The sequence below is a fragment of the Arthrobacter sp. PM3 genome, from assembly GCF_003352915.1.
GTDB lineage: Bacteria > Actinomycetota > Actinomycetes > Actinomycetales > Micrococcaceae > Arthrobacter.
Map to the genome: position 1 here is coordinate 646,637 of NZ_CP022314.1, position 56,356 is coordinate 702,992.

The 56,356-nt window shown below is 67.4% G+C and carries 52 protein-coding genes and 2 pseudogenes (1 of these 54 only partly in view); 27 read left to right on the plus strand and 27 right to left on the minus strand.

Going from position 1 to position 56,356, the window contains the following annotated elements; translation table 11 throughout:
* From CFN17_RS03040 to CFN17_RS03080, 9 genes and pseudogenes are all read right to left on the minus strand, one after another.
* Positions 1-249 (minus strand): annotated as a pseudogene (locus CFN17_RS03040) (IS30 family transposase); the annotation flags it as partial.
* 93 nt (positions 250-342) lie between these two features.
* The gene (locus CFN17_RS03045; protein WP_208749909.1) at positions 343-1,326 is read right to left on the minus strand and encodes an aldo/keto reductase; all 984 of its coding nucleotides are present in this window, start codon (positions 1,324-1,326) and stop codon (positions 343-345) included.
* A gap of 87 nt (positions 1,327-1,413) precedes the next feature.
* On the minus strand, positions 1,414-2,157 hold the full coding sequence (locus CFN17_RS03050) for an aspartate/glutamate racemase family protein (RefSeq protein ID WP_208749910.1): 744 nt from the start codon (positions 2,155-2,157) through the stop codon (positions 1,414-1,416).
* A gap of 26 nt (positions 2,158-2,183) precedes the next feature.
* The gene (locus CFN17_RS03055) at positions 2,184-3,752 is read right to left on the minus strand and encodes an NCS1 family nucleobase:cation symporter-1 (RefSeq protein ID WP_208749911.1); all 1,569 of its coding nucleotides are present in this window, start codon (positions 3,750-3,752) and stop codon (positions 2,184-2,186) included.
* A gap of 279 nt (positions 3,753-4,031) precedes the next feature.
* Positions 4,032-6,908, minus strand: a complete 2,877-nt coding sequence (locus tag CFN17_RS03060) for a molybdopterin-dependent oxidoreductase (RefSeq protein WP_208749912.1) — start codon at positions 6,906-6,908, stop codon at positions 4,032-4,034.
* Between the two features lie 2 nt (positions 6,909-6,910).
* Entirely contained in the window at positions 6,911-7,855 is a 945-nt protein-coding gene (locus CFN17_RS03065) for an FAD binding domain-containing protein (protein WP_208749913.1), read from the minus strand.
* Entirely contained in the window at positions 7,846-9,126 is a 1,281-nt protein-coding gene (locus CFN17_RS03070) for an XdhC family protein (protein ID WP_208749914.1), read from the minus strand. Before CFN17_RS03070 ends, CFN17_RS03065 begins: the two co-directional genes overlap by 10 nt.
* Positions 9,127-9,215: 89 nt before the next feature.
* On the minus strand, positions 9,216-10,712 hold the full coding sequence (locus tag CFN17_RS03075) for an NCS2 family permease (RefSeq protein WP_208751311.1): 1,497 nt from the start codon (positions 10,710-10,712) through the stop codon (positions 9,216-9,218).
* 14 nt (positions 10,713-10,726) lie between these two features.
* Positions 10,727-11,221: a nucleoside deaminase gene (locus tag CFN17_RS03080; RefSeq protein WP_208749915.1), complete on the minus strand. Its 495-nt coding sequence runs from the start codon at positions 11,219-11,221 to the stop codon at positions 10,727-10,729.
* Between the two features lie 374 nt (positions 11,222-11,595).
* On the opposite strand from CFN17_RS03080, the gene CFN17_RS03085 reads away from it, so the two are divergent.
* Entirely contained in the window at positions 11,596-12,960 is a 1,365-nt protein-coding gene (locus tag CFN17_RS03085) for an 8-oxoguanine deaminase (RefSeq protein WP_208749916.1), read from the plus strand.
* Positions 12,961-13,004: 44 nt separating this feature from the next.
* Positions 13,005-13,765 (plus strand): annotated as a pseudogene (locus CFN17_RS03090) (PhzF family phenazine biosynthesis protein).
* Here CFN17_RS03090 and CFN17_RS03095 read toward each other — a convergent pair.
* Complete coding sequence (locus tag CFN17_RS03095; protein WP_208751615.1) at positions 13,762-14,007, minus strand: hypothetical protein; 246 nt, start codon at positions 14,005-14,007, stop codon at positions 13,762-13,764. The pseudogene CFN17_RS03090 and the gene CFN17_RS03095 overlap by 4 nt on opposite strands.
* A gap of 389 nt (positions 14,008-14,396) precedes the next feature.
* Here CFN17_RS03095 and pucL point away from each other — a divergent pair, with 389 nt between their 5' ends.
* Together pucL and CFN17_RS03105 are read left to right on the plus strand one after the other, a co-directional pair.
* Positions 14,397-15,305: a factor-independent urate hydroxylase gene (gene pucL / locus CFN17_RS03100; protein ID WP_208749917.1), complete on the plus strand. Its 909-nt coding sequence runs from the start codon at positions 14,397-14,399 to the stop codon at positions 15,303-15,305.
* 169 nt (positions 15,306-15,474) lie between these two features.
* Positions 15,475-16,974, plus strand: a complete 1,500-nt coding sequence (locus tag CFN17_RS03105; RefSeq protein WP_208749918.1) for a nucleobase:cation symporter-2 family protein — start codon at positions 15,475-15,477, stop codon at positions 16,972-16,974.
* A 146-nt stretch (positions 16,975-17,120) separates the two neighbouring features.
* Here CFN17_RS03105 and CFN17_RS03110 read toward each other — a convergent pair whose 3' ends face one another.
* Complete coding sequence (locus CFN17_RS03110; protein WP_208749919.1) at positions 17,121-17,876, minus strand: IclR family transcriptional regulator; 756 nt, start codon at positions 17,874-17,876, stop codon at positions 17,121-17,123.
* A gap of 197 nt (positions 17,877-18,073) precedes the next feature.
* Between CFN17_RS03110 and CFN17_RS03115 the strand changes: the two genes are divergently transcribed.
* The 5 genes from CFN17_RS03115 to CFN17_RS03135 all read left to right on the plus strand — a co-directional run bounded on the left by CFN17_RS03115 (position 18,074) and on the right by CFN17_RS03135 (position 23,520).
* Complete coding sequence (locus CFN17_RS03115; protein ID WP_208749920.1) at positions 18,074-19,498, plus strand: NAD-dependent malic enzyme; 1,425 nt, start codon at positions 18,074-18,076, stop codon at positions 19,496-19,498.
* A gap of 47 nt (positions 19,499-19,545) precedes the next feature.
* Entirely contained in the window at positions 19,546-21,144 is a 1,599-nt protein-coding gene (gene aceB / locus CFN17_RS03120) for a malate synthase A (RefSeq protein ID WP_208749921.1), read from the plus strand.
* 48 nt (positions 21,145-21,192) lie between these two features.
* The gene (locus CFN17_RS03125; protein ID WP_208751312.1) at positions 21,193-22,473 is read left to right on the plus strand and encodes a DUF6986 family protein; all 1,281 of its coding nucleotides are present in this window, start codon (positions 21,193-21,195) and stop codon (positions 22,471-22,473) included.
* Positions 22,473-23,285 (plus strand): bifunctional allantoicase/(S)-ureidoglycine aminohydrolase, encoded by an 813-nt coding sequence (locus CFN17_RS03130; RefSeq protein WP_208749922.1) that lies wholly within the window; start codon positions 22,473-22,475, stop codon positions 23,283-23,285. The genes CFN17_RS03125 and CFN17_RS03130 overlap by 1 nt, the downstream gene beginning before the upstream one ends.
* Positions 23,286-23,358: 73 nt before the next feature.
* A complete protein-coding gene (locus CFN17_RS03135) occupies positions 23,359-23,520 on the plus strand; it encodes a hypothetical protein (protein ID WP_208751616.1) in 162 nt (53 codons plus the stop codon).
* Positions 23,521-23,527: 7 nt separating this feature from the next.
* Here CFN17_RS03135 and CFN17_RS03140 read toward each other — a convergent pair whose 3' ends face one another.
* Positions 23,528-24,061 (minus strand): GNAT family N-acetyltransferase, encoded by a 534-nt coding sequence (locus CFN17_RS03140; protein WP_208749923.1) that lies wholly within the window; start codon positions 24,059-24,061, stop codon positions 23,528-23,530.
* 121 nt (positions 24,062-24,182) lie between these two features.
* Between CFN17_RS03140 and CFN17_RS03145 the strand changes: the two genes are divergently transcribed.
* Complete coding sequence (locus tag CFN17_RS03145) at positions 24,183-24,584, plus strand: hypothetical protein (protein WP_222612656.1); 402 nt, start codon at positions 24,183-24,185, stop codon at positions 24,582-24,584.
* Positions 24,585-24,600: 16 nt separating this feature from the next.
* On the opposite strand, the gene CFN17_RS03150 is transcribed toward CFN17_RS03145, so the two are convergent.
* On the minus strand, positions 24,601-26,121 hold the full coding sequence (locus CFN17_RS03150) for an HNH endonuclease signature motif containing protein (RefSeq protein WP_261792334.1): 1,521 nt from the start codon (positions 26,119-26,121) through the stop codon (positions 24,601-24,603).
* A 64-nt stretch (positions 26,122-26,185) separates the two neighbouring features.
* Positions 26,186-26,983 carry an IclR family transcriptional regulator gene (locus CFN17_RS03155; protein ID WP_208749924.1) on the minus strand — a complete coding sequence of 266 codons (798 nt, stop codon included), beginning with the start codon at positions 26,981-26,983 and terminating at the stop codon, positions 26,186-26,188.
* A gap of 120 nt (positions 26,984-27,103) precedes the next feature.
* Between CFN17_RS03155 and CFN17_RS03160 the strand changes: the two genes are divergently transcribed.
* The 15 genes from CFN17_RS03160 (at position 27,104) to CFN17_RS03230 (ending at position 41,654) form a co-directional block, all read left to right on the plus strand.
* Positions 27,104-27,607, plus strand: coding sequence for a tripartite tricarboxylate transporter TctB family protein (locus CFN17_RS03160; RefSeq protein ID WP_208749925.1), 504 nt, complete (start codon positions 27,104-27,106; stop codon positions 27,605-27,607).
* A gap of 2 nt (positions 27,608-27,609) precedes the next feature.
* On the plus strand, positions 27,610-29,112 hold the full coding sequence (locus CFN17_RS03165) for a tripartite tricarboxylate transporter permease (RefSeq protein WP_208749926.1): 1,503 nt from the start codon (positions 27,610-27,612) through the stop codon (positions 29,110-29,112).
* Between the two features lie 66 nt (positions 29,113-29,178).
* Positions 29,179-30,183 carry a tripartite tricarboxylate transporter substrate binding protein gene (locus tag CFN17_RS03170; RefSeq protein WP_208749927.1) on the plus strand — a complete coding sequence of 335 codons (1,005 nt, stop codon included), beginning with the start codon at positions 29,179-29,181 and terminating at the stop codon, positions 30,181-30,183.
* 67 nt (positions 30,184-30,250) lie between these two features.
* On the plus strand, positions 30,251-30,907 hold the full coding sequence (locus tag CFN17_RS03175) for a methyltransferase (RefSeq protein ID WP_208749928.1): 657 nt from the start codon (positions 30,251-30,253) through the stop codon (positions 30,905-30,907).
* A gap of 26 nt (positions 30,908-30,933) precedes the next feature.
* Positions 30,934-31,734: an NAD(P)-dependent oxidoreductase gene (locus CFN17_RS03180; protein ID WP_208749929.1), complete on the plus strand. Its 801-nt coding sequence runs from the start codon at positions 30,934-30,936 to the stop codon at positions 31,732-31,734.
* A 78-nt stretch (positions 31,735-31,812) separates the two neighbouring features.
* Positions 31,813-33,150: a TRAP transporter large permease subunit gene (locus tag CFN17_RS03185; RefSeq protein WP_208749930.1), complete on the plus strand. Its 1,338-nt coding sequence runs from the start codon at positions 31,813-31,815 to the stop codon at positions 33,148-33,150.
* A 25-nt stretch (positions 33,151-33,175) separates the two neighbouring features.
* Positions 33,176-33,469: a hypothetical protein gene (locus CFN17_RS03190; RefSeq protein WP_208749931.1), complete on the plus strand. Its 294-nt coding sequence runs from the start codon at positions 33,176-33,178 to the stop codon at positions 33,467-33,469.
* Positions 33,466-34,455 carry a cyclase family protein gene (locus CFN17_RS03195; protein ID WP_208749932.1) on the plus strand — a complete coding sequence of 330 codons (990 nt, stop codon included), beginning with the start codon at positions 33,466-33,468 and terminating at the stop codon, positions 34,453-34,455. Before CFN17_RS03190 ends, CFN17_RS03195 begins: the two co-directional genes overlap by 4 nt.
* 135 nt (positions 34,456-34,590) lie before the next feature.
* The gene (locus CFN17_RS03200; protein ID WP_208749933.1) at positions 34,591-35,610 is read left to right on the plus strand and encodes a VOC family protein; all 1,020 of its coding nucleotides are present in this window, start codon (positions 34,591-34,593) and stop codon (positions 35,608-35,610) included.
* Positions 35,611-35,615: 5 nt separating this feature from the next.
* Positions 35,616-36,560, plus strand: coding sequence for a fumarylacetoacetate hydrolase family protein (locus CFN17_RS03205; protein WP_208749934.1), 945 nt, complete (start codon positions 35,616-35,618; stop codon positions 36,558-36,560).
* A complete protein-coding gene (locus CFN17_RS03210) occupies positions 36,557-37,600 on the plus strand; it encodes a cyclase family protein (RefSeq protein WP_208749935.1) in 1,044 nt (347 codons plus the stop codon). Before CFN17_RS03205 ends, CFN17_RS03210 begins: the two co-directional genes overlap by 4 nt.
* Positions 37,601-37,657: 57 nt before the next feature.
* Positions 37,658-38,794, plus strand: coding sequence for an FAD-dependent monooxygenase (locus tag CFN17_RS03215; RefSeq protein ID WP_208749936.1), 1,137 nt, complete (start codon positions 37,658-37,660; stop codon positions 38,792-38,794).
* The gene (locus CFN17_RS03220) at positions 38,791-39,867 is read left to right on the plus strand and encodes an amidohydrolase family protein (protein ID WP_208749937.1); all 1,077 of its coding nucleotides are present in this window, start codon (positions 38,791-38,793) and stop codon (positions 39,865-39,867) included. The genes CFN17_RS03215 and CFN17_RS03220 overlap by 4 nt, the downstream gene beginning before the upstream one ends.
* An 11-nt stretch (positions 39,868-39,878) precedes the next feature.
* Positions 39,879-40,877, plus strand: a complete 999-nt coding sequence (locus CFN17_RS03225) for a fumarylacetoacetate hydrolase family protein (protein WP_208749938.1) — start codon at positions 39,879-39,881, stop codon at positions 40,875-40,877.
* The gene (locus CFN17_RS03230; protein ID WP_208749939.1) at positions 40,878-41,654 is read left to right on the plus strand and encodes an SDR family NAD(P)-dependent oxidoreductase; all 777 of its coding nucleotides are present in this window, start codon (positions 40,878-40,880) and stop codon (positions 41,652-41,654) included.
* Between the two features lie 15 nt (positions 41,655-41,669).
* On the opposite strand, the gene CFN17_RS03235 is transcribed toward CFN17_RS03230, so the two are convergent.
* The 6 genes from CFN17_RS03235 to CFN17_RS03260 form a co-directional block, all read right to left on the minus strand.
* Positions 41,670-42,452: an SDR family NAD(P)-dependent oxidoreductase gene (locus tag CFN17_RS03235; protein ID WP_208749940.1), complete on the minus strand. Its 783-nt coding sequence runs from the start codon at positions 42,450-42,452 to the stop codon at positions 41,670-41,672.
* Positions 42,453-42,524: 72 nt separating this feature from the next.
* Positions 42,525-43,487 (minus strand): LysR family transcriptional regulator, encoded by a 963-nt coding sequence (locus CFN17_RS03240; protein ID WP_208749941.1) that lies wholly within the window; start codon positions 43,485-43,487, stop codon positions 42,525-42,527.
* A gap of 75 nt (positions 43,488-43,562) precedes the next feature.
* Positions 43,563-45,140, minus strand: coding sequence for a GMC oxidoreductase (locus tag CFN17_RS03245; protein WP_208749942.1), 1,578 nt, complete (start codon positions 45,138-45,140; stop codon positions 43,563-43,565).
* 17 nt (positions 45,141-45,157) lie between these two features.
* The gene (locus CFN17_RS03250) at positions 45,158-46,651 is read right to left on the minus strand and encodes an MFS transporter (RefSeq protein ID WP_208749943.1); all 1,494 of its coding nucleotides are present in this window, start codon (positions 46,649-46,651) and stop codon (positions 45,158-45,160) included.
* Between the two features lie 175 nt (positions 46,652-46,826).
* The gene (locus CFN17_RS03255) at positions 46,827-47,513 is read right to left on the minus strand and encodes a hypothetical protein (RefSeq protein WP_261792335.1); all 687 of its coding nucleotides are present in this window, start codon (positions 47,511-47,513) and stop codon (positions 46,827-46,829) included.
* 107 nt (positions 47,514-47,620) lie between these two features.
* Positions 47,621-48,664 (minus strand): Gfo/Idh/MocA family protein, encoded by a 1,044-nt coding sequence (locus tag CFN17_RS03260; RefSeq protein ID WP_261792336.1) that lies wholly within the window; start codon positions 48,662-48,664, stop codon positions 47,621-47,623.
* A gap of 102 nt (positions 48,665-48,766) precedes the next feature.
* Here CFN17_RS03260 and CFN17_RS03265 point away from each other — a divergent pair, with 102 nt between their 5' ends.
* Complete coding sequence (locus CFN17_RS03265) at positions 48,767-50,029, plus strand: ROK family protein (RefSeq protein WP_208749945.1); 1,263 nt, start codon at positions 48,767-48,769, stop codon at positions 50,027-50,029.
* Between the two features lie 32 nt (positions 50,030-50,061).
* Here the strand turns inward: CFN17_RS03265 and CFN17_RS03270 are convergent, their stop codons facing one another.
* Positions 50,062-50,478 carry a hypothetical protein gene (locus CFN17_RS03270; RefSeq protein ID WP_208749946.1) on the minus strand — a complete coding sequence of 139 codons (417 nt, stop codon included), beginning with the start codon at positions 50,476-50,478 and terminating at the stop codon, positions 50,062-50,064.
* Positions 50,479-50,546: 68 nt separating this feature from the next.
* On the opposite strand from CFN17_RS03270, the gene CFN17_RS03275 reads away from it, so the two are divergent.
* Positions 50,547-51,560 (plus strand): restriction endonuclease subunit R, encoded by a 1,014-nt coding sequence (locus CFN17_RS03275; protein ID WP_208749947.1) that lies wholly within the window; start codon positions 50,547-50,549, stop codon positions 51,558-51,560.
* On the opposite strand, the gene CFN17_RS03280 is transcribed toward CFN17_RS03275, so the two are convergent.
* The 6 genes in view from CFN17_RS03280 to CFN17_RS03305 are tightly spaced (at most 20 nt apart) and all read right to left on the minus strand, a layout consistent with a single transcriptional unit that may run on beyond the window.
* Complete coding sequence (locus CFN17_RS03280) at positions 51,547-52,551, minus strand: sugar phosphate isomerase/epimerase (RefSeq protein ID WP_208749948.1); 1,005 nt, start codon at positions 52,549-52,551, stop codon at positions 51,547-51,549. The two genes, CFN17_RS03275 and CFN17_RS03280, sit on opposite strands and share 14 nt — an antisense overlap.
* 11 nt (positions 52,552-52,562) lie before the next feature.
* Positions 52,563-53,765 (minus strand): Gfo/Idh/MocA family protein, encoded by a 1,203-nt coding sequence (locus CFN17_RS03285; protein WP_208749949.1) that lies wholly within the window; start codon positions 53,763-53,765, stop codon positions 52,563-52,565.
* Positions 53,762-54,160, minus strand: coding sequence for a DUF6379 domain-containing protein (locus CFN17_RS03290; RefSeq protein ID WP_208749950.1), 399 nt, complete (start codon positions 54,158-54,160; stop codon positions 53,762-53,764). The genes CFN17_RS03285 and CFN17_RS03290 overlap by 4 nt, the downstream gene beginning before the upstream one ends.
* An 8-nt stretch (positions 54,161-54,168) precedes the next feature.
* Positions 54,169-54,939: a nuclear transport factor 2 family protein gene (locus CFN17_RS03295; protein ID WP_208749951.1), complete on the minus strand. Its 771-nt coding sequence runs from the start codon at positions 54,937-54,939 to the stop codon at positions 54,169-54,171.
* 8 nt (positions 54,940-54,947) lie between these two features.
* Positions 54,948-55,988 carry a sugar phosphate isomerase/epimerase gene (locus CFN17_RS03300; protein WP_208749952.1) on the minus strand — a complete coding sequence of 347 codons (1,041 nt, stop codon included), beginning with the start codon at positions 55,986-55,988 and terminating at the stop codon, positions 54,948-54,950.
* Between the two features lie 20 nt (positions 55,989-56,008).
* Positions 56,009-56,356, minus strand: the 3' portion of a protein-coding gene (locus CFN17_RS03305) for a sugar phosphate isomerase/epimerase (protein ID WP_208749953.1). It continues 756 nt past the right edge of the window; the window shows 348 of its 1,104 coding nt (coding positions 757-1,104); its start codon lies off the right edge, out of view; the stop codon is at positions 56,009-56,011.

Here is a 56,356-nt window from a genome sequence, read left to right on the forward strand (position 1 = left end):
CATGATCACCGCCCGGTCCACCAGATCAAGCCGGTTGGACCCCGGCCGGACAGCGGGCACCGGGCCCGCCTCAACGCCTCCATCAACACCCATACGCATCTGCATGCCGCCAGTCTTGCCCAGCCACCGCTGCGTATTACTGCGCCACACCCCAATCCGGGCCGAGGCCTCCTTCACCGACACCCCCTGCCGCAGAAGTGAAAAGAACTCATCCTTCAGCGCATCCGGCGCCGGATAACCACTCGGCATAGCAACCTCCAAAAACAGAATGTTGCAACGACCGTATGATTTTGCGCGCCTCCCATGGGCCGTATCTGACCCCGCGTTGGTTTAAGCGGGCGGCTACCAGCGGGGGTGGATGGTGTCGCGGAAGTAGCGGTCGTAGATTTCCCGGACGCCGACGTCGAACGTGGCGTCAATGCCGCTGACGGACGCGGCGGCGGCGTTGGAGCGCGCCTGCTCCACATTCCGTGCGCCCGGGATCACGGTGCTGACGCCGTCCTGCGCCGCGATCCAGGCGATGGCCGCCTGGGCGGTGCTGACGCCGTCGGGCACCAGGTCCTCGAACTCGGCCACCGCCTTCAGGCCCTGGCCGAAGTCCACGCCGGAGAACGTCTCTCCGACGTCGAACGCCGATCCCGTGCGGTTGTAGTTCCGGTGGTCGTCCTCGGCGAAGGTCGTGTCCGCGGTGTATTTGCCGGAGAGCAGGCCCGAGGCGAGCGGCACCCGGGCGATGATCCCCACCCCGGCGGCCTCCGCGGCAGGCAGGACCTCGTCCAGCGGTTTGAGCCGGAAGGCGTTGAGGATGATCTGCACCGTGGCCGTGCCGTCGTGGCGCATGGCCTCGAGCGCCTCGTCGGTGCGTTCGACGCTGACGCCGTAGTTCCGGATGGCGCCCTCGCTGACCAAAGTGTCCAGGGCGTCGTAGACCTCGGCGTTGCTGTACACCGCGGTGGGCGGGCAGTGCAGCTGAACCAGGTCCAGGCAGTCCATGCCCAGGTTGCGCCGGGACCGGTCCGTCCAGGCGCGGAAGTTGGCGAGGTTGTAGTTCTCCGGCACCTGGTCCAGCCGGCGGCCCATCTTGGTGGCCACCGTGAGGTCCAGCCCGGGGTTGGCGGCCAGGAACGCTCCGATGGCCTGCTCGCTGCGCCCGTCGCCGTAGACGTCCGCCGTGTCCAGGAACGTGACCCCCGCGTCCACGGAGGCGGCGAGGATGGCCTGCGCCTGCGCCGGGTCCACGTTGCCCCAGTCCGCGCCCAGCTGCCAGGTCCCCAGTCCAACGATGGAGACGTCCCGCCCGGTCTTGCCCAACTGTCGCTTTTCCATCATCCGACTATAGGCCGGAACAGCAACGCGGGGTCAGATATCGCCCGTTGAGGCCCCTCCCATGGGCCGAATCTGACCCCGCGTTGCTCACGGCGTGACCGGCGCGGAGGCAGCCGCGAGCGGCCAGCCGATGACCATCTTGGGCCGCGGGGCTGCATAGGTCCTGACTTTCGATGTGCTCAGCTGCAGCCGGACCAGCGATTCGGCGATCGTGACTGCCGCCGCCACACCGTCCACCACGGGGACCCCGGCACGGGCCCGGATCTCCTCGTCGAGGCCGGCCATGCCGCCGCACCCGAGGACAATAACTTCCGCTTTGTCCTCCCGGACGGCCAGGAGCGCCTGTTCGATGATGGCCTCCACGGCGCGGTCCGGGTGCTCTTCCAGTTCCAGGACGGCCATGCCGCTGGCCCGGACCGAGGCACACCGTGCGTCGAGGCCCGCGAGCTTCAGCCGGTCCTCGATCAGCGGCACGGCCCGGTCCAGGGTGGTGACCACCGAGTACTTGTGGCCAAGGAACATCGCCGTGCTCGCGGCCGCTTCGGTGATGTCCACGACCGGAACGTCGAGGAGCTCCTGGAGGCCCTCGCGGCCGTGTTCGCCGTAGCCGGCCTGGATGACGGCGTCGAACGGCTCGGGATAGGACAGGACCTTGTCCATGACGGCGATCGCGGCGAGGTAGCTCTCAAAGTTTCCCTCGCAGGAGTCCGCGCCGAACCGGGGAGTGAGTCCCACAATCTCCGTGCCCGGTAGCGCGGCCTGGCGCGCCTGCGCGGCGATGGAGTCCGTCATGGACTGGGTGGTGTTGACGTTGGCTACAAGGATCCGCATGGTGGTTCCGCTTTCAGACAGTCCGGTCAGTGGGTGCTGGCGACGGCGATCGCCTCGCCGTCGATGTCGTCGAACCGCTGGGAGCGGTCTGAGATGGCGTAGTAGATCGCCGCGGCGATTCCGGCCGCGACAAACCACGCGAACGGGGCGACGGCTTCCAACGCCGGAACAAAGGCAACCAGGAGGGCAACGCAGGCGGCGGGCACCAGCGCGATGATCGCCCTGGCGTTGAAGCCCTTCTTGTACTGGTAGGCACCCGCGGGGTCCTCGGTGTACAGCTCAAGCACGTTGACCTTGCCGCGGCGCAGCAGCCAGTAGTCGGCCATGACGACGCCGAACAGCGGACCAAGGAGCGCTCCGAGTCCGCCCAGGAAGTACACAATCACGATCGGATTGTTGTACAGGTTCCACGGCAGGATGATGAGGCCGATCGTGCCGCTGACCCAGGCGGCCCTGCGGAAGTTCAGGTGCTTCGGGAAGAGGTTGGTCAGGGCGTAGACGGGAGCCACAAAGTTCGCCATCAAGTTCACGGCGATGGTCAGGATCAGCAGGGCAAGGCAGGCCAGGACAAGGAACAGGGTATTCGGGATGGTCTGGACGATGTCCGACGGGCTCTTGATGATGGTGCCGTTGATCTTGAACTGGCCGCCGGCCATGACCACTACGATTGCGCCGAAGAGGAGCATGTTGATGGGGATACCCCAGAAGTTGCCCCGCACCACCGCTTTCTTGGAGACGGCCGACCGGGTGAAGTCACAGAAGTTCAAGACGAACGTTCCGTAGATGGACACCCACAGGGCACCGCCGGCAAAGATGGTGCGCCACATGTCGATACCTTCGAGGGCGTGGTTCGAGGACCAAGCGATGGAGCCGCCAGCCTGGACGAAGATCCAGATAGCCATGGTGGCCATCGTGACCAGGATGATGGGCCCGGCGAACGCCTCGTACTTGCGGATCATTTCCATGCCGAAACTCACGATGACCAGCTGCACGATCCAGAGGAACACGAACGCTGCCCAGCCGAGCGTGGAGAGGCCAAGAACGGCGTTGGAGTCCAGGTCCCGGAGCGAGGGAATCATGGCGACGAGCATGACGCGAAGCACCACCGACGCCAGGTAGGTCTGGATGCCGAACCATGCCACGGCCACCGCGCCGCGCAGGAGGCTGGCGATCTGGGCTCCCCGGATACCGAAGCTGATCCGGCTCATGACGGGGAAAGGGACACCGGTCTTGACGCCCATGAAGCCGGAGAAGCTGAGCAGCCCGAACAGCAGGACGGCTCCGATGCCCAGGGCCAGCAGGATCTGCCAGCCGCCGAGCCCGAGGGCGAAGAGTCCGATGGCGAAGGCGTAGTTTCCAAGGCTGTGGACGTCGTTGGCCCAGAGGGTGAAGATGCTGTAGCTCGTCCAGCGGCGGCCTTCCCGCTTCGTCGGAGCGAGGTCAATGTTGTAGAGGGTGGGGCTGATCGTCCGGCCGGAGGCGGCGCTGGCTGCATCGCAAAGCGCGTCGACACCCATGGAAGGGTGGGTGGCTTTGTTCAATTCAGCTGCGGTCTCGGCTGCCGGGTCGACGCCGGTCATCGGGGTCGTCTGCATCGTGGTCTCGCTTCTTGAAAGGGTCTTCCATGCATTCCGCGTCGGGACTTGCGCCAAAGAACGAACGGCAGGAGCGTCATTGCTTCTCTTTCCACAATGCGGAAGATGGGTATCGAGTAGTGAAATAACGGTATGACCCGGATCACTTATCAGTCAAGGGTGGCGGGACCTCGGTCAGTCATAATCGGTTGCTACGACAGCAACGCGGAGTCAGATATCGCCCATTGGGAGCGCTCCCATGGGCGATATCTGACCCCGCGTTGCTTTGGCGGAGGGGCTCTACAGCGAGGGGACCCGGCCGGCTTCCTTCAGGCCCAGGTAGATCTTGTCGCGGGAGATCGGCAGTTCGGCGAACCGGACCCCGGTGGCGTTGCGGATGGCGTTCGCCAGGGCCGGTGCCACCGGGTTGAACGGGCTTTCGCTCATGGACTTGGCCCCGAGCGGTCCGAGTTTGTCGCTGGTATCGGCGAAGTACACCTCGCTGCGCGGCACGTCGGCGAAGGTGGGGATGTGGTACTGCCGCAGGATGTCCGTGGTGACGCGGCCGGCGTCGTCCACCCTGACTTCCTCGTACAGCGCGGCGCCGAGGGCCTGGGCGATGCCGCCTTCGATCTGCCCGCGGCACTGCCGCGGGTTCACCACCACGCCGGCGTCGGCGGCCTGCACGCTCTGCAGGATCCGCAGCTCCCCTGTCCCGGTGTTCACGGCCACCCGGAAGCCCTGGACGTTGAAGGCAACGGAGCGCGGCGTCCCGCCCCAATGCCCCTCGGCGGCGAGTTCGACGCCGGCGGCTGCGGCGGCGTCGTGCAGTTCCGTCAGCGGCACCCGGGTTCCCTCACACACCACGGCGTCGCCGTCCAGCACACAGCCGGCGGCCGGGACCTGCCGGAGGCCGGCGGCGAAGGCGCGGAGGCGGACGGCGAGGTCCTCGGCCGCGGCGAGCGTGGCCTTGCCCGCCACCACGATCCCGGCCGAGCCGAAGGCGCCGGAGTCGTGGTCCACGAGGTCGGTGTCGGACTGCCGGACGAGGATCCGGGCGGCAGTCGTGGCCAGCGCGGTCGCGGCGAGCTGGGCGTGCACGGTGGTGGTGCCGTTGCCGAACTCGGCGGTCCCGACGTCGGCGGCGTATGTCCCGTCCGGCAGGAGCCGGAGCCTGGAGTGGGCGAAGTGGCCGCGCGGCGGGACGGTGTCGATCATGGACAGCGCCGCGCCCTCCCCGGTGACCCAGCCCGGGCCGAGGTCCTCGAGCCCGGCGGTCCGGTAGCGTTCCCGGCCGCGGTCCAGGGCATCCTGCACCAGCCGCGTGCACTGGTCCAGTCCGTAGCTGCCGTAGAGCACGTCCTCTTCCGGGTCCGGGTGCGTGGAGAGCATGTCGTCGCCCTCGCGGACCATGTTGCGGCGGCGGAACTCCATCGGGTCCATGCCGATCCCGGCTGCGAGCTCGTCGATCGCGGATTCGATCGCGAACACCGTCTGGCTCAGCCCGTAGCCACGGAATGCCCCGGACGGCACAGTGTTGGTGTACACGGCGTGGGCGTCCACTTTCTTGTTGGCGCAGTTGTACACGGCCAGGGATTCGCCGCAGCCGTGGAACATCACGCCCACGGAATGGTTGCCGTAGGCGCCGGCATTGGTCAGCACGTCCAGCTGCAGCGCCGTCAGTTTGCCCTCGGCGCTGGCGGCGGCCTTGAGGTGGATGGTGAACGGGTGCCGGGTGGTGGACGCAGTGAGCTGCTCGGTGCGGGTGAATTCGAGCTGCACGGGCCGCCGCAGTTTCAGCGCGGCGAGCGCCACGATGTCTTCGGTGAGGACTTCCTGCTTGCCGCCGAAGCCGCCGCCCACCCGTCCCGCGACCACCCGGATCGCATCTTCCGGCAGGCCAAAAACCCGGCCCAGGGTGCGCCGGACCAGGAAGGGCACCTGGCTGGAGGTGCGGATCTGCAGCCGGCCGTCGTCGTCAATGGAGCCGATGGCGGCGTGGGTCTCCAGCGCGGTGTGCTGCACCCGCTGGGTGCGGTACGTCTGTTCGTGGATGAAGGCCGCCGAGGCAAAGGCCGCCGCGACGTCGCCCAGTTCGGAGTGGAGCTCGGCCACCACGTTCCGCTCCGGCCTGCCGATGCGGGCGGTGGCGGCGTCCTTGTCGCCGTGGACCAGCGGGGCGCCGGGGCGCAGCGCGTCCTGCGCGGTGAACACCGCGTCCAGGACCTCGTACTCCACCGTCAGCGCCCGGACACCGGCTTCCGCTGCGGCCACGGTCTCCGCGGCGACGGCGGCGATCCGCTGCCCGACGAACCGGACCACGTCATCGAGCACCCGGGTGTCGTCCGGGTCGTCGGTGTAGAGCTCGTGCTGGGCGGTGGAGAACAGCTGCGCGGGCGCGTCCTCGTGGGTGAACACCGCGACGACGCCGGGAACGGCCAGCGCCGCCGAGGTGTCGATGGCAAGGATCCGGGCGTGGGCGTGCGGCGAGCGCAGGAGCTTGATGTGCAGCAGCCCGGGGAGCTCCTCCGGGGGAACGTCCAGTGTGTACCGGGCTTTGCCGGTGACGACGGCGAGGCTTGCCGGCGCGGGGACGTCGTCGCCGAGCTGGCCGGGCTGTGGCTTTGGCCGGGGGCCAGCCTGGGCGTCACCGCCGGCCCCGGACCCGAGCGCTGCCGGGTCCGGGTGGCTGGATTCGCTGTGCCCGGCCTCGCCGCAGACGGCGTCAGCGATGGCCCGGTAGCCGGTGCAGCGGCACAGGTTCCCCTTGAGGTTCCGGGGCAGGTTCGCTTTCTGTTCGTCGTCGAAGGTGGCTGCCGTCATCACCATGCCCGCCGTGCAGAATCCGCACTGGAAGCCCTGGCGTTCCAGGAACTGCTGCTGCACCGGATGCAGGCCGGAGCCGGCTTCAGGACCGGCGAGGCCTTCCACCGTGGTCACGGCCCGGCCTTCGGCCCGGACCGCGGGGTAGATGCAGCTGTGCACGGGGACGCCGTCCACGTGGACGGTGCAGGCCCCGCAGTCACCGCCGTCGCACCCCTTCTTCACGCCGAAGTTCCCCTGCTCCCGCAGGAAGGTCCGCAGGCACTGCCCGGGCCGGGGGCCGGCCAGCGCCGGGACGCCGTTGATCTCGATTGCGCCAGTGATTTCGATTGCGCTGTTGTTCTCGACGGCCATGCTCAGGCCCCTTCCTGCTGCGAAGCCTGCGCTGACGCGCGCCGCGGAGGCCAGAAGTCACCGGAAACGCGTGCCGGTGCCGTGCCGGCCGGCGCGGCCAGTTCGGCGCGGATTTCCTCGGCCAGCCGGTAGGTCATGTCCTTGCGCCAGGCGGGCAGGCCGTGGATGTCATCGTGGTAGAGCCCGTCCGGGATGGCGGCGTCGAGCTCGGCACCTGTGCCGGCGTCGTCCGCGCCGGCAGGCAGGCGCAGCTGCACGGGCCGCTTGGTGGCGGCGGTGACGGTCAGGACCAGCGCACCGTCGGCGCCATCTTCTGCACGCCCCTGCCGTCCGATCAGCAGCACGCCGGAGCGGCCCAGGTTGCTCAGCGAGAGCCGGCGGAACGCCACCCGGGAGGCAAGGGCCGACGCCGGGAGGTGGACGCTGCGGAGCAGCTCGCCGGGAGCGAGGCAGTTGCGCGCGTCGCCCGTGACAAAGTCGCGCACGGGGACCTCGCGGCGGGTGCCGCCCGGGCCGAGCACCGTGGCCGTGCCGTCGAGGGCGGCACAGAGCGAGATCATGGGCCCGGCCGGCAGGGACGTGCAGAGGTTGCCGCCCACGGTGGACATGTTCCAGACCTTGAAGGATGCCACGAACGAATCGCAGCATGGCCGGATCAGCTCCAGCCCGGGCCACGCAGCCGCACGGGCCCGGCCGGCGTCCGATTCCGGCACCGCATAGAGTTCGGCGATGGTGCACGTGGCCGCGAGGTCGATTCCGGCGTCGGACACGGTGACCGCCGGCCAGCCGGTGGCGCCGAGGTCCAGGAGCCGCCGGAGGGGTTCGCGGCCAAAGGCGAAGCTGCCGTAGGAAAACAGGACCGTGCCGCCGGCCAGCCAGGCGTCGCCGTCGCGCCAGTCGGCCGGATCCGAGGTGCGGACCACGGCCTCGATGGTGTTCATGTCCATGACATCTCCTGGTGTTGCGGGGTGGAGCGGTGCGGAATGCGGTCTTGCGGAATGCGGTGCTGCCGGGTGGGCTGCTGCGGGGCGGCAGCCGTCCCGGCCACCTGGTGGATAGGACCGCTCCCGTCCTTAAGGGACAGGCCGCGGGCGGACCGGGTCCGGCCGGCCACGATCTCCGCGGTGATGGAGACGGCCACCTCGGCCGGGGTGACCGCCCCCAGATCCAGTCCGATCGGCGAATGCAGCCGCCCCGCTTCCTCCGGCGCCACGCCTGCAGCGAGCAGGGACGCCAGCCGCTGCCCGTGGCTGCGCCGCGATCCCATGGCCCCGACATACGCCAGGTCCAGGCGCAGCGCCGTCTCCAGCAGCGGAACATCGAACTTGGGATCGTGGGTGAGCACACAAACAACGGTCCGGGCATCGAGGCGGCCCGCCGCGGCTTCGGCAGCCAGGTACCGGTGCGGCCAGTCCGTGACCACGTCATCGGCCAGGGCGAAGCGCTCCTGCCGGGCGAAGGCCGGCCGCGCATCGCACAGGGTCACGTGGTAGCCGAGCAGCTTGGCGGCCGGCACCAGGGCCGCTCCGAAGTCGTTGGCCCCGAAGACCAGCAGGCGTGGCGGCGGAAGCCGGCTCTCGACCAGCAGGGTGACGGGCTCATCAGCCGGGCCGCCGAAGCATCCGGCGTCCGCCGCCAACCTCACCACACCGGTGGTCCCGTTGCGCAGCAGCGGCGTCAGCTGTGCGGCCGCCGCCAGCAGCAGGGCGCGGTCCCCGTCCCCGGCGACTCCCAGTAACGCGGCCATGGCCCCGGACTGTTCGATCTCGTAGCCGGCAGGATCGGCAATGACGACGGCGCCGCCGCCTTCGGGCAGGCGGCCATCCGGCCGGCGGACATCCACCCGCCGGATGAGCGCCACGCCCGCGGCGGGAGTCACGGCCTCCACCACGGTCAGGGCGTCGTCCAGCAGTTCGATGTGGATGTCGAGTTCGCCCCCGCAGGTGAGCCCGACGGCGAACGCGTCCTCGGGACTGTAGCCGAAGGACTCGCGGCGCGCGCCGCCGTCGTCGATCACCTCCATGGCCGCCGCCACGACGGCACCTTCGATGCAGCCGCCGGAGAGGCTGCCCAGGACATCGCCGGCTTCGGAGACCAGCATGGAGGTTCCCACCGGACGCGGCACGGAACCGCCGGCGCCCACCACGGTTGCCACCGCGCAGCGCCTGCCGGTGACTGCCGGCTGCCAGTCCCTGAGCGAGGGCATCAGCTCCAACATTGCTGCACGCCCCTTTCCTGCGCGGCGATGGTGTCCATATTCTTGTTCCTATCCTGCTCGGGCGGAAGCACCGTGTGACGTGTGGTTTCCTACGCGCCCAGCAGCGCGTTGATCGGTCCGCGGGCGAAGTACACCAGGAAGCCGGCAGTGACCACCCACATGAGCGGATGCACCTTCTTGGCCTTGCCGGAACAGGCACTGATGACCGCCCAGGAGATGAAGCCGACGCCGATTCCGTTGGCGATGGAGTAGCTCAACGGCATGGTGACGATAGTCAGGAAGGCCGGCAGCGCGACGGAAAACTTGCTGAACTTGATCTCGCGGATCTGGGCCATCATCATGGCGCCGACCACAACCAGGGCGGCAGCAGCGACTTCCAGGGGCACCACGGAGGTCAGAGGTGTCAGGAACATCGAGCCCAGGAACAGCACTCCGGTGACCACGGAGGCCAGCCCGGTGCGGGCTCCCTCCCCGATGCCGGCAGCGGAATCGATGTACACCGTGTTGGATGATCCTGAGGTGGCGCCGCCGGCCACGGCCCCCAGGCCCTCGACGATGAAGGCAGGCTTCAGCCGCGGGAACGTGCCGTCCTTGTGTGCCACACCAGCGCTCTTCGCCAGGCCGGTCATGGTGCCCATGGCGTCAAAGAAGTTGGTGAACACCAGAGTGAAAATGAGCATCGTCGCGGCCAGCCCGCCGATCCGGCCGAAGGCACCAAACAGGTCAAACTGGCCTACCAGGCCCAGATCCGGGGCCGAAACCAACCGCCCCGAGAGAACCGGGGTGTTGAGGTGCCAGCCGCCGGGGTTGCTCTCGCTGCCGGGACCGAGTTTCATGACCGCCTCGACTACCGCGGCCAGCGCTGTGGTGGCCACGATGCCGATCAGCAGCCCGCCCTGGACCTTGCGGGCCACGAGAATACCCATGACCAGCAGGCCGAAGATGAACACCATGGTGGGCACCGACGTGATGGAACCGTTGTCGCCCAACTGGACCGGGGGCCCTGCGGTGGTGGCCCGGACAAAGCCGGAGTCCACGAAGCCGATGAAGGCGATGAACAGACCGATGCCCACGGTAATGGCGGCCTTCAGCTCTTTCGGCACGGCCCGGAAGATCGCCGTCCGGGCGCCGGTGACACCGAAGAGGACGATCAGGATGCCGTTGATCACCACCAGCCCCATGGCCTCGGCCCACGTGACCTCGTGGATCACGGCCACAGCGAGGAAGGAGTTGATGCCCAAACCTGCCGCCAGCCCGAAGGGGAGGTTGGCGATCAAGCCAAACAGGATGGTCATGACGCCGGCGGTGAGACCTGTGACAGCGCCGACCTGCGCAGCGGACAGCCAGCCGCCGGCGACGTCGGTGGGGGCATTGTCTGCGCTGAACCCGCCAAGGATCAAGGGGTTCAGGATGACGATGTAAGCCATGGTGAAGAAGGTGACCAGGCCGCCACGCACCTCGCGGGCCACAGTGGAACCGCGCTTGGTAATTTCGAAGAACCGGTCCAGGAAGGCATTCGACGGCTGCGGCGGCTCGGGGGCCGCCGCCTGCTGCCGGCCGTCGGGAGTGGTGTCCAGGATTGTCATCTCAGCCACCCGACCTAGTAGTCAATCCTGGATGCGAGCGTGTTCCACGTGTTGAACGGTTCCAGGATGGCAGGCGCCTGGGGGTTCTCCAGTTCAAGTTTGGCGACCGGCATAAGCGCTTGGCGCTGGCGGTTTTCGAAGTATTCGTAGAACACGGCGTCGTCGAAGCCGACGGATGCGGCGTCGTGCCGGTCGGCGGCGAACACCACGCGCCCCACGCGTGCCCACAGTGCCGAGGCCAGGCACATGGGGCACGGCTCGCAGCTGGTGTAGAGAATGGCCCCGGTGAGGTCGAAGGTGCCCAGTTCGCTGCACGCCCGGCGGATGGCCATCACCTCCGCGTGGGCGGTGGGGTCGTTGGTGGCGGTGACGCGGTTGACGCCGTCGAACGCCTGTCCGTCGGCGGTAACGATGACGGCACCGAACGGGCCCCCGCTGTTGAGGACGTTGGCAGTGGCTAACTCAATGGATCTGGCCAAAAACTCCTGGGCCGTGACGGTGGTGCTCATGATGCGACTCCCTTTGCCGTGGAAGCCGGTACGCCGAGGTGGAAAGACAGGACCAGATGCGACGGTTACCAGGCTTCAGCATTTGCTTTTGAAGGTTCAGTTGCGCCTGGTAGATAGCTTCCCCGGAGACCGGGGGCCCGCCTTTGGCAAAATCGACATTAGCACCGGAACGTGAGCCACGCCATAGATTTTGGAAAGTAAATTTCGTGATGTGAAATTTTGGTTTCCAAGGTGTCACAATCCGCGGCGTTGACTTCCGCGATCCCGCCAGCCTAGCCTGAACCCCAACCGGCGCCGCGAGCCGGGCGCCTGGATCAGCAGACAGGCCCACACTGAGCTGGCTCATTTTCCGCACGCTCAGACAGGAAACCGCCATGCCGGCACAGCCCTCCGCCTCCCGCCTCTGGATCCGCAACCCCCTCGCCGCCTTCACCGCCAACAACCTCGACGCCTCGGGCGGAATCGTGGTCAGCGGCGGGGTCATCACCGAGGTCCTGGCCGCCGGCCAGCAGCCGTCGGCCCCCTGCCAGGAGACGTTCGACGCCGGCAGTCACGTCCTGCTGCCCGGCCTCATCAACACGCACCACCACTTCTACCAGACCCTCACGCGCGCCTGGGGTCCCGTGGCCAACGCCCCGCTGTTCCCCTGGCTGCAGCAGCTCTACCCCGTCTGGGCACGGCTCACGCCCCGCGACCTGGAACTGGCCGCCACGGCCGCCCTCGCCGAACTCCTGCTCTCCGGCTGCACCACGGCCGCGGACCACCACTACCTCTTCCCGGCCGGCCTGGAAGAGGCGATCGACATTGAGGTCCGCGCGGTCCGGCAGCTGGGGATGCGGGCCACCCTCACCCGCGGGTCCATGACGCTCGGGGAGGCCGACGGCGGCCTGCCGCCGCAGTCCACGGTCCAGCCGGCGGAGCTCATCCTGGCGGACAGCGAGCGGCTCATCGGCGAATACCATGAGCGCGGCGACGGAGCGGTCATCCAGATCGCGCTGGCTCCGTGCTCGCCGTTTTCCGTGACGCGGGAAATCATGGCCGAGAGCGCCGCCATGGCCGAACGCCACGATGTCCGGCTGCATACGCACCTCGCCGAGACGCTGGACGAGGAGGAGTTCTGCCGGGAGAGGTTCGGACTGCGTACGGTGGACTATCTGGACAGCGTCGGGTGGCTGGGCGCCAGGACCTGGCTGGGCCACGGCATCCACTTCAGCGACGCCGAGATTGCCGCGCTGGGGGCCGCGGGAACCGGCGTCGCGCACTGCCCCACGTCCAATATGCGGCTGGCATCGGGCACGGCCAGGGTGCTGGAACTGGAGGACGCGGGCGTCCCGGTGGGACTGGGCGTGGACGGTTCGGCGTCGAACGATGCCTCGAACATGATCCTGGAGGTGCGGCAGGCACTGTACCTGCAGCGGCTGCGCTACGGTGCGCAGGTCCCGGTGGAACGCGCACTGGGCTGGGCCACACGCGGTTCCGCCGCAGTCCTCGGCCGGCCGGACCTGGGCCAGCTGGCGCCGGGGATGCAGGCGGACCTGGCCCTCTTCCGGCTCGATGAGCTGCGGTTCTCCGGCAGCCACGACCCCCTCGCAGCCCTCGTGCTGTGCGGCGCGGACCGGGCCGACCGGGTCATGGTGGGCGGCGAGTGGCGCGTGGTCGACGGGCAGATCCCGGGCCTGGACGTCGCCGGGCTCATTGCGGAGCATTCCGCAGCGGCACGGAAGCTGGTCGCCGGATAGGTCTACTCGGTCAGGGCCGGCACCCGGTATGCGAGGATCGGGCCATGGAAAACACCCCCGAAGTCCTCCGCTATGCGGCTTTTTCCACTTCACCCGACGGCGGCAATCCAGCCGGTCTGGTCCTGGACGCCCGCCACCTCGACGATGCCGGAATGCTGGCCGTGGCGGCCGCCGTCGGGTACGCCGAAACGGCCTTCGTGACGGGGCAGGTTCCTTCACCTTCGACACCCCGGTGGGCCCCGTCGTCATCGAAACAGCCGGCGACGGCGCCGACGTCACCGCATCGTTCACCGGCGTCGAGCCACAGGTGGCAGCATTCGACGACGACGTCCTGACTGAACTCCTCGGGCTGCTCGGCCTCACCCGCGCCGACCTCGATCCGGCCTATCCGCCGCGGATCGCGTACTCGGGAAACTGGCATCCGGTGCTGGTGGTCGCCGACGCCACCGTGTTCGACTCCTTCGGCTTCGATCCGGATGCGGTGCGCAGGCTCATGGATGCGCAGGGCTGGGCTGCGACGGTGACCGTCCTGCACCGGGTTGCCGATGACGCCTTCGAGGCCCGCAACCTCTTCCCCGTGGGTGCTATCACGGAGGACCCTGCGACCGGGGCCGCCGCGGCGGCGGTTGGCGGTTACCTGCGCCTGCTGGGCCTGGTCGACGCGCCGGCGCGCATCTTAATCCGCCAGGGGCGGCATGTCGGCCGGCCGGGACTGCTCACGGTGGCGATTCCCGCTGCCGGCGGAATCACGGTCAGCGGCCCGGCCGTTCGGATCCCCGCCCCTGCGGACCAGGCTGACAGCTAGGACCCGCGGCCGAACACCGGCAGCGCCCGGAACCAGCGGGAGATGCCGCCGGACGTGCGGTCGCGGTCGGCCGGGATGTAGAAGTCCGGGTCCGTGCCGCCGAAGGGCAGGTAGAGCTCCCGGACCTCCGCAGTGGTTTGGCCGGCCGTGGCGTCGCCGGCTCCAGCGCCCCCGGCCGTACGGTTGGCCACGCCATTGGCGGTCTGGACCTCGGCGGCAGGGCCTGTCTCGTGCGGGTTCATCGTTTCCTCCTCGTTCCCGTGCGGCCTTGACAGGCTCGGCACGGCTCATCATCAAATTTCGCATTTTGGAAACTTTTTATTGTTATGCGGAAATTCTAAGAAGGGCGGGCGGGGCGGTCAAGAGCCAGCGCCGCAGCCCGGGACCGCCGCCGGTCACAATTCGATTTTTCCGAAAGTGATGTACACCACGCCTCGGCGGGGCTACTGTTTAACCCAACTCGTGGCGCACGTCACGTAACCTGGGAGCAGCAGGCAGGGTTGTAATGAGCTGGCGTCAACCGACGTCGGCTCTTTTTTGTGGGCCGGCGGAGACAGAAACCCACGCGAAATGCGTACGACATCTCTATGTGGGACTTTGATTCCACATACCGGAAGTTGGGAACTCCACCATGAACAACAAGATCATCCTCGGACAGAACCAGTACGGTAAAGCCGAAGTCCGCGTCGTCAAGATCACCCGCAACACGGCACGCCACGAGATCGAAGACCTGAACGTCACCTCGCAGCTCCGCGGCGACTTCGCCGCTGCCCACCTGGAGGGCGACAACAGCCACGTCGTGGCCACGGACACGCAGAAGAACACCATCTACGCCTTCGCCCGGGACGGCATCGGCTCCCCCGAGGCCTTCCTGCTCCGGCTGGGCCAGCACTTCACCTCAAGCTTCGACTGGGTGACCGGCGGCCGCTGGGAAGCCGAGTCCTACAACTGGGACCGCATCCAGGCCCACGGCGCAGCCCACGACCACTCCTTCGTGCGCAGCGGCCAGGAAGTCCGGACCGCCGTGCTGGTCCGCGACGGCGCGGACCAGCACCTCATCTCCGGGCTGAAGGACCTCACTGTCCTCAAATCCACGCAGTCCGGCTTCGTCGGCTACCCGCGGGATAAGTACACCACCCTGCCCGAGACCACGGACCGGATCCTTGCGACGGACGTTTCCGCCCGCTGGCGCTTCAAGACCGGCACCGACTTCACCGCCGTCGACTTCAACAAGAGCTACGAGGACGTCAAGAGCCTGCTGCTGGAAGGCTTCACCGAGAACTACTCCCACGCCCTGCAGCAGACCCTCTTCGACATGGGTGCCAAGGTCCTCGAAGCCCACGGCGAGATCGACGAGATCAAGTTCTCGATGCCCAACAAGCACCACTTCCTGGTGGACCTGTCCCCCTTCGGCCTCGACAACCCCAACGAGGTCTTTTTCGCCGCGGACCGGCCCTACGGCCTGATCGAGGCCACGGTCCAGCGCGAGGACGCCGCACCGGCCGACATTGCCTGGAGCGGCATCGCAGGTTTCTGCTAGGCCGGCGGGCGCACCGCACCACCCGCCCGTCCCGGGGTCCCTGTCCCGCACCAGCAGACAGGACCCCGGGAGCCGGGCCCACTGATTTGCCACAACTGTTAGCCAGTCACCGTTAGCCAGACATTGTTAGCCGGACAACGAAGTCCGCCATGAACCAAGAAAGTCTGCCATGAACACCAAGAAGAAATCAGCCGCGGCGGTCGCCAAGCAGCCCGCCCGCCCCGAAGACCAGCGCCTGCCGCTCGCCAGCACCTTCGCCTACGGCTTCCAGCACGTCCTGACCATGTACGGCGGCATCATCGCCCCGCCGCTGATCATCGGCGCCGCCGCCGGCATGTCGTCCCAGGACATCGGCCTGCTGATCGCCGCCTGCCTCTTCGTCGGCGGGCTCGCCACCATCCTGCAGACCATCGGCATCCCGTTCTTCGGGTCCCAGCTTCCGCTCGTGCAGGGCGTTTCCTTTGCCGGCGTGTCCACGATGGTCGCGATCGTCCACGGCGGCGGCGGCATCCAGGCCGTCTTCGGCTCCGTCATCGCCGCGTCCCTGATCGGCCTGCTCATCACGCCGCTGTTCTCGAAGATCATCCGCTTCTTTCCCCCGGTGGTCACCGGGACGGTCATCACCACCATCGGCCTGACGCTGATGCCGGTGGCCGCCAACTGGGCCATGGGCGGCAACTCCAAGTCGCCGGACTACGGCAGCGTGGCCAACATCAGCCTCGCGGCCGTCACCATGGCGATCGTCCTGCTCCTGAGCAAGGTCGGCAACGCCGCGATCTCCCGGCTGTCGATCCTGCTCGCCATGGTGCTTGGCACCGCGATTGCGTTCGTATTCGGCATGGCCGATTTTTCCAAGGTGGCGCAGGGCGAAATTGTCGCCTTCCCCACCCCGTTCGCGTTCGGTCCGCCCACGTTTGAGGTCGCAGCGATCGTCTCCATGCTGATCGTCATCCTGGTCACCCTGACGGAAACCTCGGCCGACATCATTGCCGTCGGCGACATCGTCGGCTCCAAGGTTGACGCGAAGCGGATCGGCAACGGGCTCCGGGCGGACATGCTCTCCAGCGCCGTCTCGCCGCTGTTCAACTCCTTCACCCAGAGCGCCTTCGCGCAGAACGTGGGCCTGGTGGCCATCACCGGCGTCAAGAGCCGTTTCGTGGTCAGCGCGGGCGGCCTGATCCTGGTGGTCCTGGGACTGCTGCCCGTCCTCGGCCGGGTCGTGGCCTCGGTGCCCACCCCCGTGCTGGGCGGCGCCGGCGTCGTGCTCTTCGGCACCGTGGCTGCCAGCGGCATCCGCACCCTGGCCAAGGTGGAATACCGCAACAACATGAACCTGATCGTCGTCGCGGCGTCCCTCGGCTTTGGCATGATCCCGATCGCCGCGCCGACCTTCTACGACAAGTTCCCGACCTGGTTCAGCACGATCTTCCACTCCGGCATCAGCTCGGCGGCCGTCATGGCCATCCTGCTGAACCTGCTCTTCAACCACGTAAAAGCCGGGAACTCCGACAACCAGTCGGTCTTCGTGGCAGGCACCGAGCGGGTGATCCGCGCCGAAGACCTCAAATGCCTCGCCGAGGGCGACCGCTATGAGAACGGCAAGCTGATCGACTGCGAGGGCAAGGAAGTTCCGGTCGAACCGGCCCGGATAGCCGCCGACGAACACTAGGACAACAGGACACCAGGACCGGCCGCATCGCAACGCGCGCAGACACTGTTGGGGCCCGCAGCCGCGGGCCCCAACGGTCGTGCTTCCGGGATTTTCCAGGCCCGACGGCGGCCCGGCGGCCGGGGCGGCCCGGCCGCCTCGAGCGCCTAGCCCTGCCGCAGCTCCGCGGAGATCGCCTGCGCCGCCTCCCGCAGGAGCGGCACGGCCTTGTCCGCGAAGTTCTGGTCCACCCGGGACACAGGACCGGAGACCGAGATGGCGGACGGCGTCGGGGCGTCGGGGATGGCCATCGCAAAGCACCGCACCCCGATCTCCTGCTCTTCCTCATCAATGGAGTAGCCGCGCTCGCGGATGAGCTTCAGGTCCGCCAGCAGCGCATCGACGTCGCCGATGGATTTGGGCGTAGGCGTCGGCATGCCCTTGCGTTCCACGATTCCGCGGACGGTGGCATCGTCCAGCTGGGCCAGGATCGCCTTGCCCATGCCGGTGGCGTGCATGTAGCCGCGCTTGCCCACCTCGGTGAACATGCGCATGGAGTGCAGCGAGGGGACCTGGGCGACGTAGATGACCATGTCCGAATCCAGCACGCCCATGTTCGCCGTCTCGCCGAGCCGGTCCACGAGCGACTTCAGCTGCGGCCGGGCCAGCGAGCCGAGCTGCTTGTTGGCGGCCTCGCCCAGGCGGATCAGCCGGGGGCCCAGCGCGTAGCGGCGGTTGGGCAGCTGCCGGATGTAGCCCAGGGCCACGAGGGTGCGCAGGAGCCGGTGGATCGTGGGGAGGGGGAGGTCGGTGGAGTTGGACAGCTCACTGAGCGTGACCTCGCCGCCCGCATCGGTGATCAGTTCCAGAAGTTCGAAGACGCGCTCAACGGACTGCACGCCTCCCGAGGGCTTATCAGCCATAACGATTCTCTCCTGCGCGTCGGCGTCGACATTTCTTATCCACATCGTGAAATAAAGCTGAAAACCAAGATACCGCACCGCACCCGCGGACAGCGGACCCGTCAAGGGTTGTTTTTCCACTAAGCAGATAATAATATCCATAATACGAAAACATCTAAGCGAGCGCGGCCCGTCAGGACCGCACCAGGAGGAACTCAATGGCGAACCCCAGCCCCGGAAACTCGATCACCCTGCGCGTGGAGGCTCCGTCTAGCTTCACCGCGACCAGCGAACTCGCGGCGGCCGTCGGCGCCGCCGGAGCGGCCGTCACCGCCCTGGACGTCACCGAATCCCACCACGAGACCCTCGTCGTCGACGTCACCTGCAACACCACGGACGACGCCCACGCCGGCCGCGTCAAGGACGCTCTCAACGCCCTCGACGGCGTCACGGTCCAGCACGTCTCCGACCGCACGTTCCTCATGCACCTGGGCGGCAAGCTCGAGGTGGTCCCGAAGGTGGCCCTGCGCAACCGCGACGACCTCTCCCGCGCCTACACCCCCGGCGTCGCCCGCGTCTGCCTGGCAATCGCCGAGGACCCCGCCGCCGCGCGGAACCTGACGGTCAAGCGAAACACCATCGCGGTGGTCACGGACGGCTCCGCGGTCCTGGGCCTGGGCAACATCGGCCCGGCCGCCGCGCTCCCGGTCATGGAAGGCAAGGCCGCGCTGTTCAAGCAGTTCGCCAACGTGGACGCGTGGCCGGTCTGCCTGGACACCCAGGACACCGAGGAAATCATCCGGATCGTCAAGGCCCTCGCCCCCGTCTACGGCGGCGTCAACCTGGAGGACATCGCCGCCCCGCGCTGCTTCGAGATCGAGAACCGGCTCCGCCAGGAACTGGACATCCCGGTCTTCCACGACGACCAGCACGGCACCGCGATCGTCACCCTCGCCGCCCTGGTCAACGCCCTGCGCGTCGTGGACAAGAAGCTCTCCGAGGTCAGGATCGTGGTCTCCGGCGTCGGAGCCGCCGGCTCGGCGATCATCCAGCTGCTCAAGGCGCAGGGCGCCCGGCACATCATTGCCGCCGGCCGCTCCGGCGCCATCCACCACGGCGCCAAGTACGACGACGAGCACCGCAGCTGGATTGCCGAAAACACCAACGAGGCCGGCTTCTCCGGCACCCTGCACGAGGCCCTGGCCGGCGCGGACGTGTTTATCGGCGTCAGCGCCCCGCACGTGATCGGCGAAGAGCAGGTTGCCTCGATGGCGGAGAACGCTATTGTGTTCGCCATGGCCAACCCGACCCCGGAGATCGACCCGGTGATCGCCTCCCGGCATGCCGCCGTCGTGGCCACCGGCCGCAGCGACTTCCCCAACCAGATCAACAATGTGCTGGCATTCCCGGGCTTCTTCCGTGGCCTGCTCGACGCCGGAGCCTCGGACATCACGCCGGAAATGCTGGTGGCCGCGGCCAAGGCGATCGCCAACCGCGTGGCCGACGACGAACTGAACGCCAGCTATATCATCCCCAGCGTCTTCGACCCGGAAGTTGCCGGCGACGTCGCGGCCGCCGTGGCCGCCGCCGCACGCGCGAACGCCGCGCACGCTGCCGGACCGGCCGTTCCGGCCCACGCCTGATCCGCAGCCCTACCCGCAGCCTTATTCAAGCCCAGGAAGGACCCGCAATGACTCTCACCGTCACCGATCCCCAGCCGATTGACCGGGCCGGGGAAATCCTCACCCCGGAAGCCCTCGCGTTCGTCGAGGAACTCCACGTCCGCTTCGCCGGCACCCGCGCCGAGCTGCTCAAAGCCCGCGCCGTCAAGCGCGAACACGTCGCCCGGACGCACCGCCTGGACTTCCTGCCGGAAACCCAGGAAATCCGCGACGCCGACTGGAGCGTGGTGCCGGCGCCGAAGGCCCTGCAGGACCGCCGGGTCGAGATGACCGGGCCCGCCGCCCCGGCCAAGATGGCCATCAACGCGCTGAACTCCGGCGCGAAGGTGTGGCTGGCCGACCTCGAGGACGCCAGCACCCCCACCTGGTCCAACGTGGTCGAATCCATTCTCAACCTCCGCGACGCCGCTGAGGGAACCTTGAAGTACACCTCGCCCGAAGGCAAGGAGTACACGCTGCGCACCGACGCCCCGCTCGCCGTCGTGGTGGCCCGGCCCCGCGGCTGGCACATGGGCGAACGGCACCTCTTGATCGGCGGCGAGCACACCGTCGGCGCCCTCGTGGACTTCGGCCTGCACTTCTTCCACACCGCCAAACGGCTCCTGGCCAACGGCCATGGACCCTACTACTACCTGCCCAAGATGGAGAGCCACCTCGAGGCCCGGCTGTGGAACGAGATTTTCGTCTTCGCGCAGGACTACCTCGGCATCCCGCAAGGCACCATCCGCGCCACCGTCCTAATCGAGACCATTCCGGCAGCCTTCGAGATGGACGAAATCCTCTACGAACTGCGGGACCACGCCTCCGGCCTGAATGCCGGCCGCTGGGACTACCTCTTCAGCATCATCAAGTACTTCCGCGACGCCGGGGAGAGCTTCGTCCTGCCGGACCGGGCCACAGTGGCCATGACAGCGCCGTTCATGCGGGCCTACACCGAACTGCTCGTCAAGACCTGCCACCGCCGCGGCGCCTTCGCCATGGGCGGCATGGCGGCCGTGATCCCCAACCGGCGTGAACCCGAGGTGACCGCGCAGGCCTTCGAGAAAGTCCGGGCGGACAAGACCCGTGAGGCCAACGACGGCTTCGACGGCTCCTGGGTGGCGCACCCGGACCTGGTCCAGGTCTGCCGCGAGGTGTTCGACTCCGTCCTGGGCAGCCGGCCCAACCAGCTGGACAAGCAGCGGCCCGAAGTCAGCGTCACCGCGGAGCAGCTCCTGGACATCCGTTCCGCCCAGGGCCAGGTCACCGAGGCCGGGCTCCGCCTGAACCTCTACGTCGCCGTCGCCTACACCGCCGTCTGGATCTCCGGGAACGGCGCCGTCGCCATCCACAACCTCATGGAGGACGCCGCCACGGCGGAAATTTCCCGCTCCCAGGTCTGGCAGCAGCTCCGTAACCACTCCGTGCTGGCGGACACCGGCCGGACCGTGACCCGTGAACTGGTGTCTGAAATCCTGGCCGAGGAGACCGAGAAACTCCGGAGCGAAGTGGGTGAGGACGCCTTCCAGCAGCACTACCTGCCGGCCAGCCGCCTGATCGGCGACATCTGCCTGTCCGAGGACTACACCGATTTCCTCACCACCCCGGCCTACGAACTGGTGGGCTGAGGCATGGCAGGTACCTCCGCCGGGCTGCAGCCACCGACACCGGCCTCCATGACGCCAGCCCTCTCGCGAGCCGACCTCGCCAGGATCGACGCGCAGCTCGCCGACACCGACCGGCTGCTGGAGCGCAACTACCCGGGCGACGACGGCTCCCGCCAGCCGGTGCACACCGTCTACGTTCCGGCGGACCGCTTCAGCCCGGTGTTCACCGCGGACTGGGGCGCCCAGGCCCTCGCCGCGGCGGACGCCCGCGGCGGCCTCGAAAGCCTGTGCGCGCTGCAGGGCCAGGACCCGGAGCTGGCGGCCGCTGTCGCGCCGCGGGTCCGCGCCAAGCTCGCCGCCGAGCCCATCGAGGACCTGCGCCTGGACTTTGAGGACGGGTTCGGGGACCGGGGCGACGACGCCGAGGACGCCGCCGCTGTTACCGCAGCGTCCGCCGTGGCCGCCGCCGTCGCCGCCGGCACCGCGCCGCCGTTCATCGGGATCCGCTTCAAGTGCTTCGAAGCCGCCACCCGGGCCCGCGGCCTGCGCACCCTGGACCTGTTCGTCTCGCAGCTGGCCGCGGCCGGGGAACTGCCGGACGGACTGATCCTCACCCTGCCCAAGGTCACCACCGTCGCTCAGGTGGAGGCCATGGACTTCGCCGTGTCCCGCCTCGAGGACGCCCACGGCCTCCCGGCGGGCCGGCTCCGGTTTGAGGTGCAGGTGGAAACCCCGCAGCTCATCCTGGGCCCGGACGGCACCTCGCCGGTGGCGCGCCTGCCGCACGCGGTGCCCGGCCGGATCAGCGGGCTGCACTACGGGACCTACGATTACTCGGCGTCGCTGCAGATTTCAGCGGAGTACCAGTCCATGGAGCATCCTGTGGCTGACTTCGCCAAGGAAGTCATGCAGCTGGCCGTGGCCGGCACCGGCATCCGGCTTTCCGACGGTTCCACCAACATCATCCCGGTGGGCGACAACGTGGAACCGGCCTGGCAGCTTCACGGCCGCTTGGTCCGCCGCTCGCTGGAACGCGGCTACTACCAGGGCTGGGACCTCCACCCGGCGCAACTGCCCAGCCGCTTCGCCGCCACCTACGCCTTCTACCGGCAAGGCCTCCCTGCCGCAGCCTCCCGGCTGCGCAACTATGTGGAGCACACCGCCGGCGGCGTCATGGACGAACCCGCCACCGCACGCGCCCTGGCGGCGTTCGTGCTCCGCGGCGTCCAGTGCGGCGCTGTCGGCGCCGATGAGGTCCTGGCGCTGGCCGGCGTCGGACTCTCCCAACTCACCGTACTGGCCCACCCGCGGCTGGCCGCCTCCACCCCACTTCGAAGTAAGGACCAATAATGGGCAAGTACTACTACCCCCAGGGCGGCCTGCCGCCGCAGACCCACCTCACCACGGAACGGGCCATCGTCACGGAGGCCTACACGGTAATCCCCAAGGGCGTCATGACCGACATCGTGACCAGCACCCTGCCGGGTTTCTCCAACACCCGCTCCTGGATCCTGGCCCGCCCGATCTCCGGGTTTGCCACCACGTTCTCGCAGTTGATAGTCGAGATCGGTCCCGGCGGCGGTGCTCCCAAGGCCGAGTTCGAGGCAGGCGTTGAAGGCGTTGTCTTTGTCACCAAGGGCAAGGTCAACCTGACCCTCGACGGCGAACTGCACCAGCTTGAGGAAGGCGGCTACGCCTACCTGGCCGCAGGTGCCACGTGGGGTCTGGAGAACGTCTCGGATGACATTGTCTCCTTCCAATGGATCCGCAAAGCCTACGAGCGGCTTGACGGTTACGAGGCGAAGTCCTTCGTTACCAGTGATGCCGAAGTGGAACCCACCGCGATGCCGGATACCAACGGTGCCTGGAAAACCACCCGCTTCACGGATTCCAACGACCTGGCCCACGACATGCAGGTGAACATTGTGACGTTCGAGCCGGGCGGGGTCATCCCCTTCCCGGAGACCCATGTCATGGAGCACGGCCTGTACGTCCTGGAGGGCAAGGCGATGTACCTGCTCAACAACGACTGGGTCGAGGTGGAGGCCGGCGACTTCATGTGGCTGCGCGCTTTCTGCCCGCAGGCCTGCTACGCCGGTGGTCCCGGCCAGTTCCGCTACCTGCTGTATAAGGACATGAACCGCCAGATCCGCCTCACCTAAGCGGCACGCCTCGCGGCGGCGAGCATCACCGGGACCCCTTGTGGACCCGGTGATGCTTGCCTAGCCTGAGCCTGTGAAATACGAATCCCTGTGGATCGGAATGCTCGTGGGCGCGGCCCTCGGCTTCGCCATCGGCGTGGCCACGGTGGACAAGCCGTTCACGGGCCTGCTAATCGGCCTCGGCATCGGCGCGCTGGTGGGGCTGGCGGCCCGGAAGGACCCCCGGAAAGGCTAGCCGGTCTTTAGCCGGCGCCGTGCTGGGCGGTATCGGCCCAGTAGCGGCGCTTGCCATTGCGGGAGTCCTCGTAGACCCCGCCGTTCTTTTCGATGGTCGCCCGGGAGCCGGCATTGTCCTCATCGCAGGTGATCAGGACCCTGGAGAGCCCAAGGTCCTTGGCCAGTGGCAGGGCATCCGCCAGCGCCTTGGCTGCGTGGCCGCGACGCCGCGCCGACGGCCTCACGCTGTAGCCGATATGGCCGCCTTCGTTGAGTAGGAAATCGTTCAACTCGTGCCGGATGGCCAGGGAGCCAAGGAACGTGGCCCCTTCGACGATCCACAGGTACGTGCACGGTACGTACCCCGGTTTCCTCGGGCTCTCCGGCAACGCATCGTTGACGAGGGCGTCGACAAAGCGGCGGAATGACGCAAGCTCCCGGAGGTCTTCCAGAGCCCAGTCCTCACCGCCGGCACCGTCCCTGCGGGCGCCGTCGAATTCCTCCGACCCCTCCAGCCAGGATGAGTGGTAGCTTGCGTCCGGAGCGATAAGGTGGGCCATCACAAGAGCGTATGCGAATGGTCCGCCGCGGAGCGGCCTCACGCCCTTGGTCGGCGTGCCGGTTGGCGAGGACTGCACGGCGCCCACGCACAAGGCTCGCCCGGAAAGGGAAGGGGGTGGCGTGCGCGCAAGAAAGCTGACGGTGCAGATCGGCTGGATGTGCCTCGCGGTCGTCAGCCTGGGCATCCTCGTTTTCGGTGTCGTCGTGGCGGTCGCTCCGGTGACCGGGGACGCGCCGCTGTACCGGGCGTACGGGCTGGCCTCGATCGGGCTCGGCTTTTTCGGCGGCCTGATCGTTCTGGTGCCGTACCGGCGCACCGAACGGTGGGCATGGTGGACCCTCTGGTTCTATCCGGTGTTCTGGGCGGTCCACCTGGTCGGAAACCTCCCGCCGGGCACGGATCACATCCACCAGGTCGTCTTCATCGCCCTCTCGTTGATCGGGCTCGCGGCGCCGGTCCGTGCCTTCTTCCCGCGGGGCCGCGGCCCGGCGGAGCCCGGAGTTCCGTCCCGTCTTTCGTGATCACCACCGCCCGTTCTTAGGCGGCCGCGAAGGAAGCCCACTCGGGAAAGGGATCCACAGGCAGAGGCCGGTCGAGGCTGTCGACGTCCTCGAGCAGATCCTCAAGTTCCCAGTCCAGCGGTTCCCGGACCGGCAGCACCCACTCTTGCGGCGCCCACTCCGGCGGTTCCCCGCCCAATGGCGCCAGGTCCGGCGGTTCCCAATCCTGTTCCTCGCTGGGGTAGCAGCGGCCCGAGGGCGAGGTCCAGCCAGGCGGCTTGTCCCGCGTCGCGTCGACAGGATTCCAGGGCGTGGCGTGTTTCAGCCGGTGGTGCTTGGGACACGGCTGGCCAAGGTTGGTGATGCCTGTGCTGCCGCCGTCGTCCCAGGCCAGCAGGTGGTCGGCCTCGTTGTCCAGGGAAGGGTTGCTGCAGCCGGGGAACGGACATCGCCCGTCCCTCAGCCGAAGCCATTGGCGCATCGCCTTAGGAATCCGGTAGCTGGTCCGGCCGATCTCCAGGGGCGCCCCGCTGCGAGGATCTGTCAGCACCCGCAGGAACGATGTTGCGCCTTCCCCGACAATCCGGCGTGCCATGCTCGCCGGGATGGGCCCGTATCCGTCCAGCATGGACGGCTCAGAGCCGGTTCCCAGGAGCGACAGCACCGGAACGGTGACCAGCACCTGGGCGGTTGGGGACGGGGTTCCTTCCGCCACGCCACGGAGCAGCCAGTCAGCGGCGACGTCTGCGCGGAGCTGCGTCAGCGTCCGGGGTTCGTCGGGCCCCTGAAGTGCGCGTGCGGCCTCCGTGGCCCGGGCCCAGATACCGGACGCCGTGTCCGCGGGCATGTACGAGGAGAGCCAGGCCATGCCATCCCGGTCCGGGGCGTATTCCAGCCGGCGGTCCGCGGCACTCCTGCGGTGGCGCGCCTCGATGCTGACCGGATGGTGCCGCTCCCGCCAGCTGCGGGCTTTGGCGCGGAAACGGGCGGGGACGAGCTCGCCGGCGGGGCAGCCCCGCGCGGCCCGGGGAGCGTCCGGGTCAAGGAAGTGAGCTTCGAGGGCCGCTGCGGCCGGGGGTTCCAGGGCCGACGTTTCGTCGCACATCACGCGCGCGTGCTGCCAGGACAACATGCCTTCCTGCAGCGCGCCAAGGGTCAGCGGCAGCGCGGTGGCCAGGGTGCGGGCGTCCGACAACAGGGCAGCGGCGCTGCGTTCGCTCACCGTCAGGACGCCCGCGACCTCAGCGATCAGCGACATCTCGTGCATCGTGTGCTCTTGCGGCGACCGGGCAGGGGCTGCCAGGGTCTCGGCAGCATCCGCGTACCCGGCGGCGAAGTGCACCTTCAGCCCGGCCAGCCGGGCTTCCATCCGGGCCACCTCCGCCAGGCCGTCCAAGTACGCGTCCGCCTGGTCCCGCAAAGGATCGGACCCGGCCAAAGACGCACGCCCGGACACAGACCCGGGCGCGTGCCCGGCCGCACGGGCGGCGAAAACGGCCACGGCAGCAATGGAGTCCTTCATGGCCTCCACCACTTCCGCAACCGCCTTGGTTTCCATACCCACAGCATCGCAGGGGGCACTGACAAAAACGCCTCCGCCCGGGCAAGGCCGGTCGGAAAGGTCAGTAGACGGTTCCCTCGAGCAGTTCCGCCAGCCGGCCTGCCGCACGGCGCAGTTCGGGGACACCGGCTTTCATACCGTCCTCGGTGGCCGCCTCCACCGGACTCGTCAACGCAATGGATTCGCTGGGCAGCCCGCTCCTGTTGATCGCGATGGCCACCGAGAGCACGCCGTTGGCGCGCTCGTCGGCCGAGAAGGCGTAGTCCGTGCCGGGTTCGGGCAGCCGGGCCTTGAGCTCGGCAAGGCTGAAGGAGGTCGGCTCGTGCCCCGCCGCCACCGCCGCCTGCACCACTTCCTGCAGGTGGCTGTCCGGTGCGCCCGCAAGCAGGATTTTGCCGGCGGCGCCGACGGTCAGGGGAAGCCGCTTGCCCAGCGGCATGTCATACCGGAGCGGAGCATCGCCGTCGACGCGCGCCACGAGAATACGTTCGAAGCCCAGCCGGGTGTACAGCGAGGCGGTCATTCCCGTTTGCGCCGCGACCTGTTGAAGCACCGGGCGGGATGAGGTCACCAGGGGGTCGTTCTCCAGGTAGCTGCGTGCCGCGGGAAGCACGGCCGGCCCGATCCGGTAAGTCTTGTCGATCTGGCTGACCATGCCGAAGTCCTGCAGGACACGCAGGATCCGCAGAGTGGTCGGCAGGCTCATGCCACAGGTCCGCGCCAGATCGCTCAGCCGTTGAGGCCGGTCCGCCCGCTGCAGTTCCGCGAAAACCTCCATCGCCCGCGAGAGCGAGCGCATGTTGGACGGCTTTCCGCCGTCTTCCGCTGCAGCGCCTGGCCGCGTGCTGGTCACCGTCATTCTTTCATTCTATGTAACTTCGGGGCCGCAAAGGCATCTTGACAGTACCTGTGGGCCGTGTCACTATTTCTTCTGACGTAAGAGACTTTCATTCTATGAAAGCATTTGGAAGGCAATTTGATGACAATGAAGTCGACCCTGACCCAAGCCCCGGCCCGGGCAAGGCCAGCGCGCAGCGTTCTGACCGGCATCGGCGCATTCGGCGCCTTGGGCGTCTATGTACTCATCAGCTCGGTGGACCTCGGCCTCTGGACGTCCCTCGGGCCGGGACCCGGCCTGTTCCCGTTCGCCATGGGCGCGGTACTGGCTGCAATGTCGGTCGTGTGGCTGTTGCAGGAGCTCAAGAAGCCAAGCGCGGCCGGCGAGGGCGCGGACCGCGGCCTGGTGATCGCCGTCGTCGTCAGCCTGCTGGTGCTCGCCGCTGTACTGGACCTGCTCGGCTTCCAGCTGAGCATGTTCCTGTTCCTGATGTACCACCTGAAAATCCGCGGCGGCAGGAGCTGGCTGTCCTCACTGCTGATCGGCCTGGCCGGCAGCGTCGGCGCGTTCTATGCCTTCAACTACGGCCTGAACGTGGCCCTCCCCGTCTCAGCCATTCCTGCGCTGAACCTGATCGGACTCTAGACATGGACACCCTCAATGAACTGCTGAACGGCTTCGCGGCCGCCCTGACCTGGCAAAACCTGCTCTTCGCATTCCTCGGCTGCCTGCTGGGCACCGTGATCGGTGTGCTCCCCGGAGTCGGCCCGGTGGCCGGCGTCGCCCTGCTCATCCCCCTGACTCTGAACCTGGACCCGGCCGGGTCGATCATCATGTTGTGCGCCATTTTCTACGGCACGCAATATGGCGGCACCATCACCAGCGTCCTGTTGAACACGCCGGGCGAGGCATCATCGGCGATCACCACCATCGACGGCTACGCGATGACCAAACTCGGCCGCGCCGGATCGGCACTGACCATCGCCGCGGTGGGATCCTTCATCGGCGGAAGCATCGCCACTATTGGCCTGGTCGCCGCCGCCAAACCCCTCGGCGAACTCGGCCTCCTCGTCGGGCCGCCGGAGTTCTTCGCGCTCATGGTAGTCGGGATCTCCCTGCTGGTGGCCCTGGCCGGAAAATCCATGGTCAAAGCCCTCATCTCCGGGGCCCTGGGGCTGCTGATCTCCATGGTCGGCATCGACCCTGTGGCCGGCGCGCCCCGCTTCACCTTCGGCATGGACCGGCTCCTGGACGGTGTCAGCTTCGTGGCCGTGATCGTCGGCGTCTTCGGACTGTCGGAGATCCTGTCCTACCGTAAGGGTGCGGATGCACCCCTGGTCCACGCACCCGGGTTCCGGTCGCTCCTGCCCACGCGCATGGAATGGCGGCGCAGCGCCCCGGCCATAGCACGCGGCACCGGAGTCGGCTTCGGACTCGGTCTGGTCCCGGGAATGACCGGATCCGTCTCGTCCCTGCTCTCGTACGTGGCCGAAAAGAAGTTCTCCCGGCACCGCCACGAACTCGGCAAGGGTGCTGTCGAGGGCGTGGCCGGACCGGAAACAGCGAACAACGCGCACGCCAACGCCGCGCTGATCCCGCTGTTCACCCTCGGAATCCCGGCATCCCCCACCATCGCCGTGCTCATGGGGGCCTTCCTCCAGCAGGGCCTGACCCCCGGTCCCAGCCTGTTCACTGAACACTCCGACATCGCCTGGGCCATCATCGCCAGCCTCTTCATCGGCAACGTCCTGCTGCTGCTCCTCAACGTGCCCCTCGTCGGCCTCTGGACCTCCATCCTGCGGGTCCCGGCTCCGATCCTGACTGCGCTGATCCTGCTCTTCATGGTGATCGGCGCCTACACGATCAACTTCAGCGTCTTTGACGTCTTTGTCATGATCGGTTTCGGCCTGCTGGGCCTGGCTCTGCGGCACCTGGAGATCCCGCTGGCCCCCATGGTCCTCACCCTTGTCCTCGGCCCCCTGATGGAACGCTCCCTGCGCGAGTCCCTCGAAATCTCCCAGGGAGACTTCAGCGTTTTCCTCAGCCGTCCCATCTCCGCCGTGCTCATCGCAGTGGGACTGCTGATCATCTGCAGCCCGCTGCTCAAGCTCCGCAAACCCAAAGCCCTCACCGAAGACCCCGAAGCCTAAAACCCAAACCACCCAACCCACAAGCCGTCCCAACACACAGCTCGGCCCACTTCAAAGGAGAAGAACTTGTCCCGCACGAAAATAACCGCAGCCATCGCCGCTGCAGCCCTGCTCGCCCTTACCGGTTGCGGCGCCAACGCCAGCGCCAACAACGCGGCCTCCGGGGACGACTTCCCCAAGAAGGGCAAGTCCATTGACCTCATCGTCGCCTTCTCCTCAGGCGGCGCCGTGGACACCGCAGCCCGCCTCGTCCAGCCCGTCCTGGAGAAGGAACTCGGTACCAACGTCGAGGTCATCAACAAGCCCGGCGCCGGCGGCCAGATCGGCTACACCCAGCTGACCAGCGCCAAGCCGGACGGTTACACCATCGGCGCCACCGGCTCCCCGTCCGTCGTCGTGTCCCCGCTGGACCCGGCCCGCGGCGCGAAATACACCCGGGCCTCCTTCCAGCCGCTGGGCCGCCAGGTCATCGATCCTGCCGTAATCGCCGTCCAGCCCGACAGCCCCTACAAGACGCTGAAGGATCTGCTGGACGCTGCCAAAGCGCAGCCGAAGTCACTCACGGCCAGCACCACCGGGCTGCAGACCGGCGAACACTTCGCGCTGGCCCAGATCCAGGAAGCCACCGGCGCCGAGTTTGCCCCGGTGCACTTCTCCGAAGGAGCATCCCAGGCCACCACGGCATTCCTCGGCAAGCACGTCAACGTCCTCGTGGCGAACGTCAGCGACGTGACTGACCTGACCAAGCAGAATAAGGCCCGCGTCCTTGGGATCATGACCGCCGAGCGGTCCCCGGCGCTGCCGGACGTCCCCACGTTCAAGGAATCCGGGTACGACGTCGAGGCCGGCACCGTCCGTGGCTACTCGGCTCCCGCCGGCCTGCCGGACGCGGTCGCCAAGAAGCTGGAAGATGCCCTGCAGAAGGCCATCGAGGACCCGGAAGTGGTCAAGAAGATGAACGCCCTCGGCCTGCAGACCAGCTACCTCAGCGGCAAGGACTACGAAACGTTCTGGGCCGGCCAGGAAGCGGACTTCAAGAAGGTCCTGCCGCTGGTCCAGAAAAAAGACTGAGTCCAAAAAAGACTGAGTCCAAACAACCTACCGCCGCCACTCCAACACCATCAGGGAAGACACCGCCATGACCACCTCCACCCTCCAGGACGCTGATGCGGCCTTCACCCGTCCGGATCCCGCGCTGATCGACCGGCTGGCCAAGCTGCCGGCCGCCAACATCGGCGATGCCATGGACCGGCTGGGAGTCGCAGATTCTGCGATCCAGGCGATCTGGTCCGGCGCGAAAATCGCCGGCCCTGCCTTCACGGTCTGGACCCGTGCGGGAGACAACCAGGGCATCCACCGCGCCCTGGAACTCGCCCGGCCGGGGGACGTGATCGTTGTCTCGGCCGGCGGCGACGAGTCCCGCGCCCTTTTGGGCGAGCTGATCGGCGAGCGCGCCATCAACCTCGGCATCGCCGGGTTCGCCCTGGACGGTGCCGCACGCGACGCCGAAGCCCTGGCGGAAATCGGCATGCCGGTCTTCGCCCGGGCCGTCACCCCCGCGGGGCCGTACAAGAACGGCCCGCACCGGCTCGGCTGCGCCGTCGCCTTCGGCGGTGTTCCCGTGCTGCCCGGGGACATCCTCATCGGCGACTCCGACGGCGTCGTCATCGTCCCGCTGGAACAGGCGGCGGCCGTGGCGGAGGCGGCCGAGGCCGTCTTCGCCGACGAAACCAGCCGGCGGGCAGCAATCATCGCCGCCCGCCGGCAGCAAGACCGGCAGCAAGACCGGCCCTAAGAACAGCAAGTAAGGAACGAACACTCATGACAAAGTGCACCATCATCGGCCTTGGCGAAGCCGGGGCAGCCTATGCCGAGGCACTCGCCACCGCCGGCCACCAGGTCACGGGATTCGACCCCGTGGCGCCCGCCACCCCGCCGGGAACGGCCCGGGCGGCCACGGCCGCCGAAGCCTGCCAGGGCGCGGAGATCGTTTTGGTGCTCACCGGCGCGGCCGCCGCCCGCGCCGTCGCGAAGGACTGCCTGCCGGTGCTCCCGGCAGGCAGCACCTACGCCGATTTCACCTCGTCCTCCCCCGCGGTCATGCAGGAACTCGGCCAGCACCCCGGCGAAGCCCTCTTCGCCGACGTCGCGATCCTCGGACCCGTCGCCGCTCTCGGCGTCAGGACGCCCCTCATGGTCAGCGGCCCGGGAGCGGCGGCCGTCGCGCAACTGCTGACGCCGCTGGGCGTCGAGGTCGAGATCACCGACGGCGGGCCGGGCGCGGCGATGTCCCATAAGCTGCTGCGCAGCGTCCTGATGAAGGGCCTCGCCTCGGTCGTCGTCGAGGCCGTTACTGCCGGCCGGGCGGCCGGGCTGGAAGGATGGATCCGGGAACAGATCGCCCGGCAGCTCGCCGGCGACGGCCACGCCGTCGTCGACAGACTGCTCACCGGAACGTCCAAGCACGCTGTCCGCCGGTCGCGGGAGATGCAGGATACGGCCAATTACCTGGCCGAGCTCGGTGTCCCCGCAGAAATGACGGCGGCGTCAGCGGCAGCGCTGACCCGGATCGCGTCGGCACCGGTCGCAACGTCACCGGCCCCGGAGGCGGCCCTGCGCTAAGTGCGCATGAGGCAAAATCATGAAGAGGGAATCAACGATGAACCCGACCGCAAACCAACACCCCGAAGGAGCAGCCCGATGATCGGCATCTGGGCCCTGGGCGCCTATCTGGCCGTCATCCTGCTGTGGACAACCGTCATCAGACGCAGTGTCGGTGAAGCGATGCTCCTCGGGTTCCTCGTCGTCCTGCCCTTCACCGGGGCCGCCGCCGGCCAGACGGGCTGGAATGCTCTCTACTCGGCCGTCACCGACGAGATCGTCTATGCCACGATGGCCTTTGTCTTCATGGGCTACCTGCTGGAGCGGACCGGGGTGCTGGACCGGCTCATCGAACTGCTGAACTCCCTGATCGGCGGGGTGAAGGGCGGCCCGGCCTGGGTCTCCACCGTCGCGTCGGCCGGGCTGGGCGGAGTGGTCCACAACCAGGCCGCCATCGCCGCCACCGTGGGGTCCGTGACCATTCCGTGGATGGAGAAGTCCCGGCTCGACAAGCCGTCCGCGGCAACCCTCGTGGCAGGCAACGCGGGAATGGGCATCACCTTCCCGTTCAGCGCGTCCATGTTCGTCCTGGTCGGATCCGCCACCGTCGGGCCCTTGCTGCAGGTCAACGACCTCGTCATTCCGCTCCTGGCCGGCGGTCTCTGGTGCTTCCTGCACCGCCTGGTCATCACCTACGTGCTGATCCGCAAGTCCGACATGGCACCCGTTGACGCGGCCGACCGGACGCCCGTCCGGCGGGCCTTCGCCCAGGGCTGGGCCACCCTGCTCCTGTTCGTTGTGGTCGGCGTCCCGCTGATCATCACGTCCGGTGCCATCGCCGGGTTCCTGTCAGGCTGGACGGGCTCGGACGTGGCCAAATCCGTCAGCGTCATCGTCTGGATCCCCGTGGTCCTCATCATGACCGGCCTCATCCTGGGCCGGCGCCGGCTGCCGCGCAGCGGGAGGGCTTACTGGGATTTCCTTCAGCAGTCCGCACCGCGTTTCGGCGTCGTCGGGGTCACGGTGGTCTTCGCGTTCGCCGGCGCCAATGCCCTGGCCGCCACCGGGCTGCCCAAACAAATGACCGCGCTGCTGAACCAGTTCAACCTGCCGCTGTGGCTGCTGGCCATCCTGATCGGGCTGATCGTGATCGCGGTGGCCGCGCCCCTCTCCGCGACGGCGACCATGGCCGCGGTCGGAACCGTCGGCGTCGCCACCCTGGTCGCCGCCGGTGTGCCGGCCACCACCGCGGCAGTCGCCGTGCTGGTGTTCTCCTCCTGCGAGGCGGCCGTGCCGCCCGGCGGTGCTCCCTTGTACGTGGCCTGCGGCATCGCCGACGTCGACCCGATCAAGACATTCGCCCGCTTGTTCGCCCTCTATGCCCTGCCGCTGCTGGCCATCGGGGTCCTGATCATCGTCGGCGTCCTCCCCGTCTAAGGAACCGGAAATAGGAACAAAGCCCATGCGCAAGCTTCGACCCACCATCAACGCCGTCTTCGTCGTCAGCCTGGCGGCACTCCTCATCGCCGGCATCGTTTTCGTCGCAGGACAGGCGCTGGCACTGCTCACCGGGCAGGGCGAATGGCTGACCATCCTCAACGACGCCGTCAAGGCTCCGGCGTGCATCGCCGCCTCCGTCTGTGCCATTGCCGGTTTCCTGCTCAGCTACGGCGCAGAGAAAGGGACAGCGGAGAAAAAGACGCCAGCAGAAGAAGAGAAACAGCACCGGCCGCAACAGGAAGCGCGCACCCCATGACCTCCCCTGAGCCGGGCACAAGCTACCCCTCCCACCGGGAACTGCTGGAACGTCCCGGCCGCCTCTCCGGCACTTCCTGGGGCCTGTTTCCCGACGCCGGCCGCGGCACCCCGTCCTTCATCGGGCCCGGCACCGTGATGGACGCTGCCGGCTGCATCAGGACCGGAACCGTCTTCGGCCTGGACTACGCCGCCGACGCCTTCGACCCCGGAATGTCCCTGAAGCGCCGGGCGCCCCGGCACACGATCTACTCCGCGCATCCCGCCCACCGCGACGACTACCTCGACGGGTACTACCTTCAGGGCTCCACCCAGATCGACGGCCTCCGGCACCGCCGGGCGGACGACGTCGGCTTCTATGACGACACCCCGGACGAGGAAATCCGCGAAGGAACCACGGCACTCGGAATCCAGGCGTGGGCCGAACAGCCGATCGCCGGCAGGGGCGTGCTGGTGGACGTGGACGGCTACTGCAAGGACCAGGGCACACCCATCGACCATGCCGCCGGGCAACCCCTGGGCCTCGGGCTCATCCTGGCCGCCGCCCGGGCGCAATCGATCACTTTCCAGCCGGGCGACATCCTCATGCTGCACACCGGCTGGTGCGAATGGTTCCTGGCGCTTCCCGCCGGGGACAGGACCACCCTGCGCGACAGCCGCCGGGCCACCGGCATCGAACAGTCGGCAGAGTTCGTCGCCTGGGCCTGGGACATCCGGCTCGCGGTCCTCGCCGCGGACACCTTCGCCGTCGAATGCCTCCCGCCGGTCCCTGCCAGCCCGTACCGCGACACGGCGCCGAACGACCACGGCATGATGCACCAGGAGTTCCTCGCCAAACTCGGACTCCCGCTCGGCGAACTCTGGAACCTCGGCCCGCTCAGCCGCCACATGAATGCCACCGGCAACTGGGATGCCTTCGTCACGGTCAAGCCGCTGAACGTCACCGGTGCGACCGGCTCGCCGGCCAACGCCACCGCAATAACCTAGGACTCCACCGCAAGTATCAGATTCGCAAATAGTTCCTATGGGATATTTGCCCTTTCCCGAATATATGAAATCCACCACAGTGGTTACAGGACCTGCACCAAACCGACCGCAGCCAGTAACCAGAAGGACTTCAACGTGGAAACTCCGCTCTCCCATCTTGCCCACCTCGAGATCACCACCCCGGACGTCGAAGCGTCGGCACGGTTCTACGAGGAAAAATTCGGCATGCGCATCATCGACCGGGCTGACGGCAACGTCTACCTGCGCTGTTGGGGCGACTACTACCGCTACAGCCTGGTCATCACCGAAGGCCCCGAAGCCTCCCTGGGCCGGATGGCCTGGCGCACGAACTCCCAGGCGGCCCTTGAAGCAGCAGCCCAGCGCATCGAAGCGACCGGCGTCCAGGGCATCTGGACCGCCGGCGGCCACGGCTTCGGCAAGGCCTACGAATTCACCGGCCCCTACGGCCACCCCATGCGCCTGTTCTACGACGTGGACAAGTTTGTCGCCGAAGCCGGTTTCGAATCCACCTATCCGGACCGCCCGGAGCGCCGCAGCAGCCACGCCGCAGCACCCCGCTTCCTGGACCACGTCACCGTGGCCTGCTCCGATGTCCGCGGCTTCGCCAAGTGGTACAACGAGGCCCTGGGCTTCCGCGTCATGGCATTCGTGGACCTGGACGAGGCCCCCATCACTGTCTTCTCGGTGCTCACCACCAACGAGAAATCCCACGATCTCGGCGTGGTCCTGGACACCTCAAGCCGTGCCGGCCGGGTCAACCACATCGCTTTCTGGGTGGACGCCATTGAGGACCTGCTGCGCACCGCGGACGTCATGATGGAGAACGGCACTCCGATGGAGTACGGCCCTTCCATCCACGGTGTGGGCGAACAGAACTTCCTGTACTTCCGCGATCCTTCCGGCCTGCGCGTCGAACTGAACTCCGGCGGCTACCGCAACTACGTTCCGGACTGGGACGCCAACACCTGGAAGCCTTCCGAGGGCTCTAACAACTTCTACAAGAACGGCGCCATGCCGCACTCCATGACCGAATCGTTCCCTCCGGCCGAAGGCTTCACGGCCACCGAAGAAGGCGCCTCGCCGGAGATGAAGGAAGCCCTCCTGAACCCCTACGCCAAGCAGGGACGGGGCTAGACACTGTGTCCGAAGCAACCTATGCGCTCATCCGGTTCCAGGAGCCCGGTGACACCAAGGCCCGGGCAGGCATGCTGGTGGGCGGTCGTGTCGTGCCGCTGAACGAGGAGATCAATTCCCTGATCGAGCACTGGGACACCACGGAGTGCCAACTTGATGCCATCGCCGCGTCGGCCGGTGAGCGTGCCGGCCTGGCATTGGCCGACGTCGAGGTCCTGGCCCCCGTGGAACCGGCCCAGGTGCTGCAGACCGGCGCAAACTACCGCAAGCACGTCATCGACCTCGCCGCAGCGCACCGCGAACCCGGCCAGGACGAAGACGAAGTGCGCGCCAAGACCGCGGCCATGATGGACAAGCGCGCGGGCCAGGGCACGCCGTACTTCTTCATCGGACTGCCGACGGCGATCGCGTCCGCAACGGACGACCTCACCCTGCCTGCCTACTCCAACTCCCATGACTGGGAGCTGGAACTGGCGGCGGTCATCGGCAGGACAGCCTTCCGGGTCAGCCCCGAGGAGGCCCTGGAGTACGTCTTCGGCTACACCATGGTCAACGACATCACCACGCGTGAATACGTCTTCCGCAAAGACATGCCGGCGATCGGTTCCGACTGGTACCGGGCCAAGAACGCCCCCGGCTTCCTGCCCACGGGGCCTCTGCTGGTGCCGGCCAAGTTCTTCGGCGACCCGCAGGACGTGCAGGTGACGCTGAAGCTCAACGGCAAGGCCATGCAGGACGAGTCCACCCAGGACATGATCTTCGGCGTGGCCAAACTGGTCAGCGAGGCCTCCCAGATCATGCCGCTGCGGCCCGGTGACCTGGTCCTGACCGGCAGCCCCGCCGGCAACGGCCAGCATTGGGGACGGCTCCTCCAGGACGGCGACGTCATGGAAGGCACCATTACGGGCCTGGGCACCCAGCTCATCCACTGCAAAGACGAAGTCCAGTGACCGCCCAGGACACAGCACCCACCACCGGCACCGGGGAATCAGCCAGCACCGATTCCCCGGTGATCCGGCGTGAGGACCCGCTCGGCAGTATCCGGGCCATGGCCGAGGCCCATAACAACTGGGGCCGGTGGGGCGCAGACGACGTGCTGGGAACCTTGAATTTCATCGACGCCGCCAAACGCATCGAAGCGGCTGCCCTGGTGACGACGGGTGAGGCGTTCTCGCTGTCCCAGCCCTTTGACACCAACGGACCGCAGAAGGGCTGGCGCCGCCGCACCAACCCTGTTCACACGATGACCGACACCGGCGTAGACGCCGAGCGCGGCAACCAGGGCTTCCCGCACGGCTTCGGCGGAGCGGACGACGTCATTGCCATGCCGCTGCAGTGCTCCACCCAGTGGGACGGCCTGGGCCACATCTTCGATCAAGGCAAGGCCTGGAACGGCCGTGCCGCCGGCGATGTGGTCACCTCCGAAGGCGACCTGGTGACGGGCATCGAAACCGCCGCCGCCAAGATCGTCACCCGGGGCGTGCTGCTGGACGTCGGCCGCGCGCTCGGCCCCGAGCTGGGAAGAAACGACGGCGAGCTCCCGGACGGCTTCGCCATCACCCCGGAACACCTTCAACGGGCCATCGCACTGCAGGGACCCAGCTCCCGGGTGGGCCGGGGCGACATCGTGGTGATCCGCACGGGACAGTACGGCAGGGTCCGCCGCGACGGCTGGGGCGAGTACGCCGGCGGCCCGGCCCCCGGGCTGTCCTTCGGCACCGCGCCGTGGCTGCACCGCAGCGAAATCGCCGGGATCGCCACAGACACCTGGGGCTTCGAAGTCCGTCCCAACGAGTTCGACGGCGCCTTCCAGCCGCTCCACCAGATCGCCATCCCGAACCTCGGGCTGTTCCTGGGCGAAATGTGGGACCCGGACGGCCTGGCCGAAGCCTGCGCGGCGGACGGCAGGTATGACTTCCTGCTCACCGCCGCACCGCTTCCGATCACCGGGGCCGTGGGGTCACCCGTCAACCCGATCGCTGTCCGGTAGCTTCAGAAAACAGCAACAACCACCAGCAATAACGCCGTCAACACAAAGGAGTCAGCGATGGCAGCAGTACAAAACGTCGGAATCGTCGGGGCGGGAGCCGCGGGACTGACCGCCGCCATCCTCCTGGCCGACGCCGGAATCAACGTGGAAGTCCTTGAGAAGGCGGACGCCCCGCAGACGCTCGGGTCCGGAATCACCCTGCAAGGCAACGCCCTGCGGATCTTCCGCCAGCTCGGCGTGTGGGAGCAGATCGAGGCGAAGGGCTACGCATTCAGCACCCTGGGCCTGCGCGCCCCGGACCCCGCGGGCACCGTCATCGCCGTCCTGGAGGACATCCGGACCGGCGGCGATGACCTCCCCGCCACCCTGGGCATGTACCGCCCCGACCTCACAGCCATTCTGCGCGAGCGCGCCGAGCGGGCCGGCGCACGGATCAGCTACGGCAGGACCGTTACCGGTGTAGAAGACAGTGCCACCGTCGGCGGTGCCGCCGTCACCGTCAGCACCGCCGACGGAGGCACCTCCCGCTACGACCTCCTGATCGGGGCCGACGGCCTGCACTCCGCGGTCCGCAAGGCCATCGGCATCGACGTCGAGCCCCAGCCCACCGGCATGGGGATCTGGCGCGCCTTCGTGGAGCGGCCCCAGGACGTGGTCCGCACCGACCTGACCTACGGCGGCCCCTGCTTCATCGCCGGCTACTGCCCCACCGGCCCGGACACCATCTACGCCTACCTGGTGGAAAAGGCCCAGGAGCGCAGGCACGAGGACGGCCCCCGCATCATGACCGAACTCGCTGCAGCCTACGGCGGCCCCTGGAACGAGATCCGCGCGAACCTGGACCAGAGTGCCCGCATCAACTACACGTGGTTCACTACCCACCTGGTCGACGGGCCCTGGAACCGCGGCCGCACCGTGATCATCGGCGACGCCGCCCACTCCTGCCCGCCCACCGTAGCGCAAGGGGCTGCCATGGCCCTGGAAGACGCGGCCGTCCTGGCCGAGCTCCTGATTCAGGCCGACGACATCACCGAAACCCTGTGGAAGGAGTTCACCGACCGCCGCCTGGACCGGGCCAAGGCAGTCGTCACCGCCTCTGTCCAGCTGGGCCAGTGGATGCTCGACGGCGTCCGCGACGCCGACGTGCCAGGCCTGATGCACTCACTGTCCACCATGCTGAAGGAACCCGCATGAGCGCCCTCCCCGCCGAACAGAACCCCACCGTGGACGTCCACGCCCACATCCTGCTTCCGGCCCTGCAGCAGCTCGTGGCCGAGGCCGATCCGGAGGGGTTCGCTGCCCACCAGGCCCTCGAGGTACGGCGCAACGGTCCGAAGTCCATGGCCGCTTCAGGCCGGATGATCAAGGAACGGTGGCCACAGCTGACGGACCTGGACCGCCGGCTGCAGGACATGGACGAAGCCGGGGTTGATGTCCAGCTCGTCTCGCCGTCGCCGTCGCACTTCTACTACTTCGCCCACGAAGAGCTGGCTTTGCAGGTTGCCAAGGCCGCCAACCAGGCGGTGCGCGAGTTCGTCGATAAGGCGCCGGAGCGTTTCAACGGCCTGGGCCTGGTGCCGCTGCAGCATCCGGCGCTGATGGTCGAAGCATTGGACCATGCGGTGCTGGAGTGCGGCCTCATCGGCGTGGAAATCGGCTCATTTGCAGCCACCCCGGACATTTCGGGGTGCACCACCGTTGAGCTTTCGGACGGGCGTCTGGAACCGTTCTGGAGCCGGGCCGTGGAGCTGGGGGCCTTGGTGTTCCTGCACCCGTTCGGCTGCTCGCTGGATGAGCGGCTGGACCGCTTCTACCTGGCCAACACCGTCTCGCAGCCCGCGGAAAACGCGGTGGCCCTGTCCCACATGATCTTCAGCGGTGTCCTCGACCGGCACCCCAACCTGAAAGTGCTCGCCGCCCACGGTGGCGGCTACCTCCCCAGCACCATCGGCCGTTCGGACCACGCGTGGAAAGTGCGGCCGGAGGCACGGGGATGCGCCGAACCGCCATCGGCTTACCTGAAAAGGCTGTATTTCGATTCACTGGTCCACAGCCCGGCGGAACTCCGCGCGCTCGTGGCCGCCGCCGGCCCGGAGCAGGTGCTCCTCGGCTCGGACTACCCGTTCGACATGGGCTCCGAAGACCCCGTGGCCGAGGTAACGAGGGCACGGCTTGCCGCCGGGGACGAGGCCAGGGTGCTGGCCGGCAACGCCGCGGCCCTGGGCATCGCACCGGCTTCCGCCCGCACCGTCAGCCCCACAGCCTAAGGAAGAAGCTCATGGTCAAGATCGCACGCTGGAACCACGACGGCGGGACGCAGTCCGGCTTCGTCGACGGCGGAACCTGCCACGCACTTCCCGCGGGACACGATGTGCAGACTTTGCTGGACGCCGGACTGGAAGAAACGCTGAGCCTGGCCCGGCAGACGATCGGTTCCGGTGTGGCGGTTCCGCTGGCTGACGTGCACCTGCTCGCCCCGTTGGTCCCCGCCACCATGCGGGACTTTGTGGCGTTCGAGGAACACGTTGAAGGCGTTCGGAAAAGCATTGACGGCGTGGCCGGCGTGGTGCCCGAGTGGTACGAGGCACCCACGTTCTACTTCACCAACCCGCATACGGTGACCGGCACCGGCGAGGTGATTGGGATTCCGGCGGGCTGCGATGATCTGGACTTTGAAACGGAAGTCGCCGCCGTCGTCGGGCGCGTTGCCGGAAGCGATGGCCGGAACCTGACCGCGGCAGAAGCGCACCGGCATATCTTCGGCTACACGATTCTTAACGACTGGTCGGCACGGGACCTGCAGCGCCGGGAGATGAAGGTCAGCCTCGGGCCGTGCAAGGGCAAGGACTTCGCCAACACGCTGGGGCCCTGGATTGTCACGGCGGATGAGTTCGAGGACCTGCACGACGCCGACGGGTTCCTGCCCCTCTCCATGGCCGTGGAAGTCAACGGTGAAGCCATCGGCCAGGACCTGCTCTCCAACATGGGCTGGCCGTTCGCCGAGCTCGTGGCCTACGCCTCGCAGGACTCAGTGGTGCGCCCCGGCGACGTGCTGGGCTCCGGCACATGCGGCAGCGGCTGCCTCGCCGAGCTCTGGGGACGGAATGGTTCACAGACTCCCCCGCCCCTGAAAACCGGCGACGTGGTCCGCATGAGCGTGGAAGGCATCGGCGCCATCGAGAACACGGTGGGCTCCCGGCGCGAGGCCGTCACCCGCGTGCCTGCCCGGCCCCGCCCCCGCAGCAGGGTGGCCTCTGCGGTGAGTTCCGGGACGTAGGTGGTCTCCCTTCAGCTGGACGGCCGGACGGTGGTGGTCTCCGGCGCGGGCCAGGGCCAGGGAGCTGCCGAAGCCGGCATGCTGGTGGAGGCCGGGGCGCGGGTCATTGCCACCGACCTCGCCGGGGACATGCCCTCGGCGCTGGCCGCTGCGTCTTCGACTTCCACCGGTGCGCTGGTGTACCGGCAGCTGGATGTCAGCGATTCCGCCGGCTGGTCACGCCTCGCCGGGTGGATCCAGTCCCAGGGATGGCGGGTGGACGGGCTGGTCAACAATGCAGGCATCACCCGGCGCAGCCGGCTGCTCGATGCCTCCGTTGCAGACCTGCGACGCGTATATGACGTCAACGTCGCCGGAAGCCTGCTGGGAATCCAGTCACTCACGCCCCTGATGGGCAGCGGGGCATCCATTGTCAATGTCGGCTCTGTTGCCGGCCTGACGGCCCATTACCCGGTGGCATACACCGCCAGCAAATGGGCGCTGCGCGGGCTCTCCCAGGTCGCTGCCATGGAACTTGGGCCGCGCGGGATCCGGGTGAACACGGTACACCCGGGCTTCATCGAAACGCCCATGACGGCGGGCGCCAGGCCGGAGTTCCGGCACGCCACCCTGGCCGAGACCCCGCTGGGCCGCACCGGGAGCGTGGAGGAAGTGGCCGGCGTCGTATTGTTCCTCCTCAGCCCGCTCTCTTCCTATGTGACCGGTGCCGAAATCCCCGTGGACGGCGGCCAGTCAGGGCACGGCGGAGCCAAGTCGGTCTCCGACGCCATGCGCTGAGACGCCGTGCGCTGACTAGCCCGGCAGCACCGCTGACCAGCCGCCGTCGACCATCAGGTTGGCGCCAGTGACATACGACGCCTCGTCAGAGGCCAGGAACAGCGCGCACTTGGCGACTTCCTCCGGCGCCCCTATCCGGCCCAGCGGGATGCTGCCGGCGATGGTCCTCATGGGGTGGTCGGCGGCCAGGAGGTTGCCCTCGGTGGCTGCGGTGCGGATCATGCCGGGGCTGACAGCATTAACGCGCAGCCCATGCGGGGCCCCTTCGGCGGCGAGCTGCCGGGTCATGGCCACCACGGCTCCCTTCGTGGCGGTGTGGGCCAGCCGGCCGTTGGTCATGGAGCCGGTGACCCCGGCCGTCGAGCCGACCAGCACGATGGCGGCGTTCGGTACCTGGATCAGCTGGGGCCAGAAGTACTTGACGGGCAGGAACACCACGTCCATCTCGTGTTCAACATTCCACTTCCAGTCGGCAAACGTGAGTTGCTCCAGCGGGGCGAAGCGGGTGACCGCGGCGTTGGCATACAGGATGTGGACCTGTCCGTGGTGTGCGGCCACATCCTGCGCCCATGCCTCCACGGCAGCCTCATCCGTAAGGTCAACCCGGCTGCTGCTTATCCGGCCCCCGGCAGCGGTGACCTGGCCGGCAGTGGCCGCCGCGCCGTCGTCGTCCATGTCGCAGCCCACCACAAAGGCCCCTGCCGCAGCGAAGGCGAGCGCCGCCGCCCTGCCCTGGCCGCTGGCCGTTCCGGTGATGACGGCGGTTTTGCCGGCCAGGCGCTGGCTGGAGACAGACATAGGGGTCCCTTTCGAAGGTGCGTTTCTTCGACTTTCGCAGGGATGGTCCGGGCGGGGAACGGCGCCTTGGCTCTAGGTGGTATCCGCCGCGTGGATAATCACCGGATGGGCCCTGACGGGGAATAGTTCATGCAGCCGCGAACAGGCCCGCTGGACGACCGAACGCAGCCAGACGCTGGCGGGGTCCTCTGCCTGGGACGGGTGCCAGTACATCGCTTCCACGAGGGACGCTTCAGCGCTCTCGGAGAACTCCAGCACAACGATGTCCGCGCCGCGCTGGGCCCGTGCGGCCAGCATCCCGGGGACCAGCGCGACGAGGTCCGTCCCTTCCACCAGGAGCGGCAAGGACAAGAATCCGGCCACCACGGCCGCCACGCGGCGCTGTATGCCCCGGGACTCGAACAGCTTGTCGGCCGGGGTGCTGATGCCGTCGCCGAAATAGCCGACGGCGTGGGGTACAGCGGCCAGGTCCGCCAGAGTGAGCCGCGGCTGCTGGAGGAGGGGATTCCCGGCATCGGCTACGGCCACGAAGCTGTCCCGGAAGAGCTGCTTGCTGGCCCCCTGCATCTGGTACCCCGTGGGCCCGACCAGCAGGTCGATCTTGGAGTAGTCTGCCATCTGGCCCTGGATCCCGGACTTGGCGGTGGGAACAAAATCCACAGACACACCAGGGGCCGCCTCGCGCAGGATCCCCCGCAAGGGGCCAACAATCAGCGCCGCCGCATAGTCCGAGGCGGCAATGACGAATTCCCGTTCACTCGTGGCGGCGTCGAAGCCGGAGCGTACACGTGTGGCCCGCTGGATGTGAAGCATCGCTTCATCAACCAGCGGGACCAGGGACTGCGCGAAGGGCGTAAGGTCATAGGTTCGGCCGTTGCGCACCAGGAGTTCGTCGTCGAAATGGCGCCGTAGCCTGGCCATTGCGGCACTGGTGGCCGGCTGGCTGAGCTGAAGCCGTTCAGCCGCCCTGGACACGTTCCGCAGTTCCAGCAGGACCTGCAAATGGGGCAACAGGTTCAGGTCCAGATTCTTCATACCCATAGGTTATCCACGCTCCGGGCCCGGCCCACCCCGCGGCGGGACGGGCCGGGCTCCGGTTGGACTGTCCCGTCAGGCGCCCTCCGGACCCAGCCCCTCGGCAATCTTCCGGGCGCCGCGTACCGCGATGGCCACGCTCATCAGCGTCGGATTCATGGCTGTTGCCGTCGGAATGAGCGCGTTTCCGCCTACCACCAGGTTGTCGTGGCCCCACACGCGCGACCATGGATCCGCCACCGAGGCGCCGTCGTCGGTCTCGCCCATGCGCATGGTGCCCTGGTAGTGCAGACTTGAGCCGTTCGGCATGAGGCGGGGCTCGGCAACGAAGGCGCCAAGGGCCTTGCCGGCACGCCGCAGCCGCTCAGTGGCCTCGGCAATCTCGGCTTCCTCGCGCTCGGTGAGCGCATATTCGATGGCCATGTTCGGCAATCCCCGGTAGTCCGGCTCGCTGTCGTCGAAGGTGACCGCGTCCTCGTACCGCGGATGCTTGCGCATGCCGTAGCCCATATTGACGTAGCCCCACCGGTTCTCGGAATACGGGGTGCCCGGCTCCATCGGGAACGGAGTCGATTCCGAATACATCACCTGGACAGAGAACGGGTGCTCCGGCTCCGAGAACGGGATGCGGTTCACCGCCGCAACAGGGTCAGCCGGATTCAGCGCCCTCCGGGCCAGCTCGGCGTCGAGGTCCTCCTCCGTGGCGTAGCGGCGCATCTTCTCAGCGTCCAGCGCCACCGTGGAGATAACCACAGGATGCTCGGTCAGGTAGTGGCCAAGCGCCTCCGGCCGGACGCCCGATGCCCACAGGAGCTGCGGGGAGCGGAAGGCATCCGCGGCAACGACGACGACGTCCGCCGCCACAAAGGACTCCTCCCCTGTGCGGAGATCCTGGACGGTGACTCCGGTGGCTCGCCGCCCGTCCAGTTCCACGCGCTTTACCAGGGTGAGGTCACGGAGTTCGAACTGCCTGGAGAGCGGGCTGCCCGGATCGATCAGGGGGCCGAGGACGACGTCGGCACCGGCCCAGCGGACGGACCCGTCAGGCTGCGGATCCCCGGCGACCGGAAGGGTGCCCACCCCGTAGCCTTCGGGCAGTTCGGCTCCGAACTCTTCATCCAGGAGGGACCTGATGGCCTCGCCCACGGTTGAATCGGCGAACGCAGCACTGTGGACGTGCAGCAACTGCTTCGCGTCCTCGATGAGCCCGTCCCATTCCTTGTCCGCGATGAACGGAATCTTCTCGCTGAAGGCGGGCGCCGGCGTCGCGCAGGTCCAGTGCGCGCCCTGGCCGCCCACATTGGTGGCGGCCGCCGCTGCCGGGAAGGAGGGCGCGTGGGCGGACCCCGCGCCGCCGAAGTCGAGCAGGTGGGTGCCTTGACGCGCGGTGAACATTCCCTCGGCGACGGTCCCGGCCGGGATGCCGAGCGACTCGCGGTAGGCACCGGCCTGCGGTCCCTGGGACATTTCCCGTGCGCGTGCTTTTTCGTCGGGGTCGGGAATGTTCCGGACGCTTTCACCCGGAATTTCGGTCAGTTGGGGCCCGGCTTCGAACATGACCACCCGGGCGTTCGGGACCTGTTCCAGGAGGACCCGGGCATAGGTGGAGCCGATAGGCCCGCTGCCGACGATGGCGATGGTGGGGTTGGACATGATGTCTCCTTTGAACGTCAAACCGGGAGGGATGCGGAAGTTGAGCGGGGGGCGGGAACGGGTTCATCGGAGAGGCGGCCGTGCGGGAGCAGGACCGCTGCGATGATGCCCACCGCATAGGTGGCAGCGAGGGCAATGAAAATAGGGGTGAAGACTGAGCTGTAGATCTGCGCGACACCGGCTTGGACTCCGGGCGCAGAGCCGTGGACCAGTTGCGGTGTCAGTGTGGAGGAGTCGAGGCCGGCCGGCAGCAGGGCCGCAACGCCGAAGCCGATCACCCCGCCAATGATCGCGGTCGCCACCGTTGATCCGACCTGGCGGACCAGGTTGATGGTGGCGGTGATGCTGCCGGTCTGGCTGGCCGGGGCAGCCCCCTGGACCACTGCGACGATCAGGCTCATGAACGCCCCCGTGCCCATCCCGACCGTACCCATGACGATCATTGGCACCCACAGCGGAAGCCCGGCAGGCAACACGGCCATCACAAAGAGCCCGCTCGCCCCCAGCGCTGTTCCGAGGATGGGAAAGATCCGGTAGCGCCCTGTCCGGCTGGCCAGCCATCCAGTGAGCAGGTTGCTGATCAGCATGCCGAACACCGTTGCGATGGGGACGAACCCGGACACGGTCGCGGTGGTCTGGTACGCCATCTGAAAGTACGTCGGCAGGTAGGCAGTGATGGAGAAGAGACCGACGCCGATGATTGCCGACAATGCGGTGCCTGCCGCAATGGTCCGGTTTGCGAAGAAGTGGAGCGGCACGATGGGCTCGGAGGCCCGCCGCTCAATAAAGAAGAAGGCAACGAAGCCCAGGACGCTCAGGGCGAGCGCCGCGGCGGCAGGGCCGGCAGTCCGTTCGGCGGCCCACGAGACGGCGAGTACGAGGGCCACCAGTGCTGTGGTGAATACAGCCGCGCCAGCAACGTCGAAGTGCTGCGGGGCCGCTTCCGGGTCCAGGTGGGGAACAGCGATCAGGGCAAGGCACAGGGCAGCCGCGCCCACCGGGAGGTTGATCCAGAAGACCCACTGCCAGCCCCAATAATCGGTGATGGCACCGCCGAGGACGGGTCCGACCAGGATCGCGATCGGGAATGCCGCACCGATGGTGGCCATATAGCGCGGCCGTTCCCGCTGGGTGGTGACCCGGGCGATGATGGTCTGGGACATCAGCTGCAGGCCGGCGGAACTCATCCCCTGCAGGACGCGTGCGGCGATCAGCCACACCATGTCCTGGGCGAAACCGCAGGCGAGGGAAGCGGCCAGGAAAGCTACCAGCGAAACAAGGAAGATGCGGCGCGCGCCCAGCACATCACCCAGTTTGCCGAGCACCGGCAGCAGCACTGTGCTCGCAAGGGTGTAGCCCACAACAACCCAGCTCATCAGCTGCAGGGCGCCGAGCTCGCCCGCAACCGTGGCGAGCGATGTTGAAACAACGGTGTGGTCCAGTGCTCCGAGGAAGGAGACCGTGAGCAGGGAGACAACAAGGAGACGGAGTCTTAAAGGCGAAAGTGACATAGTGATCTGCCCGAACGATCGGGCCGTCGACGCGACCTGTTGTGCCTCCACCGCATCATCACGATGGAGAACGGGTCCGAAAGGAACCCCGACGCCACTACCCACAATACCTCACTTTAGTTCGAAATAAACAAAAGAGTGCCAGAATTAGACACTTTGTGGATGATTCCCTGGGTTAGATGGCGAGCAGCGTCCACGTAAGCGCCATATCCTCCAGCAGCTCGTCCAGATCCGGCACGGACCGGCCCGACGAACAAGCCTCAAGGGCCCGGCGGAGCGCAAGCCGGGCTGGTGATTCATAGCGTTCCGGAACCCTCAGCGTTCCGTCCTCGGCGGACGTCTCCAGGCGCGTCAATCCGGCGGGCTGGTCTACAGTCACTTCCGTCCTTACCTCGCCAAGAGCCCACAGCTGGAGCAGGCCGCCAGCGTGCGGGCCGGCCGCCGTCACCGCTGCAAGGGTGGTGGGAACTGACGCGCCGGAGGGCACCACCGCATCCAGGAGTGCGATCCTGCCCCGGGCCGCGGCGGCCCCCGACCCAAGCGTCAACGATCCCCCGGCCAGGGACCGCGCCCACCCAAGGCCGTCGCGGACTACCGCATCAAGGCCTGCCGCGGGGGCAGCGCACTCGACCGTGATGATCCGGGGCGGGCTGTCCCGCCTTGCCCGAACGGCGTCAGCAACAACATCGGGGCGCAGGCGCGGGCGCTCGATGATGACCGGGAGATCGCCCGGCCACGGGCACGCTTCGAGCGTTTCCTGCGGAAGCACCACCGGATCGGCAACGATCACGGCCGCCGCTCCCTGCGCCCTGGCCGCGAACATGCCCTGCCACCAATCGCCGGATCCAGGCACTACCGTCACCGCACCGTGCATGCCATTGCCCGGTGCAGCACTGACGGGAAGCTCAGCAACCGCTGCCACATAAGCAGGCAACGCAGCATGGACGCCGCGCGCCCGGCCTGCCCGACTCACTGCAGCACTCCCTCAAGCACTTTCGCAGAGGCTGCGTCGGCAAGATCGATTGCATAGTGCGAGTCAGCCAGCAGTTCGTCATACTCCACCGGAACAGCACCCTCAAGGAGCGAGGCAAGCAGGCGCCACTCCGCCACATAGCCGTCTTCCGGATCGCGCCGGTATTCCGTCCACTGCCCGTCTGCGGTCCGCACGCGGGCTGCGGCACTTCCGGCATGGACGAAGGCGGGCGGGAAATTGACCTCGATGCGGTCGTGCGAGGTGGCGATGCTCATCCGCCAGAGCGCATCCGGCCCTTGCGGAAGCATGGTGAGCGCCAGTTGGACCAGGATCCCGCCGGCCCGGTACCCCACCAGGTAGCCGATCGGCGCAGCGACTCTTGCGTAAATTACTTCATCGATGCTTGGCGCAATGTCCCTGACGGCAGGAAGGTCATGGATCGCGAGACCCGTCAGCAACTGCCTCAAGACGCCGGCGGCCGCCGCAGGATCGCCCAGGTCAGGACGTCCCCGGCGCCCGGGCTGGAATGGTCCGCCCTCCGCGACCAGGCGGTGGTACCTGTCGTTCGGCGGGAGCGCCAGCGTCACGGAGATCGTCTGCGCCCGGCCCTCAAGGGCGACCAGATGGTGCTTTGCGCGCCCCCATGCCGCATCAAACAGGTGGTTGGTTCCCACCAGGAGGATGGTGCCGGCGGCCCGGCATGCGGCAATGACCTCGTCGGCTTCGGCCCTGCTGGTGGCGAGAGGCTTTTCGCAGAAGACGGCTCGCTTGCCCGCGGCGACTGCCGCCAGGACCTGGCGGCCGTGGTCACCGGGCGGGCTGCACACGGCCACTACCTCCACGGCGCCGTCCGCGAGCAACTCCGCTTCCCCCGCCGAGCAGCGGGCACCTGGCCCCTCGGCCAGGACTCGAGCCCGCCCGCTTCCGGCATCGGCAACGTGCACCACCCTGAATGAGTCCGCCAGCCGTCCCAGCACCGGAAGATGCAGAGCCGCAACGCCCGGACCGGCTCCAATAATCCCGACATTCCAAGGCATCATTACCTCCTTCTTATGCGCTTATTATTCATAAGTGCGGAATGTTTTGGCTATAGTCGCGCCCAACGGCACCTTAGTCGGGACTTGTGTGTGAGAATTGTGACCATGACGACAGACTCCACACTCCGCTTTGGAGCTCAGACGGATGAAGTGACGAGCCTCCTGAGGATCGTCAACCTGGTTCGCACGGGCGAGGCAACCACCCGCCCCGAAATCGGCAAGGTCACCGGACTGGGCAGGGGTGTTGTTAGTCAGCGAGTGGACCAGGCCATCCAGATGGGCTTCCTCGCCGACGGCGAGTTCGGGGCCTCGTCCGGGGGCCGCGCGCCCCGGACTTTGCGTTTCCGTGCGGAGCAGGGACGGATCGTAATCTGCGCCCTCGGCGCGGCTCACCTGAGGGTCGGCGTAGCAGCTCTCGACGGTGACATCCTGGAACACACGCACCGCATCTGGGATATCGCGCAGGGTCCGGAGAAGACCATCGGCGCGGTCATGTCCCTGATTGACGAGATCCTGAAGAAAGACGCCGAAGTGCCCGTATGGGGTGTGGTGGTGGGGCTTCCCGGCCCCGTGGACTTCGCCTCGGGGCAGCCCGTGGCGCCTCCGATCATGCCGGGGTGGAACGGTTACGATGTCCGAACGCCGTTCGAGGAGCGCTTCAATGCGCCGGTATGGGTGGACAACGACTCCAACCTGCTTGCCCTCGGCGAACGCGCCCGGCGGCGCGACTCCCTGGCGGACCTCATCTACTGCAAGATCGGCTCGGGAGTGGGAGCGGGCCTGCTGTCGAAGGGCAGGATTCACCGTGGCGCAAACGGGGCCGCCGGCGATATCGGCCACGTCCGGGTTTCCGATTCCGATGCACAATGCCGCTGCGGCAAGATCGGCTGCCTGGAAGCAGTGGCCGGCGGCTGGGCCCTCGTCCGGGATGCCGAACAGGCAATCAAGGAAGGTGCCAGCAGCTCCCTGGCCCCGAGGGCGAAAAAGGGGGCCCTGAGCCTCGAGGACATCACCTTGGCGGCCCACGACGGGGACGCCCTGGCCATCGCCCTCGTCCAGAAGTCGGCACGGGTGGCAGGCGAGACCATCTCGGCCCTGGTAAACATGTTCAACCCCGGGGTCATTGTGATCGGCGGTGCTATCGCCTCCGCGGGTGAAGTGTTCCTGGCCGAAGTGCGCCAGCGCGTCTACGAGCTGTCACTGCCACTCGCCACCCGGGACCTCACCATCACCCTGTCCGTCAACGACGAGCGCGAACCGCTGCGCGGAGGTGCCGAACTGGCCCGCGAGCAGCTGTTCGACGTCACCTTCCCGCGCTGGTTCGCCGAAGGCCGCCCGTCCCCGGAACGAACCGCTGTGCCGGCATAAGTTTCCATCCGGTGACCTGAGGAAGATCCTGCTCAGGCCACGTCACGGGACGCGCTGGGCGCCGGCGCCCGGTCAGGATCCAGCCGGGCTTCCAGATGGAACGGCAGGACCAGGGGCGTGGCGGGACCGGCCTGCAGATAGGGCACCAGCAGCTGGAAATCGACAGCCACGGCGTGGGCGCTGCCGCGAAGTTCGTGCCTACCGGCCAGGACCAGCCTGTCCTGAACGAACCACCAGCCGGGCTCGGCCGCCAGTGAATCTGCCGGCACGCTGCGGGGCCCCAGCACTACCGTCAACTCCCCGGGCAGCACCGGGGCGCCGTCGACCTCAACCGCAAGGCCGGCGACGCTGGACAAGGGCATCGAACGGATCCAGGGAAGACCCACCCGGAGCTCGAAGCCGGCGGGAGTGGCCGTTAGTGCATCTTCGCGCAAAGCCGTTTGCAACATGACTTCCATCCTTTATCCTAAAAGTGACATAAGTTTGTCACTACCAAGCATAAATGGGAAGGCATTCGATGGCCCCTGACATTCCTGACACCTGGACTCTCTGCGCCAGCACCTTCAACTGGGCGCCGGAGATCATCTCGGCACGGCGAACGGCCCGGGACGTTGTCACCGGCATCACGGACTCCGTGGTGAAGACAATAGAGCTCGAGCCCGGGCTGCTGTGGCGGACCTTCCCTGCCCCGCAGGACGCCGAAGTGGACGGACTGCGGGATTCGCTGGCCGCACACGGCGGACGCGTCAGCATCGTTGGCGCCAGCCTGGACGACTTCACATCACCAACCGCCCGCCGCTCGCTGCAGGAGCGCCTGGACTTCCTGGCCCCACAGCTCCAAGCAGCACGCCGGGTGGGAGCCAGCGGAGTCCGGCTGCCGATCGGACAGGCGGGCGCCGAACTGCTCGCCCTGGTGCAGCCGCTGCTGCACGAGCTGGACCTCGTCCTGTATGAAGAGATCCAGGGGCAACAGAACCCACGGAACCCAGTCATAGCACCTGCCCTGGATGCGATAGCCGGGCTGGCCGATGACCATGTCCGGGTGCTCGTGGACATCAGCATGCTGATGCCCGACCTTCCCGTGACCTACCTTGAAGAGCTCCGGCGTGGAGGAGTGTCCCCGGAACTTCTGGTGCGGCTGGAGAAGGACTGGCGCGACCCCGCCACCCTCACCGCCGTCACCGCGATGCTCCGCTCGGGCGAGGTTCCCCGCCGGGTCCACACGCTCTTCATGAACCTGCTCATCCGCTTCGGCCGCAGCGAGGCCGCGGACCTGCAAGGCATTCTCCCCCTGGTGGGCGCCATCCACCTGAAGTTCTGGGACCTGGAGGACGACGGCGGGCGGGTTTCGCAGCCGCTGCGGGATCTTGGCGGGCTGCTGGGCAGGAACGGCTTCACCGGTACGCTGACCAGCGAGTGGGGCGGCCACGAGTGGCTGCTGGATGATCCTACGGAGATGACGCGGCGGCACCTGGCACTGGCGGAGGAGGCGCTGGCAGAGCCAGCGCCTCCCGGACCTACTTCGTGCTGAACGCGGCATCGAAGGCCGCTGCGGAGGGCTCGTAACTGGAAAGCCGGCGCACAAACGCCAGCGCCTCCGGGGCGCCGTCCAGCCGGTCCATGCCGGCGTCCTCCCACTCCACGGAGAGCGGGCCGCGGTAGTCGATGGCATTGAGCATCCGGAACGCATCCTCCCATGGCACGTCGCCGTGGCCGGTGGAAATAAAGTCCCAGCCGCGGCGCGGGTCGGCCCAGGGCAAGTGGGATGAAAGGCGGCCGTTGCGCCCGTTCACCAGCCGCTTCTTCGTGTCCTTGCAGTGCACATGGTAGATGCGGTCCTTGAAGTCCCACAGGAAGCCCACCGGGTCGATGTCCTGCCACACCATATGGCTCGGGTCCCAGTTCAGGCCAAAGGCCTCCCGGTGGCCAATCGCCTCCAGGGTGCGCTGCGTTGTCCAGTAGTCGTAGGCGATCTCGGACGGGTGCACTTCATGGGCGAACCGCACTCCACACTCGTCGAAGACGTCCAGGATGGGGTTCCACCGGTCGGCAAAATCCCGGTAGCCGGCGTCGACCATCTTTTCGGAGGCGGGCGGAAACATTGCCACGTACTTCCAGATGGATGATCCCGTGAATCCGGTCACCGTCTTCACGCCGAGTTTGGCGGCGAGCCGCGCGGTGTTCTTCAGCTCCTCGGCGGCACGGCGGCGGACGCCTTCAGGATCGCCGTCGCCCCACACGACGTCCGGCAGGATACCGCGGTGCCGTTCGTCGATCGGGTCGTCGCAGACGGCCTGGCCCTTGAGGTGGTTGGAAATGGTCCAGACCTTGAGGCCGTGGCGTTCAAGGATCTCCAGCTTGCCCTGCACATAGGCTTCGTCATCCCAGCGCCAGGGATCCAGGTGGTCACCCCAGCAGGCGATCTCAAGGCCGTCATAGCCCCACTCGCCGGCGAGCCGGGCCACCTCCTCGAACGGCAGGTCGGCCCACTGGCCGGTAAACAAGGTAATTGGTCGTGCCACGTGTTGCCCTCTCAGCCGGCCAGCACGGGAACGCCGGCTGCGACGCCCGTCCAGGCGGAATCGTTGTTGGAACTGCGCTCGACCGCGTCAAGCACCCGCTGCACCCTCAGCCCGTCAGCGAACGACGGGTGCGGGTCGGTGCCGCCGACGATGCCCTCCACCAGATCCTTGACCTGGTGGGAGAAGCCGTGTTCGTAGCCCAGCATGTGGCCTGCGGGCCACCACGCCGCAACGTATGGATGCTCTGCTTCCGTGACCAGGATCTTCCGGAAGCCCTGGCGGTCCGCCGGCGCCGTGCGGTCGTAGAACTGGACGCTGTTGAGGTCTTCAAGGTCGAAGGCCAGGGCGCCCCGATCCCCCGAGACTTCGATCGCCAGGGCGTTCTTCCGGCCGGTGGCAAACCGCGAGGCCTCAAAGGATGCCAGCGCCCCGGTTTCGAAGCGGCCGGTGAAGATGGCGATGTCGTCGACGGTCACCTGGCCGTAACCGGCCCCGGCACCGCCGGACAGCCCAGCGCCGGAAAGCCCGGAGCCTGCGTCCGGGAGAGGCCGCTCCTTCACGATGGTGTCCATGACGCCGGACACCTTCTCCAGGTTCAGGCCGGTGACGAACTGGGCCAGGTCGATGGCGTGGGCGCCGATGTCGCCCAGGGCCCCGGACCCGGCGTGTTCCTTCTGCAGCCGCCAGGCCAGTGGCATTTCCGGGTCCACCAGCCAGTCCTGCCGGTAGGAGGCGCGCACATGGTTGATCGTCCCCACGGCACCTTCGGAGATGAGGTTGCGCAGGAACGTGACGGCCGGAACCCGGCGGTAGGTGAAGCCCACCATCGCCCGGATGCCCCTGGCAGCCGCGCGCTCGGCCGCTTCGGCCATCGCTTCGGCCTCCGCCACCGTGTTGGCCAGCGGTTTCTCGCACAAGACGTGTTTCCCCGCTTCCAGGGCGGCGATCGCGATTTCGGCGTGGGAATCGCCGGGCGTGACGATGTCGACGACGTCGATATCGTCACGGGCGATCACTTCCCGCCAGTCTGTGGCTGACTCGGCCCAGCCCCACTTTTTGGCGGCGGCAGCCACCGCTTCGGAATTCCGGCCCACAACGACTGCCATCTCCGGCTCGGCCGGCAGGTCGAAAACCCGCGGCGCTGTCCGCCAGCCCTGGGAGTGGGCAGCACCCATGAAGCCATAGCCGATCATGGCCACGCGCAGCCTGGTCATGCGAGCACCACCGTGCGCTCGACCGCCACCCGGTTGCCCACGTAGCGCATGGGAGCGATCTGCATGTAGAGCAGGCGGAGGGTGAGGATGACTTCGACGTCGATCTCCTCGCCGGCGTCGGGGACGCGGTCCAGCGGAATGATCACCGTGGGCTTGTCCGCGACAAACCACAGGGTGTCCCACTGCTCCGGAAGCTCGGCGATTGAATAGGACTTCCCCTGCAGCTCGAAGCGGAGGGACGCCTTGGGTATCGCGACGCCATTGACTGTCGCCGCGACGTCGTCAACAGCGGACAGCCAGAGGCTGCGATACCAGGGCAGCTGCACCGACACGGCAATGCCTTCGGGGTGCCTGCGGACGTCGGTGTCCTGGAACAGGGAATTGTGAGTTGCCATGGCTTTCCTTACTTGAATGTATCGACGAAGGTGTCGTGGGGTGCGGGGGGCAGGGGGTCCAGTGTCTGCCGCGTGGACGGGCTGTAGGGGTGGTACTCCTGTGGCACCGGCTCATCGGCCGGCGGCATGAAGACAGGCTTGCCGTCGTCGCCGAAGTACATGAGGTCCAGCGCGAAGGCATGCTGGTTCTTTTCCGCGAAGCTGATCCAGTTTTCCTCGAACGGCGCACGCAGGAGCTCGTAGCAGCGGAACTTCCAGATCTTCCATTCCCCGTCCTGGCGCAGGAAGTCCACGGCGTACTTGCACCAGACCCAGTGGGCCCAGACTTTCTTGCCCTGCACTTCGCCCGGCGAGTACATGTAATCCGGGCTTTCCTTGGCCACCTCCGGATCCGTGAGGCCCGACTCGTTGCCGGTCACGATCCACACGCCCTTGGCCGTTTTACCGTCCGCTGCCACCTCGATCACGGGGGTGGTGGTGTAGTGGAGGATTAACTTTCCCACGGGATTCGGCCGGCCCTGGTGGTAACGGATGACGCTGTCGTAGTCGGTGTACTGTCCCGCGTTGGTGTACCTTGCGCGGATTCCGGGAGTTCCGGGTTTGACCCAGAGCGGGATGATTTGCTCGTCCTGGAAGGCGTTGTGCAGGAACATGTACCGGTTGAAGAGGTTCTCGATGTCTCCCCGGTCGTTGGCGCGGCGTGCCAGCTTCAACGCTTCCCCGAGTTCCGCCCGGAGGCGCTCCACCTCCGCAGTGAGGTCGGTATCGACAGTTGACATGGACCCTCCTAGCCCGGTACCACTGCGTCGGTGGCACGGGCGTCTTCGATGGCGCGGCGCATCAAGGTGTGCTGCTTCTTGACGAGATCGACCGGGTCGGATTCGCCCAGGTCGGCGAATGCGTGCCCCTCCCACTCGCTGGAGAGGTACCCCCGGTAGCCGCCTTCGACGAACTGCCGGACAATGCGCGGGATGTCCATGGCGGGCTCGTTGCCGTTCTCGTCAATGTCGTAGAACTTGGCGTGGACGTGGAAGATCTGCGGCATGATGTCCAGCCATTCCTCCGGCGGGACCAGGCCGTGCATGTTGAAGGCCAGCCGGGTGAAGGGGCCCAGGCGGGCGGGATCGAAGTTGTTGGCATTCAGGTAGTCCTCGAACTCCTGGTTGCGCTCGTGCATGGGCAACGGTTTGCGCCAGATGTCCTGCATGACGGCGAAATGCTCCTCAGGCAGCCCCATTTGCGTCAGCGTGCGGAAGAGGGTCGGCGAGAGGCTGTGCATGGTGGAGCTGAAGTCTGCGGTGAAACCGAGCCGGTCGCTTCCCAGTTCCTCGTACATTTCGCGGATCTGCAGGATCTTCGGATCGTTGGGGCCCTGCGGCGCGTGGATTTCGTAGCCGAGCTTCTGGTCGTACTGCTCGGCCAGGGGCAGCAGCCGGCGGAGCAGTTCCTTGCCGGCGGAGCGGATCACCACGCGGTGGAACCCGAGCTTGTTGGCCGTGCGCAGCTGTGCGGCGAAGAAATCGTACTCCTCGTCCGGGGTCATGTCGCGGTCCTTGCGGCGTCCCATGTCCAGGTTGGTGCCGACGGCACTGGGGGTCAGCCCGTAGCGGTCCATGCTGTCGCGCCAGAGCTTCACGAAGTCGTCGTCGACGTCCGGGTAGGTGCGGAGCATCTGCGCGATGTTGAACTCCACGCCGGGTCCGAGGCCCTCATCGGCAACAGCCTTGATCAGGGTCTCCGGCGTGTAGAGGCCGGCGGCGAACTCGGAGGTAAGCGAATAGAGGGTAATGCCGAGCTCGATGCCCGAGCCTGCGATGCCTTCTGACATGTCTTTTGGTCCCTTCAGTGTCAGCCGCGGACGGGCTGGGCGAGGTGGCTGTTGAGAATGCGGCGCGCCTGAGAGGCGTCCGTGATGATGGCCGAACCGGCGTTGGCCGCGGCGGAACGCTGGATGACCTGCTCGCCGCGGATGATCTCGAACGGGTCCTGCCAGTTGTTCCAGTGCCACCCTTCGTATTCGCTGGAGATGGCCCCGGAGTAGCCGTTCTCGACGAGCTGGCGGACGAGGTCGCGCACCGGCACCGAGGGCTCTTCGCCGTTCTCGTCGATACCGAAGAACTTGCCGTGCACGTGGCGGACCCACGGCATGATTTCCAGCCAGGTGTCCAGCGGTGCAGGGCCGAACAGCCCGGTCCC

What these genes read in the sequence shown, in the direction of transcription:
- CFN17_RS03250 (WP_208749943.1), bottom strand. Translation starts at nt 46,651, where the DNA reads ATGTCACTTTCGCCTTTAAGACTCCGTCTCCTTGTTGTCTCCCTGCTC.
- pucL (WP_208749917.1), top strand. Translation starts at nt 14,397, where the DNA reads ATGAACAACAAGATCATCCTCGGACAGAACCAGTACGGTAAAGCCGAA.
- CFN17_RS03185 (WP_208749930.1), top strand. Translation starts at nt 31,813, where the DNA reads ATGATCGGCATCTGGGCCCTGGGCGCCTATCTGGCCGTCATCCTGCTG.
- CFN17_RS03190 (WP_208749931.1), top strand. Translation starts at nt 33,176, where the DNA reads ATGCGCAAGCTTCGACCCACCATCAACGCCGTCTTCGTCGTCAGCCTG.
- CFN17_RS03295 (WP_208749951.1), bottom strand. Translation starts at nt 54,939, where the DNA reads ATGTCAACTGTCGATACCGACCTCACTGCGGAGGTGGAGCGCCTCCGG.
- CFN17_RS03085 (WP_208749916.1), top strand. Translation starts at nt 11,596, where the DNA reads ATGCCGGCACAGCCCTCCGCCTCCCGCCTCTGGATCCGCAACCCCCTC.
- CFN17_RS03195 (WP_208749932.1), top strand. Translation starts at nt 33,466, where the DNA reads ATGACCTCCCCTGAGCCGGGCACAAGCTACCCCTCCCACCGGGAACTG.
- CFN17_RS03080 (WP_208749915.1), bottom strand. Translation starts at nt 11,221, where the DNA reads ATGAGCACCACCGTCACGGCCCAGGAGTTTTTGGCCAGATCCATTGAG.
- CFN17_RS03140 (WP_208749923.1), bottom strand. Translation starts at nt 24,061, where the DNA reads ATGGCCCACCTTATCGCTCCGGACGCAAGCTACCACTCATCCTGGCTG.
- CFN17_RS03125 (WP_208751312.1), top strand. Translation starts at nt 21,193, where the DNA reads ATGACGCCAGCCCTCTCGCGAGCCGACCTCGCCAGGATCGACGCGCAG.
- CFN17_RS03055 (WP_208749911.1), bottom strand. Translation starts at nt 3,752, where the DNA reads ATGCAGACGACCCCGATGACCGGCGTCGACCCGGCAGCCGAGACCGCA.
- CFN17_RS03180 (WP_208749929.1), top strand. Translation starts at nt 30,934, where the DNA reads ATGACAAAGTGCACCATCATCGGCCTTGGCGAAGCCGGGGCAGCCTAT.
- CFN17_RS03270 (WP_208749946.1), bottom strand. Translation starts at nt 50,478, where the DNA reads ATGTTGCAAACGGCTTTGCGCGAAGATGCACTAACGGCCACTCCCGCC.
- CFN17_RS03070 (WP_208749914.1), bottom strand. Translation starts at nt 9,126, where the DNA reads ATGTTGGAGCTGATGCCCTCGCTCAGGGACTGGCAGCCGGCAGTCACC.
- CFN17_RS03265 (WP_208749945.1), top strand. Translation starts at nt 48,767, where the DNA reads ATGACGACAGACTCCACACTCCGCTTTGGAGCTCAGACGGATGAAGTG.
- CFN17_RS03290 (WP_208749950.1), bottom strand. Translation starts at nt 54,160, where the DNA reads ATGGCAACTCACAATTCCCTGTTCCAGGACACCGACGTCCGCAGGCAC.
- CFN17_RS03045 (WP_208749909.1), bottom strand. Translation starts at nt 1,326, where the DNA reads ATGGAAAAGCGACAGTTGGGCAAGACCGGGCGGGACGTCTCCATCGTT.
- CFN17_RS03060 (WP_208749912.1), bottom strand. Translation starts at nt 6,908, where the DNA reads ATGGCCGTCGAGAACAACAGCGCAATCGAAATCACTGGCGCAATCGAG.
- CFN17_RS03050 (WP_208749910.1), bottom strand. Translation starts at nt 2,157, where the DNA reads ATGCGGATCCTTGTAGCCAACGTCAACACCACCCAGTCCATGACGGAC.
- CFN17_RS03220 (WP_208749937.1), top strand. Translation starts at nt 38,791, where the DNA reads ATGAGCGCCCTCCCCGCCGAACAGAACCCCACCGTGGACGTCCACGCC.
- CFN17_RS03240 (WP_208749941.1), bottom strand. Translation starts at nt 43,487, where the DNA reads ATGAAGAATCTGGACCTGAACCTGTTGCCCCATTTGCAGGTCCTGCTG.
- CFN17_RS03155 (WP_208749924.1), bottom strand. Translation starts at nt 26,983, where the DNA reads ATGACGGTGACCAGCACGCGGCCAGGCGCTGCAGCGGAAGACGGCGGA.
- CFN17_RS03105 (WP_208749918.1), top strand. Translation starts at nt 15,475, where the DNA reads ATGAACACCAAGAAGAAATCAGCCGCGGCGGTCGCCAAGCAGCCCGCC.
- CFN17_RS03260 (WP_261792336.1), bottom strand. Translation starts at nt 48,664, where the DNA reads ATGATGCCTTGGAATGTCGGGATTATTGGAGCCGGTCCGGGCGTTGCG.
- CFN17_RS03275 (WP_208749947.1), top strand. Translation starts at nt 50,547, where the DNA reads ATGGCCCCTGACATTCCTGACACCTGGACTCTCTGCGCCAGCACCTTC.
- CFN17_RS03160 (WP_208749925.1), top strand. Translation starts at nt 27,104, where the DNA reads ATGACAATGAAGTCGACCCTGACCCAAGCCCCGGCCCGGGCAAGGCCA.
- CFN17_RS03095 (WP_208751615.1), bottom strand. Translation starts at nt 14,007, where the DNA reads ATGAACCCGCACGAGACAGGCCCTGCCGCCGAGGTCCAGACCGCCAAT.
- CFN17_RS03115 (WP_208749920.1), top strand. Translation starts at nt 18,074, where the DNA reads ATGGCGAACCCCAGCCCCGGAAACTCGATCACCCTGCGCGTGGAGGCT.
- CFN17_RS03175 (WP_208749928.1), top strand. Translation starts at nt 30,251, where the DNA reads ATGACCACCTCCACCCTCCAGGACGCTGATGCGGCCTTCACCCGTCCG.
- CFN17_RS03215 (WP_208749936.1), top strand. Translation starts at nt 37,658, where the DNA reads ATGGCAGCAGTACAAAACGTCGGAATCGTCGGGGCGGGAGCCGCGGGA.
- CFN17_RS03075 (WP_208751311.1), bottom strand. Translation starts at nt 10,712, where the DNA reads ATGACAATCCTGGACACCACTCCCGACGGCCGGCAGCAGGCGGCGGCC.
- CFN17_RS03110 (WP_208749919.1), bottom strand. Translation starts at nt 17,876, where the DNA reads ATGGCTGATAAGCCCTCGGGAGGCGTGCAGTCCGTTGAGCGCGTCTTC.
- CFN17_RS03130 (WP_208749922.1), top strand. Translation starts at nt 22,473, where the DNA reads ATGGGCAAGTACTACTACCCCCAGGGCGGCCTGCCGCCGCAGACCCAC.
- CFN17_RS03065 (WP_208749913.1), bottom strand. Translation starts at nt 7,855, where the DNA reads ATGGACATGAACACCATCGAGGCCGTGGTCCGCACCTCGGATCCGGCC.
- CFN17_RS03285 (WP_208749949.1), bottom strand. Translation starts at nt 53,765, where the DNA reads ATGACCAGGCTGCGCGTGGCCATGATCGGCTATGGCTTCATGGGTGCT.
- CFN17_RS03165 (WP_208749926.1), top strand. Translation starts at nt 27,610, where the DNA reads ATGGACACCCTCAATGAACTGCTGAACGGCTTCGCGGCCGCCCTGACC.
- CFN17_RS03150 (WP_261792334.1), bottom strand. Translation starts at nt 26,121, where the DNA reads ATGGAAACCAAGGCGGTTGCGGAAGTGGTGGAGGCCATGAAGGACTCC.
- CFN17_RS03225 (WP_208749938.1), top strand. Translation starts at nt 39,879, where the DNA reads ATGGTCAAGATCGCACGCTGGAACCACGACGGCGGGACGCAGTCCGGC.
- aceB (WP_208749921.1), top strand. Translation starts at nt 19,546, where the DNA reads ATGACTCTCACCGTCACCGATCCCCAGCCGATTGACCGGGCCGGGGAA.
- CFN17_RS03235 (WP_208749940.1), bottom strand. Translation starts at nt 42,452, where the DNA reads ATGTCTGTCTCCAGCCAGCGCCTGGCCGGCAAAACCGCCGTCATCACC.
- CFN17_RS03300 (WP_208749952.1), bottom strand. Translation starts at nt 55,988, where the DNA reads ATGTCAGAAGGCATCGCAGGCTCGGGCATCGAGCTCGGCATTACCCTC.
- CFN17_RS03245 (WP_208749942.1), bottom strand. Translation starts at nt 45,140, where the DNA reads ATGTCCAACCCCACCATCGCCATCGTCGGCAGCGGGCCTATCGGCTCC.